The 57,671-nt window shown below is 42.8% G+C and carries 55 protein-coding genes (2 of these 55 running past the window's edge); 40 read left to right on the top strand and 15 right to left on the bottom strand.

Features of this window, described 5'->3' with window-relative positions; all coding sequences use genetic code 11:
- Positions 1-68, bottom strand: partial view of a hypothetical protein gene (locus ACEN2L_RS03110; protein ID WP_306023132.1) — the 5' end (the start) only. The gene continues 241 nt to the left of window position 1, outside the view; only the first 68 of its 309 coding nucleotides appear in the window; it begins with the start codon at positions 66-68; the stop codon falls past the left edge of the window.
- A 92-nt stretch (positions 69-160) separates the two neighbouring features.
- Between ACEN2L_RS03110 and ACEN2L_RS03105 the strand changes: the two genes are divergently transcribed.
- Positions 161-349 carry a hypothetical protein gene (locus tag ACEN2L_RS03105; protein WP_306023131.1) on the top strand — a complete coding sequence of 63 codons (189 nt, stop codon included), beginning with the start codon at positions 161-163 and terminating at the stop codon, positions 347-349.
- Positions 350-496: 147 nt separating this feature from the next.
- Here ACEN2L_RS03105 and ACEN2L_RS03100 read toward each other — a convergent pair whose 3' ends face one another.
- From ACEN2L_RS03100 to ACEN2L_RS03090, 3 genes are all read right to left on the bottom strand, one after another.
- A complete protein-coding gene (locus ACEN2L_RS03100; protein ID WP_441741660.1) occupies positions 497-2,743 on the bottom strand; it encodes an alpha-N-acetylglucosaminidase TIM-barrel domain-containing protein in 2,247 nt (748 codons plus the stop codon).
- Positions 2,744-2,863: 120 nt separating this feature from the next.
- Positions 2,864-5,518, bottom strand: a complete 2,655-nt coding sequence (locus ACEN2L_RS03095; protein ID WP_441741659.1) for a TonB-dependent receptor — start codon at positions 5,516-5,518, stop codon at positions 2,864-2,866.
- A gap of 197 nt (positions 5,519-5,715) precedes the next feature.
- The gene (locus tag ACEN2L_RS03090; RefSeq protein ID WP_441741658.1) at positions 5,716-6,738 is read right to left on the bottom strand and encodes a LacI family DNA-binding transcriptional regulator; all 1,023 of its coding nucleotides are present in this window, start codon (positions 6,736-6,738) and stop codon (positions 5,716-5,718) included.
- A 245-nt stretch (positions 6,739-6,983) separates the two neighbouring features.
- On the opposite strand from ACEN2L_RS03090, the gene ACEN2L_RS03085 reads away from it, so the two are divergent.
- The 5 genes from ACEN2L_RS03085 to ACEN2L_RS03065 are packed head-to-tail and all read left to right on the top strand — an operon-like array spanning position 6,984 to position 12,487.
- On the top strand, positions 6,984-8,066 hold the full coding sequence (locus ACEN2L_RS03085; protein ID WP_441741657.1) for an acyltransferase family protein: 1,083 nt from the start codon (positions 6,984-6,986) through the stop codon (positions 8,064-8,066).
- Positions 8,067-8,115: 49 nt separating this feature from the next.
- On the top strand, positions 8,116-9,006 hold the full coding sequence (locus tag ACEN2L_RS03080; RefSeq protein ID WP_441741656.1) for a BadF/BadG/BcrA/BcrD ATPase family protein: 891 nt from the start codon (positions 8,116-8,118) through the stop codon (positions 9,004-9,006).
- Positions 9,003-10,007 carry a glucosamine-6-phosphate deaminase NagB-II gene (gene nagB-II, locus ACEN2L_RS03075; RefSeq protein WP_441741655.1) on the top strand — a complete coding sequence of 335 codons (1,005 nt, stop codon included), beginning with the start codon at positions 9,003-9,005 and terminating at the stop codon, positions 10,005-10,007. Before ACEN2L_RS03080 ends, nagB-II begins: the two co-directional genes overlap by 4 nt.
- Positions 10,004-11,155, top strand: coding sequence for an N-acetylglucosamine-6-phosphate deacetylase (gene nagA / locus ACEN2L_RS03070; RefSeq protein ID WP_441741654.1), 1,152 nt, complete (start codon positions 10,004-10,006; stop codon positions 11,153-11,155). The genes nagB-II and nagA overlap by 4 nt, the downstream gene beginning before the upstream one ends.
- 12 nt (positions 11,156-11,167) lie before the next feature.
- On the top strand, positions 11,168-12,487 hold the full coding sequence (locus ACEN2L_RS03065; RefSeq protein ID WP_441741653.1) for a sugar MFS transporter: 1,320 nt from the start codon (positions 11,168-11,170) through the stop codon (positions 12,485-12,487).
- A gap of 70 nt (positions 12,488-12,557) precedes the next feature.
- Here the strand turns inward: ACEN2L_RS03065 and epmB are convergent, their stop codons facing one another.
- The gene (gene epmB / locus ACEN2L_RS03060; RefSeq protein ID WP_441741652.1) at positions 12,558-13,580 is read right to left on the bottom strand and encodes an EF-P beta-lysylation protein EpmB; all 1,023 of its coding nucleotides are present in this window, start codon (positions 13,578-13,580) and stop codon (positions 12,558-12,560) included.
- Between the two features lie 34 nt (positions 13,581-13,614).
- On the opposite strand from epmB, the gene efp reads away from it, so the two are divergent.
- The 4 genes from efp to ACEN2L_RS03040 all read left to right on the top strand — a co-directional run bounded on the left by efp (position 13,615) and on the right by ACEN2L_RS03040 (position 16,258).
- Entirely contained in the window at positions 13,615-14,184 is a 570-nt protein-coding gene (gene efp / locus ACEN2L_RS03055; protein ID WP_306023121.1) for an elongation factor P, read from the top strand.
- 84 nt (positions 14,185-14,268) lie between these two features.
- Positions 14,269-15,246 (top strand): elongation factor P--(R)-beta-lysine ligase, encoded by a 978-nt coding sequence (gene epmA, locus ACEN2L_RS03050; RefSeq protein ID WP_441741651.1) that lies wholly within the window; start codon positions 14,269-14,271, stop codon positions 15,244-15,246.
- A gap of 23 nt (positions 15,247-15,269) precedes the next feature.
- Positions 15,270-15,713, top strand: a complete 444-nt coding sequence (locus ACEN2L_RS03045; RefSeq protein WP_441741650.1) for a hypothetical protein — start codon at positions 15,270-15,272, stop codon at positions 15,711-15,713.
- 5 nt (positions 15,714-15,718) lie between these two features.
- A complete protein-coding gene (locus ACEN2L_RS03040; protein ID WP_441741649.1) occupies positions 15,719-16,258 on the top strand; it encodes a GNAT family N-acetyltransferase in 540 nt (179 codons plus the stop codon).
- Here ACEN2L_RS03040 and ACEN2L_RS03035 read toward each other — a convergent pair.
- The 4 genes from ACEN2L_RS03035 to ACEN2L_RS03020 all read right to left on the bottom strand — a co-directional run bounded on the left by ACEN2L_RS03035 (position 16,245) and on the right by ACEN2L_RS03020 (position 18,954).
- A complete protein-coding gene (locus ACEN2L_RS03035) occupies positions 16,245-16,847 on the bottom strand; it encodes a peptidylprolyl isomerase (protein ID WP_441741648.1) in 603 nt (200 codons plus the stop codon). The genes ACEN2L_RS03040 and ACEN2L_RS03035 overlap by 14 nt on opposite strands.
- 223 nt (positions 16,848-17,070) lie before the next feature.
- Positions 17,071-17,211, bottom strand: a complete 141-nt coding sequence (locus ACEN2L_RS03030; RefSeq protein WP_441741647.1) for a hypothetical protein — start codon at positions 17,209-17,211, stop codon at positions 17,071-17,073.
- Between the two features lie 163 nt (positions 17,212-17,374).
- Positions 17,375-17,635 (bottom strand): hypothetical protein, encoded by a 261-nt coding sequence (locus ACEN2L_RS03025; protein WP_441741646.1) that lies wholly within the window; start codon positions 17,633-17,635, stop codon positions 17,375-17,377.
- 173 nt (positions 17,636-17,808) lie between these two features.
- The gene (locus ACEN2L_RS03020) at positions 17,809-18,954 is read right to left on the bottom strand and encodes a methyltransferase (RefSeq protein ID WP_441741645.1); all 1,146 of its coding nucleotides are present in this window, start codon (positions 18,952-18,954) and stop codon (positions 17,809-17,811) included.
- A 31-nt stretch (positions 18,955-18,985) separates the two neighbouring features.
- Here ACEN2L_RS03020 and ACEN2L_RS03015 point away from each other — a divergent pair, with 31 nt between their 5' ends.
- The 13 genes from ACEN2L_RS03015 (at position 18,986) to ACEN2L_RS02955 (ending at position 30,720) form a co-directional block, all read left to right on the top strand.
- Positions 18,986-19,603, top strand: coding sequence for an alpha-ketoglutarate-dependent dioxygenase AlkB family protein (locus tag ACEN2L_RS03015; RefSeq protein ID WP_441741644.1), 618 nt, complete (start codon positions 18,986-18,988; stop codon positions 19,601-19,603).
- A gap of 195 nt (positions 19,604-19,798) precedes the next feature.
- Positions 19,799-20,119 carry a transcriptional regulator BolA gene (gene bolA, locus ACEN2L_RS03010; RefSeq protein ID WP_306023721.1) on the top strand — a complete coding sequence of 107 codons (321 nt, stop codon included), beginning with the start codon at positions 19,799-19,801 and terminating at the stop codon, positions 20,117-20,119.
- 267 nt (positions 20,120-20,386) lie between these two features.
- Complete coding sequence (fabV, locus tag ACEN2L_RS03005; protein ID WP_306023722.1) at positions 20,387-21,565, top strand: enoyl-ACP reductase FabV; 1,179 nt, start codon at positions 20,387-20,389, stop codon at positions 21,563-21,565.
- A gap of 388 nt (positions 21,566-21,953) precedes the next feature.
- Positions 21,954-23,297: a Na(+)-translocating NADH-quinone reductase subunit A gene (locus tag ACEN2L_RS03000; RefSeq protein WP_441741643.1), complete on the top strand. Its 1,344-nt coding sequence runs from the start codon at positions 21,954-21,956 to the stop codon at positions 23,295-23,297.
- Positions 23,298-23,300: 3 nt separating this feature from the next.
- Positions 23,301-24,512, top strand: coding sequence for an NADH:ubiquinone reductase (Na(+)-transporting) subunit B (locus ACEN2L_RS02995; protein ID WP_306023724.1), 1,212 nt, complete (start codon positions 23,301-23,303; stop codon positions 24,510-24,512).
- A complete protein-coding gene (locus ACEN2L_RS02990) occupies positions 24,502-25,257 on the top strand; it encodes a Na(+)-translocating NADH-quinone reductase subunit C (RefSeq protein WP_306023725.1) in 756 nt (251 codons plus the stop codon). The genes ACEN2L_RS02995 and ACEN2L_RS02990 overlap by 11 nt, the downstream gene beginning before the upstream one ends.
- Before the next feature lie 12 nt (positions 25,258-25,269).
- On the top strand, positions 25,270-25,902 hold the full coding sequence (locus ACEN2L_RS02985; RefSeq protein WP_306023726.1) for an NADH:ubiquinone reductase (Na(+)-transporting) subunit D: 633 nt from the start codon (positions 25,270-25,272) through the stop codon (positions 25,900-25,902).
- 3 nt (positions 25,903-25,905) lie between these two features.
- Positions 25,906-26,514, top strand: a complete 609-nt coding sequence (gene nqrE, locus ACEN2L_RS02980) for an NADH:ubiquinone reductase (Na(+)-transporting) subunit E (protein ID WP_306023727.1) — start codon at positions 25,906-25,908, stop codon at positions 26,512-26,514.
- Positions 26,515-26,541: 27 nt separating this feature from the next.
- On the top strand, positions 26,542-27,774 hold the full coding sequence (nqrF, locus tag ACEN2L_RS02975; RefSeq protein WP_306023728.1) for an NADH:ubiquinone reductase (Na(+)-transporting) subunit F: 1,233 nt from the start codon (positions 26,542-26,544) through the stop codon (positions 27,772-27,774).
- Between the two features lie 96 nt (positions 27,775-27,870).
- On the top strand, positions 27,871-28,887 hold the full coding sequence (locus tag ACEN2L_RS02970) for an FAD:protein FMN transferase (protein ID WP_441741642.1): 1,017 nt from the start codon (positions 27,871-27,873) through the stop codon (positions 28,885-28,887).
- 12 nt (positions 28,888-28,899) lie between these two features.
- Complete coding sequence (gene nqrM, locus ACEN2L_RS02965) at positions 28,900-29,133, top strand: (Na+)-NQR maturation NqrM (RefSeq protein ID WP_306023730.1); 234 nt, start codon at positions 28,900-28,902, stop codon at positions 29,131-29,133.
- 181 nt (positions 29,134-29,314) lie between these two features.
- A complete protein-coding gene (gene dinB / locus ACEN2L_RS02960; protein WP_441741641.1) occupies positions 29,315-30,385 on the top strand; it encodes a DNA polymerase IV in 1,071 nt (356 codons plus the stop codon).
- 122 nt (positions 30,386-30,507) lie between these two features.
- Positions 30,508-30,720: a DUF1653 domain-containing protein gene (locus ACEN2L_RS02955; RefSeq protein WP_306023732.1), complete on the top strand. Its 213-nt coding sequence runs from the start codon at positions 30,508-30,510 to the stop codon at positions 30,718-30,720.
- Positions 30,721-30,731: 11 nt separating this feature from the next.
- Here the strand turns inward: ACEN2L_RS02955 and ACEN2L_RS02950 are convergent, their stop codons facing one another.
- Positions 30,732-32,483 carry a Na+/H+ antiporter NhaC family protein gene (locus ACEN2L_RS02950; protein WP_441741640.1) on the bottom strand — a complete coding sequence of 584 codons (1,752 nt, stop codon included), beginning with the start codon at positions 32,481-32,483 and terminating at the stop codon, positions 30,732-30,734.
- 77 nt (positions 32,484-32,560) lie between these two features.
- On the opposite strand from ACEN2L_RS02950, the gene ACEN2L_RS02945 reads away from it, so the two are divergent.
- Both ACEN2L_RS02945 and ACEN2L_RS02940 read left to right on the top strand, forming a co-directional pair.
- Positions 32,561-33,424: an MBL fold metallo-hydrolase gene (locus ACEN2L_RS02945; RefSeq protein ID WP_306023734.1), complete on the top strand. Its 864-nt coding sequence runs from the start codon at positions 32,561-32,563 to the stop codon at positions 33,422-33,424.
- Entirely contained in the window at positions 33,384-33,911 is a 528-nt protein-coding gene (locus ACEN2L_RS02940) for a GNAT family N-acetyltransferase (protein ID WP_441741639.1), read from the top strand. The genes ACEN2L_RS02945 and ACEN2L_RS02940 overlap by 41 nt, the downstream gene beginning before the upstream one ends.
- Before the next feature lie 23 nt (positions 33,912-33,934).
- On the opposite strand, the gene ACEN2L_RS02935 is transcribed toward ACEN2L_RS02940, so the two are convergent.
- The 3 genes from ACEN2L_RS02935 to ACEN2L_RS02925 all read right to left on the bottom strand — a co-directional run bounded on the left by ACEN2L_RS02935 (position 33,935) and on the right by ACEN2L_RS02925 (position 39,146).
- Entirely contained in the window at positions 33,935-36,319 is a 2,385-nt protein-coding gene (locus ACEN2L_RS02935; protein WP_441741638.1) for a PilZ domain-containing protein, read from the bottom strand.
- Between the two features lie 80 nt (positions 36,320-36,399).
- On the bottom strand, positions 36,400-38,049 hold the full coding sequence (locus tag ACEN2L_RS02930) for an amidohydrolase (protein ID WP_441741637.1): 1,650 nt from the start codon (positions 38,047-38,049) through the stop codon (positions 36,400-36,402).
- A 101-nt stretch (positions 38,050-38,150) separates the two neighbouring features.
- Positions 38,151-39,146, bottom strand: coding sequence for a serine/threonine dehydratase (locus ACEN2L_RS02925; RefSeq protein WP_441741636.1), 996 nt, complete (start codon positions 39,144-39,146; stop codon positions 38,151-38,153).
- A gap of 105 nt (positions 39,147-39,251) precedes the next feature.
- Here ACEN2L_RS02925 and ACEN2L_RS02920 point away from each other — a divergent pair, with 105 nt between their 5' ends.
- On the top strand, positions 39,252-39,626 hold the full coding sequence (locus ACEN2L_RS02920; RefSeq protein WP_306023739.1) for a PH domain-containing protein: 375 nt from the start codon (positions 39,252-39,254) through the stop codon (positions 39,624-39,626).
- A gap of 184 nt (positions 39,627-39,810) precedes the next feature.
- On the top strand, positions 39,811-40,677 hold the full coding sequence (locus tag ACEN2L_RS02915; RefSeq protein WP_441741635.1) for a DUF4010 domain-containing protein: 867 nt from the start codon (positions 39,811-39,813) through the stop codon (positions 40,675-40,677).
- A 39-nt stretch (positions 40,678-40,716) separates the two neighbouring features.
- Here ACEN2L_RS02915 and ACEN2L_RS02910 read toward each other — a convergent pair whose 3' ends face one another.
- The gene (locus ACEN2L_RS02910; protein ID WP_441741634.1) at positions 40,717-42,888 is read right to left on the bottom strand and encodes a DPP IV N-terminal domain-containing protein; all 2,172 of its coding nucleotides are present in this window, start codon (positions 42,886-42,888) and stop codon (positions 40,717-40,719) included.
- A 119-nt stretch (positions 42,889-43,007) separates the two neighbouring features.
- Between ACEN2L_RS02910 and ACEN2L_RS02905 the strand changes: the two genes are divergently transcribed.
- From ACEN2L_RS02905 to ACEN2L_RS02885, 5 genes are all read left to right on the top strand, one after another.
- Positions 43,008-43,637, top strand: a complete 630-nt coding sequence (locus ACEN2L_RS02905) for an NAD(P)H-binding protein (protein ID WP_441741633.1) — start codon at positions 43,008-43,010, stop codon at positions 43,635-43,637.
- Between the two features lie 17 nt (positions 43,638-43,654).
- Complete coding sequence (locus tag ACEN2L_RS02900) at positions 43,655-44,398, top strand: tRNA1(Val) (adenine(37)-N6)-methyltransferase (protein ID WP_441741632.1); 744 nt, start codon at positions 43,655-43,657, stop codon at positions 44,396-44,398.
- 64 nt (positions 44,399-44,462) lie between these two features.
- On the top strand, positions 44,463-44,840 hold the full coding sequence (locus tag ACEN2L_RS02895) for a hypothetical protein (protein WP_441741631.1): 378 nt from the start codon (positions 44,463-44,465) through the stop codon (positions 44,838-44,840).
- A gap of 241 nt (positions 44,841-45,081) precedes the next feature.
- A complete protein-coding gene (locus ACEN2L_RS02890; protein ID WP_441741630.1) occupies positions 45,082-46,038 on the top strand; it encodes an MlaA family lipoprotein in 957 nt (318 codons plus the stop codon).
- A gap of 1 nt (position 46,039) precedes the next feature.
- The gene (locus ACEN2L_RS02885) at positions 46,040-48,436 is read left to right on the top strand and encodes an efflux RND transporter permease subunit (protein ID WP_441741629.1); all 2,397 of its coding nucleotides are present in this window, start codon (positions 46,040-46,042) and stop codon (positions 48,434-48,436) included.
- 163 nt (positions 48,437-48,599) lie between these two features.
- Here the strand turns inward: ACEN2L_RS02885 and queG are convergent, their stop codons facing one another.
- On the bottom strand, positions 48,600-49,736 hold the full coding sequence (gene queG, locus ACEN2L_RS02880; RefSeq protein ID WP_441741628.1) for a tRNA epoxyqueuosine(34) reductase QueG: 1,137 nt from the start codon (positions 49,734-49,736) through the stop codon (positions 48,600-48,602).
- A gap of 2 nt (positions 49,737-49,738) precedes the next feature.
- Here queG and ACEN2L_RS02875 point away from each other — a divergent pair, with 2 nt between their 5' ends.
- The 8 genes from ACEN2L_RS02875 to hflK all read left to right on the top strand — a co-directional run.
- Positions 49,739-51,295, top strand: a complete 1,557-nt coding sequence (locus tag ACEN2L_RS02875; RefSeq protein ID WP_441741627.1) for an NAD(P)H-hydrate dehydratase — start codon at positions 49,739-49,741, stop codon at positions 51,293-51,295.
- Positions 51,292-51,813, top strand: a complete 522-nt coding sequence (tsaE, locus tag ACEN2L_RS02870) for a tRNA (adenosine(37)-N6)-threonylcarbamoyltransferase complex ATPase subunit type 1 TsaE (RefSeq protein ID WP_306020354.1) — start codon at positions 51,292-51,294, stop codon at positions 51,811-51,813. The genes ACEN2L_RS02875 and tsaE overlap by 4 nt, the downstream gene beginning before the upstream one ends.
- A gap of 37 nt (positions 51,814-51,850) precedes the next feature.
- Positions 51,851-53,161, top strand: coding sequence for an N-acetylmuramoyl-L-alanine amidase (locus ACEN2L_RS02865; RefSeq protein ID WP_441741626.1), 1,311 nt, complete (start codon positions 51,851-51,853; stop codon positions 53,159-53,161).
- A 45-nt stretch (positions 53,162-53,206) separates the two neighbouring features.
- The gene (gene mutL / locus ACEN2L_RS02860) at positions 53,207-55,003 is read left to right on the top strand and encodes a DNA mismatch repair endonuclease MutL (protein ID WP_441741625.1); all 1,797 of its coding nucleotides are present in this window, start codon (positions 53,207-53,209) and stop codon (positions 55,001-55,003) included.
- The gene (gene miaA / locus ACEN2L_RS02855) at positions 54,993-55,931 is read left to right on the top strand and encodes a tRNA (adenosine(37)-N6)-dimethylallyltransferase MiaA (RefSeq protein WP_372340875.1); all 939 of its coding nucleotides are present in this window, start codon (positions 54,993-54,995) and stop codon (positions 55,929-55,931) included. The genes mutL and miaA overlap by 11 nt, the downstream gene beginning before the upstream one ends.
- Before the next feature lie 77 nt (positions 55,932-56,008).
- On the top strand, positions 56,009-56,251 hold the full coding sequence (hfq, locus tag ACEN2L_RS02850) for an RNA chaperone Hfq (RefSeq protein WP_306020352.1): 243 nt from the start codon (positions 56,009-56,011) through the stop codon (positions 56,249-56,251).
- A 21-nt stretch (positions 56,252-56,272) separates the two neighbouring features.
- Positions 56,273-57,559: a ribosome rescue GTPase HflX gene (gene hflX, locus ACEN2L_RS02845; RefSeq protein ID WP_441741624.1), complete on the top strand. Its 1,287-nt coding sequence runs from the start codon at positions 56,273-56,275 to the stop codon at positions 57,557-57,559.
- An 88-nt stretch (positions 57,560-57,647) separates the two neighbouring features.
- A protein-coding gene (gene hflK / locus ACEN2L_RS02840) for an FtsH protease activity modulator HflK (RefSeq protein ID WP_306020350.1) crosses the window boundary here: on the top strand, positions 57,648-57,671 show its 5' end (the start). 1,128 nt of this gene lie beyond the right edge of the window; 24 of the gene's 1,152 nt are visible here — the first part of the coding sequence; its start codon is at positions 57,648-57,650; its stop codon lies beyond the right edge, outside the window.

Here is a 57,671-nt window from a genome sequence, read left to right as displayed (position 1 = left end):
TCTGCATCTATGGCTTTTCGATAAATCAGTTGTAAGTTTTCAGCTAGTTTTTGAATAATTGATTGCATGGCTAAAGTTTTTCTACAGTTGGTCGATAAGGTGACGAGGCGGGCAATTCTGCCCGTTTTTAAACCTTGCTACAAGCAATAGGGGAGTTGGTATGGATATTCAAGGGGCTGGTTCCTCTGGTGCATCCGGGTCGGCGCTTGAAATTAAAGCATTACAGCTTGCTAAATCTCAGCAAGAGCGTGATGGTCAAGCGACGCTTCAACTGCTGGAATCAGCAGCTGACGTGCCAAAAGCAGCAAATACAGGCAGTTTAGGATCGACTATCGATACATTTGCCTAATGTAATTGCGTAGACTCTTCATGCCATCAGTATTTGTGATGGTATGAAGAGTAATTTTCTCATCATCAAACTGAGTAGGTTTTTTACTCAAGCATAAACAACTAAGCTAGTTTTACCTTGGTTGATCACTAATGAATAACCTATCGCCTAAGGGTTTACTTTTTGCGTTAATTCGAGCACTTGCATCAATTGTCTAAGGTCTGTCAATGGCTGTGCTGGTTTGGCCTGTGGGCTTGGCGTGTGAGTCGCAACCCAGTCTTTCTCCCATGTGATTAAATCTTGTTGGGCCTGTGCTTCTTCACTGTCTGTTAGCGGTTTGCCAGCGGCTTTAATTTTGTTTAAATACAAGGTCCAGCGAGGTAAATAAAAGTCTTTGTACATGCCTTGCCATACCTTAGAAGCGTAATCTTTTAAGTTTGGTCCACCCCACAGGGTAATTTGTTGTTTTGCATTTAAGGCATAATAAGCAGACTCGGTTGCTGTATCACCGTAAGCCTTTGCATCATCTATCCAGGTGCCGAGGGTTTCATCATGCAGGCCAAGTAGAGAATCTAAACGGCTTGTTAGTTTGGCGATTGTCGCCACTAAGTCATCACCTTCTTCAGATTTACCTTGCTGATACAACACAATACTTTGCTGCAATAGGTTATCGATGTGCAGGGATATTGACTGCTTGACGAAATCAACGAGATCATAAATAAACAATGAAGATTCTTGCAGCGCTTCGGCGCTATCAAGTAGCTGCTTGATCCCCTCGTCAAGCTTAGCCAAATCAGTGGGATGGTCATCAAAGTCCATAAGTTTACTTGAGGGGCGTTTAGTAAATACATAAGCACCCGCCGAGCCTTCCCACCAACGGGGTGACCAATATTTAGTAGTGAATACTGCGTCGCTAATGGTGCTCCATGCGTCAAGTTGGCTATCAGAAAGCTGACCATAGCGAGCGCTAAGGTATGACTGTAGCCATGCATCGCGGCTAGCGCCTTGATTATTCCATGGCAAATCAAACATATAGTCATAAACGACAGAGTTGTTGTTAATACCTTCAGGAAAAACACCAAAGCCTGTTACATTGCCTGCTTCGGGCGAAATGAGTAGCTCACTGACCTGTTGTTGGTAGTAATCAAAATCGCCATAAACAGGGTTGCTACCACCGTAATTGTGGATAAAGCCATAAATCCACTGTTTATTAAAAAATCCCTTCGCTCGTTGCCACACATGGTAGCGGTCGTTACCAATGTCGTGGATCATCACTTTGTCATCGGGCACTTTATTCAAAAAAGCTTCTATAGAGGCTAAGTCCCAAAATTCTTCGTCAGCACCAAACATCCAACCTTGCATGACCCACGTTGCGCCAGGCGCAGATTGTTGAATTGATTGATAGATCTTTTCGCCATATTGGGCTAATTCAGCGTAACGGTTTTCATCTGAAACAGGGGGGAGCATTTCGTTAAATGAATCAGACAAATAGTATTGCTGTTGGCCGTATTCTTGGTTGTATAACTCGATGAAGCGCTTAGCGACCTTGGCAAATAGGGGGTCGGCGGGGTCTAACCAATAGGTTTCTTGCGCAAACCCGGTCCATTTAGGCATGGGAGAAATTTTGGCCTCAGGAAACAAACTAATAAATTTCTTGGGTACATACCCCCCAAACGCAGGCACCACGGGTTGCATACCTAGGGCGTGCATACGAGTAATAATTTGCTTTTGCAGTTGGTGCTTTTTATTTATCCAAGTTTGAGGCAGAGGACCTTCGTGCCCTTCAATGTTGCCCATGCGCTGCCAAGGAGTAAAAGCAGGGCCAGAAAAATACTGCTTGAGCTCGTCGTTATCAACGCCAAACTCATTCCATAACTTTTGCCAGATGTATTCTTGTCCTTCCATCGCCACAGGATTATTGACACCGTGCAGTGCCATCCAATCCAGTTCCTTTTGCCACTCTGGCCAATCCCACCACGGCATGGTGTAACCGTAGGCGCACACATTCAAATAGGCACGCTGCTGAAATAAAGACGTGACTTTTTTGCCTTGATAATCGTCAAATGATTGCGGAAATGCAATACGACTACCTTCCCAGCTAACCGCCATGGCGCCGATACTGCGTAAATACTGGTAGGTACCATAGCTAAGTGCGGTAGGCACGTTTGCAGTAATTGTAAGCTGACCATTTTGCGCTGACACTTGATACCAGTCGTCTTCGTTATCAACTACCAGTGAAAAATGTACATTTGAAAGAGTGCGTTGACTCACTCGTTGAAAGACGTCGCGTACGCTTTTTTCTGTGTCACTTTCCTGTTCAAGCGGTGCCTGCTTGGCGTTATTGCAAGACGTTAGAAATAAAACAGCAAAAGCAATTGTCAGAAAAGTGCTGATGCGTAGGCGAGTTTTACCCATTGAATTTATCCTTTTTAATGTACTAAAGTCATCTTACACATTGAGTAAATACGATGTGAAGACATAAAAAGGGCACAGCAATCAGCGATGCTGTTTGTGTGCCCCACACACATGAACGAGTTAAAAGCTGTAGGTCGCATTTAAATAGTAACTGCGACCAATCACGCTAAGTGTTTGCCAAGCTTGAGTCTCTTCATCGCGATAAGCTTCTTCATCTTGACCGTTAAGGTTAAGCGCACCGAAGCGCAGGTTAAGCTGTTCGGTAACCTCCCAACCTAATAACACATCAATTTGATTGCGCCCATCAACTACACGACCTTCACGAGCAAAAAATGCATCGGTACTGTCTTGAATATAAGGACTGCGATGATTCAGTGAAATACGTGCACTGAACTGTTCATCTTCCCAATAACCAGTGAGGTTCCACGTCTGCTCTGATGAATTAGTTAGGGTGTATCCTTCGCTATCTCCCACTAAAATACGGGTATAGTTACTCGACATACCAAAACCCGCAACGGGTAAAAACGGGTCAAAGCCTTGATTCCACGCTAACTCATACCCTTTGATATTGAGGGTTGATGAGTCGTTGTACGTGCTACTGATATCGTAAATATTGCCGCTACCATCAATGCAGTCACTGCCGCTAGCGCTTAACGCAGTGCCGTTGTAATCACTGGGGCAAACAAATTCTGTTACGGTACCGTTTTTAATGCCTTTGGCGAATAGACTAACAGTGACTGAATCACCTTCGCCGTAATACCATTCCCAGCCTAAATCGACTTGGTCTGCCGTCATGGCTTCCATTTCGGTTTGGCCTAAATTGATATCGTAGGTGGAGGTGCCGAATGAGTTATTTGATGCCGTTTCTGATGGGGCAAGCTGAGTATCAGAAGTAATAATAGGCCTAACGAGTACTTTAGCCGCGGCAAAACGCACTTGCATTTCGTCATTTAACTCAAAGACGATATTGGCACTGGGTAAGAAATTGCTGTAATCAAATGAACTGGTATATTCACCAATGATTTCTTTAATTTCTCCGTTTAATGGGTTGGTATCACCGGTCAGATAAGTATTGATGTCACGGTTGGTGGTTTCGTAACGGCCACCAATATTACCCCGTACAGGAAACCCAGCGATTTCGGTTTCAAAATCAGCCATTAAATATGCAGAGAATACATCGCGCTCGATGGAGTAACTTGATTGAGCAGCAAAAAAGGTTGGAACAACCGCACCTTCAGCTTTTAATGCATCACGGTAAGCTTGTATATTAGGCGCAATCCAGCTGTGGGGAACCGACATTTCGTTGTCTAAAAAGTCACTTACCAGCTCACCGTATTCTGCCATTAAGGGGAGATCATCTGGATCTGCGTCGCCAATGGCTGCTCGGTCAGTCCGATATACTTCTCGGTCAAAGGTTTCATTACTGTATTTTACCCCTATCGCTAGGGCACTGAAGAAACCCTCGTCTAATAGTTTTTTGGCATCGAACTGTATTGAGGTTTCATCAGATTCCATAAAGCGATCTGCACCGTTAGGGTATTCATTTCGGGGCATAATCGCTGGGTATAATGCCGCATCAGCTAAATTGCTAGAGGGCGTAAAGATAATATTGTCTTTGTCTGAAATATCTAATTCTGCATCAATTACGGTAGCTAAGATTGCCGCTTCTTCACCGTGTTTTGCTTTGCCCGACGTATAGTTGAGCACGCTCGATAGGGTCCAATCTTCGAGGGTATATTTACTCTCAAGAGTCAAAGCCTTGCTGGTAGCGTCTTTGTCTTCTAATTGCCGGTTATTTTCAAGGGTAAAACCATTGATGTTAATATGCGAATACACACCATTGCTTGCTTCGCCCACGGTAGTTATTTGATCGCGGTTAAACAAAAATACCTGTTGGTTTAGGTCTTGAGCGGTGTCGTCTTTGGCATAAACGCCGGTTAATTTGGCTTCAAATTGACTGTTGGGGCGCCACTGAATTGCACCGTTTAATAAGCTACGTTCAGTCTCACGATCAATGCGGCGGAATCGAGGGCGTCGTGGCGTGACAGTACCATCATCATTTTCAAACCAACGCCCCATCCACATGTTGTCGACGCGATCGTCGAGTTCTTGGTACCCGGCATTTAAAAATACACCTAAGGTATTATCTAAAAACTGATCAATATACGTCACGGTGCCCTTGGGGGTCACATCGCCCGTAGGCGATAATTCAGAATATTGGGCCTTGCCTGATACCAGTAATTTTCGCTCAGAATAAAACAAAGGATCGGTGGTATCGATATTGATGGTACCGGATAAACCGCCGCTATCCATATCTGCGGTAGGCGATTTAATCACTGAAATATTGGACGCTAACTCTGATTGAATAATGTCAAAGCGAAAGCCACTGGTGAAATCGGCACTTTTAAACGTTTGGCCGTTGAGTGTGGTTCTGGCAAATTGTGAGCCTAAGCCCCGAACACTGATGGTTGATCCTCGACCATTGAGGTTTGATATTTGCACACCTGGAATACGCTGAATAGCTTCAGCGATGTTTTCAGTGGGAAATTTACCAATATCTTCAGAGGTGATGATATCCGCCACTTTGTTTTCTTCACGCTTCATATCTGCTGCGGCAGCTAAGCTTGCTCGATAGGTAATAGAAATTTTCTCAACGTCTTCTTCGGCTGTCAGCGGTTCTTGCCCGAAAGCAATTTGCGGTGCTAGTAAGCCAGAAATGACTGCAGCGAGAATAGTTTTGTTTCGCAACCTGTATAACCCTTGTGTTTTCATCATGTTCTCTCTTTTTGTTGTTGCAAATAAACCATTCAAATGAAGTCAATAACCCATGGTGTAACCAACGGGGCGGTGATTTTTTAATCACTCTGGTTTTACGCTATCATTGAGAAAATCGTTTGTCAACGTTGTCATGTTAATTTGTCAACGTTGACATTTTTGATGTCAGAAAGGGCTAAGTCGCAACCAAGTTTGGCTTAGTCGGCAAGTTGAAACACGGAATCTCGCTCAACAAGGTCTAATTGAAAGCCATAAGACTTTGGTTTAGCGCAGGGAGCATCCAACATCAAATCAATCAGAAACGCCGCGGCTTTTGCCGCGATATCGGCGTTGGGTTGATGCACCGTGGTTAATTTAGGCCAAGTCTGACGGGAAAAGGGACTGTCTTCAAAACCTACGATGGAAATGTCTTCAGGAACACGTAAATTTCTTAAGCGTGCAGCAAAAATAGCACCAGCTGCAATTTCGTCATTACAAGCAAAAATAGCTGTAGGTCGCGGTTTCTTCTCCATCAGCTTATTCGTCATTTCTACGCCGGATTCAAAGGTGAATTCACCGGGTAAGATAATGTTTTCATCTATTTGTATCGATGATGTTGCTAGCGCCTTCCGATAGCCAGTTAGCCTTCCTTCACTCGACATATGTGAGAGCTGATGGCCTATAAAAGCAATGCGTTTATGCCCGCAAGTGAGCAGGTGGTTGGTAATTTTTTGTCCGGCATTGATGTCATCCACATAGATGGTTGGCGATAAGCTATCCGGCGCTTGTGAGCCAGATAGAATTCTCACAACCTTAGCGTCGAGGTTCAGCAAGTAGGTAATCAGTTGATTATTTTCAGACAGAGGTGGGGTGAGAATAACCCCACCAATTAAGTTGGTTCCTATCATTGACGCTAAGTCTTTTTTTACTTGTTCTGAATGAGAGTCGGTAGGGTGGATTACTAACTCAAAACCTTTTTTTCGGCACTCACTCAAGATGCCGTTTTGCATTTCTATTACGTAATGGCTATTTGGATTGTCATACACAAACGCGATAGATTTAGGAGCGCGCCGCATGACTTGGGCCGTACGGTTAGGTTGGTAGTTTAATTGCTCGATGCAAAGTTGAACTTTGTTTTTGACTTGTTCACTCACACACGATTCTCCGTTCACCACACGGGATACTGTTTTAAAAGAAACACCGGCTAGTTTTGCCACATCCTTGATAGTTGGTTTTTTCATTCATTCTCACATTCTTGGCCACCCAAAGTGTTAGCAGCATAGAGATTTTACCGGTTTGTCGCAAATACTCTTATTCATTGTGCCGCAATGGCTGCAACGTTATAACGTGGCATCATTCTCTTAAACGCTGAATAAATAACCTTGACAACGTTGACATTGAATGGGTAAGGTAGCAAGCATAAGCAACACTGGCAGGTAATAGGCGTAGCCGATGATATGCGAGTTAAATATTAAGAAGGACAGCGATGAAACCTAGTAGCTCTCGACTCTTTGCCTTAGATATATTTCGAGGTTTGACCATTATATTTATGATTATGGTCAACAGTCCCAACACTTATGGGCAATTTTCTCATGCCTATTGGGACGGGGTTCTGTTTGCCGATGTGGTATTTCCTTTTTTTATCATCATCGTAGGTGTTGCTATCAGCCTAGGTTTAAAGAATTTTAAGCCGGGTATTGATGACCCTGCCACCATCATGAAGAAGGTACTTAAACGAAGCATTATCATGTTTTTACTGGGTATGGCAGTTAACCTGATTTATTTGCATTTTAGCGATATTAGGGTGCTTGGCGTGCTGCAGCGTATTGCCATTGTGTACTTAGTTTGCTCCTTTTTATGTTTGTATTGCTCTACCTCGCAGTTGGTTAAACTCAGTATTTTCATCTTGGTCAGCTACTGGTTATTTATTTTATTTGTCCCCGCTCCTGGTATGGAGGCTGGCCAGTTGCTCCGTGGAAAAAACATCGTCAATTGGTTTGATATGGCTTATCTGCCAGGCATGTTGTGGCGCGGCGATTGGGATCCTGAAGGTGTGCTGAGTACCTATCCCGCTATTGTCACCGGCGTCATTGGCGTACTGATGGGTAAAATCATTCTTCGTAAACAGCAAGATTTACCGTATCTGGTTATGAGTTTATTTGTATTTGGTTTTGCTTGCGCTTTGCTAGGTGGAATGTGGAGTTTATGGTTTTTACCCATTAAGCAAATCTGGTCTAGCTCATTCGTGCTCATTACTGGTGGTATTGCGAGTATGTCCTTGGCGTTTTTAATGTGGTGTACCGATATCAAGCAATACCGCCGCTTTACCTATGTTGCTCAAGTTTTTGGCGCCAATGCTATTACTGCCTACGTTCTGCACATTATTTTTGAAAAGTTACTCGACCTAAAAATACATGGCATATCTGTTCTGGGGGCCTATGAAACGTTGACACATAGTCTTGGCATTAGCCCCTTTTTCAGCTCTGCGATGTGGATTGCGATGTTTTTATGTCTGTGTTTTGTGCCGGTTTGGGTGCTGTATAAAAAGCAGATCTTCATAAAAATTTAATGTGATTGAGTCATCCGTATTTTGAAAATTTCAGTTAAGAGTAGGTAACGTGGACAAAGGTAAACAACTTTTTATTGGTATAGACGGCGGTGGCACCAAGTGCCAAGCGCGTTTAGAAAACGCACAAGGTGAGTTGTTGGGCGAAGGATTATCGGGATCTGCCAATCCTGCGCGAGATAGCCAAGTAGCCAAGCAATCAATTCTTACGTCGAGTTTGCTCGCTTTACAACAAGCTGGATTGGGTGAAGATGACTTCAGTCGCTCCTCTGTTGTGCTGGGTTTAGCCGGGGTTAATATTCCAAAATACCGATCATTGATAGAAGAGTGGCAACACCCTTTTGCCAACATGTATTTGACCACTGACTTACACATTGCCTGTTTAGGGGCCCATGGCGGCAACGACGGTGGAATTATTATAAGCGGTACAGGTTCATCGGCGTTTTCGGTGGTAAGGGGAAAACATACTATTGTGGGCGGCCATGGTTTTCCCTTGGGGGATAAAGGCAGTGGCGCGTGGTTGGGCTGGCAGGCTTTGGTTTATACCCTTGAAAGTTTAGACAAGATGCGCATACCGTCAGGCCTAACCGAGCACATAGCTCAGCATTTCAATGCGCATAGCGCCACCGATATTGTAGGGTATGCACTAAAATTTGCGCCTGCTGAATACGCCCAATTTGCACCGCTTGTATTGAAGTTTTATGAGCAGGCTGATGCCAATGCAGTGCTAATTGTTGGTGAGGCGGTGGGCTATTTAGAACATCTTATCCAGCGGGTTAACCATACCCAGCCCCCTCGCATCGCAATGATCGGCACAATCGCCAAACGCCTTTGTGGGTATTTTAATGCACAGACGCAAACCTTACTCAGTACACCGCTATGCTCACCAGAAACAGGTGCGGTGCAATTAGCCAGAACCTTATTTAAGAAGAAGTCATCATGACCACAAAAAAAAGTTTAATGCTTCAAGAAGTCAGTGAAACGCCAGAGCGATTTCGCGTACATGCCGCGGCGCACGTAAATCTCTATTTTAATTTGGCCAAGCAGATACGCGCCTTTTCTCCAGAATATGTCTATATTGTGGGGCGTGGTACCTCAGACCATGCGGGTGTGTATGCTAAGTATTTGATTGAAGTTGAATTAGGTATTCCCGTGTCATCTGCAGCGCCATCGGTCGCGAGTATTTTTGGAAAGTCTTTGGATCTAAAACGAGCCTTGGTGATTATTATTTCGCAATCGGGTCGCAGCCCAGACGTGCTTGCGCAAGCAAAAGCGGCAAAAGCATCAGGCGCCTTATGTGTTGCTTTAGTTAACGATGAGGCGTCGCCACTCGCTGACATTGCTGATGTATTTATTCCTTTATTAGCGGGCCCTGAAAAAGCCGTTGCAGCAACAAAAACCTATTTATGCACCTTATTTAGTATTTTAAATATTGTGGCTCATTGGAAAAATGACGAAAAACTCTTGAGCCTCATGACTACTTTGCCGACCTTAATGGCACAAGCACAGGCCTCGAAGCCGCAATTACACTTAGATGTATTACAAAATTTACGCCATTGCGTGGTGTTAGGTCGAGGATTTGGTTATGCCATCGCCCGCGAGATTTCACTCAAAATTAAAGAGATTTGCGCCATTCAAGCCGAAGCTTTCAGTAGTGCAGAATTTTTACACGGGCCTATTTCTTTGTTAAACAAACAGATGACAATTATCGATATCAGTGTCGTTGACGAAAGTATTGTTGCGCATAGTGAGCAGATAGACGAAATTAAAGCCCGTGGTGGCAAGGTATGCACCTTGTCTTTTTTTGATGCCGATACCTCACCGCGTTTTTTGCCTTTGTTGATCATGCAGCGTTTCTATTTGGATATTGAGCATATTGCTCAGCAAATGGGCTGCGATCCCGATAATCCCGTTGGTTTAAATAAAGTGACCCAAACTCGATGAACGATGTGACCCACAATTACTTTGCAGCGCGCTTTTTCGATGGTGAAAAACTACTTTTAAATGTTAGTTTCACCATCAAAAACGGCATCATTAATAGCTTACGTGCCAATAGTCTGGCTAGTGACACGGCCGAAGTACTCGATGGTTTGGTGAGTCCCGGATTTATTGACATTCAAGTTAATGGCGGTGGCGGTGATTTATTTAATAGTACACCAAACGTAAACACCTTAAATACCATGGCAACGGCCCATCTGCAATTTGGCACTACTTCCATGCTACCAACGGTGATCACAGATAGACTGAGCGTGATGGAAGAGGCAGCAGAATCCATCGCTAGCGTGATGGCTGCACAACATTCAATTATTGTTGGTGTGCATTTTGAAGGGCCGCATTTATCTCTGCCTAAACGCGGCATTCACAGTGCAGAGTATGTGCGCGCACTCACAGACAAAGAGTTACAGGTTTTTAGCCGTACTGATTTGGGTAAGGTGGTGGTAACTGTTGCACCTGAAACCGTTGCGCCGGATGTGATTAAAGAGTTAAGCGCACGTGGTGTTTTAGTCTTTTTAGGCCACTCAAATACTGATGCCGAAACCGCCCTCAAAGCGATAGAAGCCGGCGCAGTTGGTTTTACCCATTTATATAATGCGATGTCGCCATTAACCAGCCGTGAACCGGGCATGGTAGGAGCGGCTTTGTCTGCGCAGCAAGCCTATTGCGGTATTATTGTTGATCACCATCACGTCCACCCACTGAGCGTTAAACTGGCGTATCAGTGTAAGGGCGCACAACGTATGATTTTGGTCACCGATGCAATGGCGCACGTGGGCAGTGATATGCAACAACTGCCTTATATGGGCACGGTTATTCAGCGGGAAGGGTCAAAGTTGACCTTACCAGATGGCACACTGGCTGGCTCTGCACTTGATATGATTGGCGCGGTGAAAAACTGTCATTTTGATTTACAGATTCCTTTAGTAGACAGTTTAACAATGGCCACCTCCACGCCTGCTCATTTACTTAATGCCCAGCACCGTTTGGGATATTTACGCGTGGGACAGCAAGCTAATATGTTGCTGCTCGACGATGCGTTATCGATTACCCACTGCTGGGTGAACGGCATAAAACAACATAATTATAACATGTAAAAGGAAGAGCCGATGCAAGCACGATTAACCTATGGCAATTGGATGCCATTAGTCATCATAGGATCACTGTTTTTTGTTTTTGGATTTATAACGTGGTTAAACGGTGCGTTGATACCGTTTTTACAAATTGTTTGCCAGCTTGGTGAAATTCAAGCTATGTTGATCGCCTTCAGTTTTTATATTGCTTATGTAGTGATGGCGCTGCCTATGTCGTATATTCTGGAAAAAAGCGGATATAAAAATGCCATGTCAATTGGCTTAGGTCTTATCGCTGCGGGTTGTTTGTTATTTATTCCAGCAGCCAAGTCTCAAGCTTTTAGCATCTTTTTGTTTGCGCAATTTGTTGTTGGTTCAGGGCTTACCATTTTACAAACAGCGTCAAACCCTTATTTAGTGAAAGTGGGTCCGCAAGAGTCTGCTGCAGCGCGAATTTCTATCATGGGGCTTCTCAATAAAGGTGCAGGTGTGCTTGCTCCGATTATCTTTACCTTTCTGATTTTGGGTGAATTTGAAGGCATTAGCGCTAAAACATTTGAATTGCTTAGCCCTGCTGAACAAGCAAGTCAAATAACCATCATGTCAGACAACCTAATTTTGCCTTATTTGGGTATGGCTATCGCGCTAAGCTTACTTGCCGTTGCCTTGCGTTTTTCAGATTTACCTGAGCTCGATTTAGAACATGAAGCGCAGAGTCTGCAAGTAAGTCACTCAGACAAAACGTCTGTGTTGCATTTCCCACATTTGATTCTTGGGGTCGTTACCTTGTTTTTCTACGTAGGTGTTGAGGTTATTGCCGGTGACACCATTGGTTTATTGGGCTCGGGCTTGGGCGTTGAAAATGCCACTTCATTGACCTCATTTACCATGTTTTTTATGGTAATGGGTTACCTGCTGGGCTTGTTTTTAACGCCGCGGTTTATTTCGCAAAAAACCTTACTGATTGCTTCAGCAGTTTCAGGAATCGCATTTTCAATCTGTGTGATTTATTCAAATCCAGCCCACTTCGGTGTGTCTGAAATGTTGTGGGGCTGGTTGGGTATCCAAACCATTCCTAATACCGTTGCCTTTGTCGCATTATTGGGCTTATCGAACGCCATTGTATGGCCTGCGGTGTGGCCTTTGGCCTTACAAAATTTAGGTTACTTTACCGCCAAAGGTTCAGCCTTACTGATCATGGGAATTGCGGGTGGTGCGATTCTCCCCATGGTGTTTGGCGTGCTTTCTTCTCACTACAGCCCCATTGATGCTTATTGGATGATGGTGCCCTGTTATTTGTTCATTTTGTTTTATGGCATTAAAGGCTGCAGCATGACAGAGTGGCGACGCGCTTAATGACATAAAAAAGCAGTAATAAACACGCAACTGCCTCTACAATCGCTTTTTATGTAGCTTGTATTACTGGCTAAGTTAAGTGGAGGTCGATGGGCGTTTTGCCTGGCTGACCACCTACCTCCCGCACTAACTTGGGGACCAAATAACCGGGTAAAGCTTTAATGAGCTCAGCCATTAATGTTTGAGCATGCGTTTCGGGGCAATCAAAATGACTGGCGCCTGCTACTTTATCTAATAGGTGTAAGTAGTAGGGTAATACGCCACTGGCAAATAATGCTTCACTGAGGGCGATTTGCTGCTCGACTTGATCGTTTATGCCTTTCAGTAATACGGCTTGATTTAATAAAGTGACGCCGGCCTGTTTTAATTTTGTGAGCGCTTGCTTGAGCTTATCATCAATTTCGTTGGCATGATTAATGTGTAGTACCAGGATGGGCTGCAAGCGACTTGCTGTGAGCCATGAAATTAATTCATCGGTGACACGTGAGGGTATCACCACCGGTAAACGAGTATGGACACGCAAGCGTTTAATGTGTCCAATGGCAGCAATTTCTTCGGTTAGCCATTGCAAAAAATCATCTTTCGCCATTAGGGGATCGCCCCCTGAATAAATAACCTCGTTTAACTGAGTATCAGCTTTGATGTAATCCAGGGCAGTGCGCCATTCTTTGCGATTTAAATGGTTATCGCCATAGGGAAAATGACGACGAAAACAGTAGCGGCAATTAACCGCACAACCACCGCGTATCAACATTAGCAAACGACTTTTGTATTTATGTAGAATGCCCGGTTGTACGTTTTCATGTTCATCCAGCGGATCGGCCACAAAATTTGCGGCTTTTTGGAATTCTAATTGGCTGGTAAAAACCTGTTTAAATAAGGGGTCATTGGCATCTCCTTTGACCATTTTATCGGCAAAGGGACGAGGCACACGCAAGGGAAATAGCGACCTTGCTTTAATGTCGTCGGCAAAGTCATCAGCGGGCAGTTGTAGGTAATTAAGTAGAGTAATAGGGTCTGAAAACGCCATTGCGAGTTCTTTTTGCCAGTTATGCTCTACAGCGATGATTTTTTTAGGTATTATTTGCAACAATTATTGACTCAGTATTTTATCTTCACGAGGACACATGGCTAATATCAGCACAAACGAGTTCAAAGCGGGCCTTAAAATCATGCTCGACGGCGAACCTTGCAACATTCTAGAAAATGAATTTGTTAAACCTGGTAAAGGCCAAGCCTTTAGCCGTGTAAGAATTCGCAAATTGATTTCAAATAAAGTACTCGAAAAAACCTTCAAATCTGGTGATACCGTAGAAAGCGCAGACGTCATGGATACTGACCTAGCCTATCTGTACACCGATGGTGAATTTTGGCACTTTATGAACAATGAAACCTTTGAGCAAATCGCTGCTGATTCTAAGGCATTAGGCGATAATCTTAAATGGTTAGTTGAAAATGATCTTTGTACGATTACCTTGTGGAATGGCACACCCATTGCGGTTAGCCCACCTAATTTTGTTGAACTAGAAATTGTTCAGACCGATCCCGGCCTTAAAGGGGATACCGCTGGTACTGGTGGAAAACCCGCAACCTTATCAACGGGGGCTGTTGTTCGAGTACCTTTGTTTGTTCAACAGGGTGAAATTGTTAAAGTGGATACGCGTAGCGGAGAATATGTGTCGCGAGTACAAAAGTAGTCACCGCTTTATGTCGGTAAAAAGCTCACTTAGGTGAGCTTTTTTATGAGTAAAACACCATAGTCAGATATTTGAGTCATGAGCATGAACCCAACAAATCATTGGCAACCGTCTGCAAATATTGATGTGTTGCGCCAGCGGGCCGACATCTTAAAAAAAATAAGGCAGTTTTTTGATGAGCGAGACGTACTAGAAGTAGACACACCGGCTTTATGCCACGGGAGTGTTACCGATCTCAATTTGCGCGCTTTTAGTTGCCAGTTTGACGATCCTCTTTCCCCTAATGTCACCCAATTATATTTACAAACCTCTCCCGAGTTTGCCATGAAACGTTTATTGTGTGCAGGCAGTGGCGCGATCTACCAGCTAAGCAAAGCTTTTAGAAATGAAGAGGCTGGACGTTTACATAACCCAGAATTTACCATGCTTGAATGGTATCGCCCTGACTACGATCATTACATGCTGATGGATGAAGTGGAGATCTTGGCTTGCAGCATTTTAGGCACTGACAAAGCACAGCGCCTTACGTATCAACAAGCCTTTAAGCAAATCTTGCACTTTGATCCGTTGCTGGATGATATGCACAACTTAAAAGCCTTATGTGATTCACTCGGTTATGCTGAACTGGCGGCAAATGAAAATGACGTTGATGTATTACTGAACCTGTTGTTTAGTCAGCATATTGAGCCGGCTATTAGTCAAGATACGCTGTGTTTTGTTTATGATTTTCCAGCCAGTCAAGCGGCTTTAGCTAAGCTTAATTCAACAAACCCTTTAGTCGCAGAGCGCTTTGAACTTTATTATAAGGGGGTAGAGTTGGCTAATGGCTTTAACGAGTTAAGTGATGTTAAAGAGCAGCGCAGACGCTTTGAAGTAGATAATCATAAAAGGCAACAAGCAGGCTTGCCGACTATTGCAGTAGACGAATTTTTTCTGAGCGCATTACAACACGGTTTGCCTGCTTGTTCAGGCGTGGCAATGGGCATAGACCGACTTGTTATGTTGGCTTTAGATTGCCAGCAGATTTCAGAGGTACTAGCCTTTGGTTATGCAAATGCGTAATTTTTTATTTCTTAGGGGTAACGATGCAAACGGATAAGGTACTACTTTTCCAAAACGAGTGGCAGACTTTACAAAATCAGTCTGACAGCTATGAAAAACTCTCTTTATTGATTAAGTTAGTGAGCATAACCTTGAGCTGCTTATTGTGGTTTAGCTTACACGCGGGTTTGTGGGCATTAGTTATCATTGCGATACTGTGGTTGCAAGATGCCATCTGGTGTACCTTTCAAAATCGAATTGCCCAACGTTTACTGGTGGTCGAAGAAGCGATTCATCAAAATATATGTGGCGATTACCAGGCCAATTTATTGCCTTTTCAATTCAATCAAAGTTGGCTTGCGTCTCGCCCAAGCGGCAAAGCACTGGTCGGTGAATATATACACCAAGGTTTAAGGCCTACCGTGGCCTATCCCCATATTATGCTGATATTTATGTGTATCGCGCTTTGTATGGTGGGGGGCAATTAAGTCAAATGCCCAGTATTGAAACCCTCGTTACCGCACGACTATCATTGCGTTCATTAGGCTTAACGGATGCGGATTTTATTTATGCGCTAGTGAATGAGCCTGATTGGCTCACCTATATTGGCGACAAAGGCGTGCATAATCTCGAGGACGCCACACGTTATATCCAAACAGGACCTCATGCTATGTATAGGCAACATGGTTTCGGTTTGATGGTGGTTGAAACGCTCAGCGAGCAGAGGCCAATTGGTTTGTGCGGCCTATTGCAGCGGGACAATCTGAGTATGCCGGATATTGGTTTTGCTTTTTTAGCACAAGCCCGAGGGCAGGGCTATGCGTTGGAAGCAGCAAAGGCAATCATTGATAATATGTTTGAAAAAACAAGTGTGCTTTTATTAGCGGCTATTACAGCAAAAAATAATCAACCTTCTATGGCCTTATTAGCAAAACTCGGTTTTGTGTTCAAAAGTTTGCACCATATGGATGAGAAGGATGCCGGCAGTAATTTGTTCGAACTCAGTAAAGCCGATTGGCTTAAAACTCCATAGGTAAAATAGTCGCGCGCTGCAAGATGACTTTTTCTACTGGTACGTCTGACCAGCCCCACGTTGGATCAACGTGTGTGGGCACCAATGACATTGCGTCTACTACCTCGTAGCCTTCGACAACTGAACCAAATACGGCATATCCCCAATAGCGTCCTGGATCTAATGTGACGTTATCTTCCATATTAAAAAAGAACTGACGGTTGGCGGTATGCGGGTCGTCCTGCCGAGCCATGGCGATAGTGTATTTTTCATTTTTCAGGCCGTTACCTGACTCATTAAAAATATTGCCATAGGAAAACAGTTCAGCAAAGTTTTCATCATAACCGCCGCCTTGCACGACAAAGTCGATTACCACGCGGTGGAATATCGTGCCCTCATAACTACGTTTTTGCACATACCGCAAAAAATTGTTTACCGTAATAGGTGCTTTTTTACGATTAAGTTCAACGATGATATCGCCCATTGAAGTTTCAAATTTTACCCTTGGGTAATAATTACCAGCTTGGATTTGCGAGCCATCATCTTTAACTGCGGCCAGGCAAAAAGTGGAAAGAAGAGTGAAAACCATAAAAAGCGCACTACGAAACATACAAGACCTTTGAATTAAGCGATATTTAACACCGGAAAGGATGCAAGCTATCAAAATTCGATGGTTTTCACAAAGTGAACGTGATTTGTTATGAATTAAAGAGAAATTGGGCTGCGCAAAAAAGCAAAGCCGCAGAGCGTGGCTTTGTCAAATAGTTGAGACTATGCAAGGGTATCAATAATATTATTATTGATAGTTTGGTAAGTAGTGCCCAATACGCTATTTAATGCAGCCAAAAAGAGTGCCCGACCTCTTCATTAGACATACTTGAAGCGCTCGTTTTCAGCTCTTCGTGCTGTTCTTCACTAAGAGGCTTTAACGTGGAGGAGACTGTGTCTTGTTCATCTGCTGTTAAGATCGACATTGCACTTTCTAAACCCGGCGGTGTGCTGCCAGGAGGAGGTAGTTGATTGCTGACACAACTTTGAGCGTTTCAAGCATGGGGCATCTATATGCATTTAGCATACTCCTATTATCATTAAAATGACGTTGATTGTTTATGAATACCTTGCTCCTCTCATTACGTCCTATTCTTTGGGTGGGCTTTGGTGTCGATCTTTCGCCGGAACCGCCACCAATTGTTCATCAATTATTTTGCAAGTGGCTTCAAGTGTATCGCCGCGGGGTGTTTCTATGCTGTCTGAGTCACCTTCAACCCTACCTTCACAGGCAGTGAAGGCTTCTGGAGGTGGCTTATGCCCTCGTTTTTGTTTATCTTTTTCCGCCATTGTCGAGCATGAAACGGTGGTGAGAAGACAGCATAAGATTAAGGGATAAAGTCCTTTCATAATATTCCTAAGGTTGAATGAATCGAGGCCTATCATGGCATCTTAATATGCAGGAAATGTGCAGAACTTAAGGATAAATGTAGGATTTACTCATTTTAATGACTGCAATAGTAGAATGTAAATGCGGGCTTACTGTATTTTAAATAATCAACCACAGTAAGCAGCAAATGCGGCTACTTAGTCGCCGTGTAAATACTAAACTTTTGGTTACTTGCGGTATGCTTGACTCCACCAAACATGCGTTTTAATTTTGCCGGATAGTCTAAATGTCTATTGCCAACAATGATAAGTTCGCCGCCAGATGTGAGCGCCTTTTTAGCGTCACTGAACATTTGCAGAGCGATATGGTCGGTAATGGTATTTTGTTGATGAAAAGGTGGGTTACACAATACGAAGTCTACAGGTTCATAGCGTGAGTTTTGTAAATATTCATCAAGACAGTTACTGACAATAAAGTCACAGCGTGTCAACGCATCAGGTAAATTGTTTTTTATGTTTTCTCTTGCAGAGTCAATGGCCATGTAAGACTCATCAACAAAGATAACGCGAGCCTGCTGATTGTTATGCAAAACATGCAAACCGAGTACACCATTTCCGCAACCTAAATCGATGAGTGTTTTATTGCCTACCTTCGGAAGATGCTCAAGCATAAAGCGAGCTCCAATGTCTAATTGCTGGCGTGAAAACACATTAGCGTGATTGATTAAGCGAAATGCGGGTTTTTCAGTCGACCAAACGGTGGGATATGGAGAGTTATGCTTTAACGTTGTGGAGGGCTGACAAAAGATGAGTCTAGCCTTCTTCTTGGCTAATGAGGTAGTGGTGGGGCCAAGGTATTTTTCAAATAACGCTAAGGTAGATTTTTGAATAGCCAAGATCTTACCTGCCGCAATTATTTGGGTTGTCGGTGTGACAATATTTTGTAGGGCGATAAGTTGTTGCTCAAGCAAAGCGGTAGTTTTAGGAACTTTAATCAGCACTATATCACTAGGTGTTTCAATAAGATCCAAGCAGTGATTGAAGCGTATAGTGTCTGTTTGTAGTCCATTTTTAGTCAGATTCATCAGACAGGACTGACGAGCAACAAATGAATCGCTGATCCAACTTATATGGTGAGCGGCAAACCAGCAGGCTAGGGCGCCAAAATCATCATTGTAAATACTGATGGTGCTTTGCGTTGAATATGAGGGTAAAGACTGAACATACTCTATCAGGTATTCGTCTGCGGCATCCCAAGCCTGCCAACTAGGATGCTGTAGTTGTGGTGGGTATCTAAGAAGTGTCAGGCTCTTATCTAACAGAGTTAAACTGGCTTTCATTAATTATATTACCTCTGTGAGGGGCTAAGGTATGCAACAAGAACTCTTTGATACGCAAGGAGTAGACGAAGGCATTCAACTCAATATGAAGGATGCAGATGTCAGCTATTATCCTAGTTTTTTGCTTGCTGACCAAGCGCTACATTACTTTAATGTGCTTAGCCAACAATTGACTTGGCGCGAAGAACACATTCAATTATACGGAAAGTTGTTTAAAGTGCCCCGTTTACAAGCGTGGTATGGGGATGATGATGCCAGCTATCGATACTCAAATTTAAGTATGCAACCCAATAACTGGACTGGTTCACTGCTTGAACTAAAAGCATTATGTGAGCATAAAACACAACATTCGTTTAATTCAGTGTTAGCTAATTGGTATCGAGACGGACAAGATAGCATGGGTATGCATGCAGATAATGAACCTGAACTTGGACACAGGCCTTGTATTGCTTCCCTGAGTTTGGGGCAGGAGCGCACCTTAGTTTTTGCTCATAAACACAGTAAAGAAAAACTGCGCTTATCATTGGCATCGGGTAGCTTATTGATTATGAGGGGAAAAACTCAAGAATATTGGCTGCATGGCATTGCTAAAACAAAAAGGCCGCTATTGGGAAGGATTAATCTGACGTTCCGCAGTATTATTAATTAAGGTGGTATTGGGCTTTTTTGACAAGCAAAAAAATAACTCACTATGGCTCAATGGCTTAGCATCAAATATCGAAAAATAGTCAAAAACTGATTTTTTTAGTGGGTAATTAGGACTAAATTTAAGAAGTAGGCCACTCATAGCCAAAACCACTAGTTGGTTAACGTGTTTAGATAACTTTGGTCTCAGGGAGAATAAATGAATATTCAAAACAACATCGAAAAAAAGCTACTTGAACACTTCGAACCCGCGCATTTAGAGGTGATTAATGAAAGCTATATGCATAATGTACCAAGTGGTTCAGAGAGCCATTTTAAAGTCGTGTTAGTCACCCCAAAATTTGCCGGAGAGCGGCTCATAAATCGTCATCGAGCGGTCAATGCCGTTCTAAAAGAAGAGTTAGCTCACCATATTCATGCTCTAGCTCTGCATACCTACACTCATGATGAATGGCATCATCTATATGGCGCCGCACCTGACTCCCCCAAATGCCTGGGTGGCATGCGAAATCAAGCCTAACCGAAGCTAAAGTGCGCTATCTGTTGTCTATTGGCAGTTAGCGCCGACGCTTCGCTTCTTTTATTTCATTTTTTCTAAAACAGCTTGTTGTGCCGTGTTGGTAGAATTTCAGCTCGTTTTGACTGTGTATTTTCAGCCAATATAGTAGATAATAAAGACAAATTGCAGCTAATTGCTGAGATAGTAGGCATCACTGTAGCTGTTCAGATCTGTTATTTTGTTTTGAACGAGTAGACTAACGCCAGTTAAAAATAGTAGGGAAAAAACATGATTATTAAGCCCAAAATTCGAGGCTTTATTTGTACGAATGCGCATCCTATTGGCTGTGCAGCGAGCGTAAAACAGCAAATAGCTTATGTTCAAGCACAAGGTGAGTTAAATAATCCACCAAAAAACGTATTGGTTATCGGATGTTCGACTGGTTACGGACTTGCTTCAAGAATTACTGCCGCGTTTGCTGGTGGTGCGAATACTTTAGGTGTGTGCTTTGAAAAACCGCCCAGTGATAGAAAAACGGCCACTGCTGGTTGGTACAACACGGCCGCTTTTCATCAAGAAGCTCAAGTTGCTGGTTTGTATGCCAATACGCTGAACGGTGACGCCTTTGGCAAGGAAATGAAACAGCAGGTTATCGATACATTAAAAGCTGATATGGGCAAAGTTGACTTGGTTATTTATAGCTTGGCTTCTCCCCGTAGAACGGATCCAGAGACAGGTGAAGTGTATAAATCAACACTAAAGCCAGTGGGGCAAAGCTATAAAACCAAAACCTATGATACTGATAAAAATCTAGTGCATGAAATTGAACTAGAACCTGCTAATGATGAAGAGATAGAACAAACGATTAAAGTCATGGGTGGCGAAGATTGGGAGCTATGGTTAAACGCACTAGCTGAAGCTGATTTGCTTGCTGAGGGTTGCAAAACCACAGCTTATACCTACGTGGGTAAAGAATTAACGTGGCCGATTTATGGTCAAGCTACTATTGGTCGCGCTAAAGAAGACCTAGACCGTGCTGCGGCGGCTATTACTAAGACCAAAGCAGATAAAAAGGTTCAGGCTTATGTGTCGTCTTTAAAAGCCTTAGTAACTCAAGCTAGTTCGGCTATACCGGTTATGCCTCTGTATATTTCTCTCATCTATAAAGTGATGAAAGAAGAAGGCACACATCAAGGCTGTATAGAACAAATCTACGATTTATTTGCTGAGAAACTCGTTAAAGAACAGCCGGATACTGATGATCTGGGACGTTTGTACATGAACGCAAAAGAAACCAATGACAGTACCCAAGCTAAAATCAAATCATTGTGGGATCAGGTGACTCAGGATAATTTTCACCAATTAAGTGATTATGCTGGTTATCATCATGAATTTTTACGCCTTTTTGGTTTTGACATTGAAGGCGTTGATTATGATGCCGATGTTGAACCCTTAGTTGAATGGTAAAATGTAACTTTTGATAGATAAAAATAGAAAACCGCTTTCTAGCGGTTTTTTATTCTTGCGTCTTTTGTGTTAGATTGCGCCGCCAAATAAATTGAAAATTTGATATAAATACATAAAAAGTACATAAAAAAAGTGTTTAAACAATAATTTGCATGGCAGATAGGCTTGGGTTGGTGCTAAAATTCCTTTGCTAATCTTTAGGGGTTGATCTTTATTTAGGGCTTTAAGAATAAATAAAGCAAGAGCAAGGTAGCAAATCATAGAGCCGCGGGCTATTTCAGCGGAGTTAATACAAGACACATCACGATTAGATTTTTAGTTGGGCTCATAGGGTGTAACAACAAGAGTCTAATCGTGCTGTGTATTAAATAGAGTAGTGCAATTGCTTATGATAAAAATCACGAAAGGGCTAGACCTCCCCATCGAGGGAGTGCCACAACAAACTATCCATGAGGGCAATCAGGTAAGCCGGGTTGCTATTTTGGGGGAAGAATATATTGGCATGCGTCCTACGATGCATGTCCAAGAAGGCGATGTAGTGAAAAAAGGTCAAGTTCTTTTTGAAGATAAAAAGAACCCCGGCGTATTATTCACTGCTCCTGCTGCCGGAAAAGTGGTTGAGGTTAATCGCGGTGCAAAACGAGTTTTGCAATCTGTGGTTATCGAAATCGACGGTAACGAAAGCGAAGTATTTTCTAAGTATAGTCAGTCTGAGCTTGCTTCTCTTGACGCCAGTAAGGTGCAAGAGCAGTTAGTGAAGTCTGGTTTGTGGACAGCAATACGCACTCGTCCATTTAGCAAGTCTCCCGCCTTAGATAGCAAACCTAAATCAATATTTGTTAGCGCAATGGATACCAATCCACTTGCCGCTGACCCACAAGTCATTATTGCTCAGCGCAGTGAAGATTTTGTTAATGGTTTGCAGGTGATAAGTCAGCTAACAGAAGGTAAAGTTTTTGTAGGCAAAGCGCCTGATGCAACTATTCCAACTGGCTCAGTGAGTAAAGTTTCGGTTAATCAGTTTGCTGGTCCTCACCCTGCTGGTTTGGTGGGTACACATATCCATTATTTGGACGGTGTTGGTGCCAATAAAAAAGTGTGGCATGTCGGTTACCAAGACGTAATTGCTATCGGTCACTTGTTCACAACTGGTGAGCTTGATTCAACCCGTGTTGTATCGCTTGCAGGTCCGGAAGTGAAAGTGCCTCGCTTAGTGAAAACTCTATTAGGTGCTGATCTTGCTCAATTAACTGCAAACGAGATCAATGAAGGGGATTTAAGAGTCCTTTCTGGATCAGTGTTGATGGGTAACAAAGCCACCGGCGTTCACGGATACTTAGGTCGTTTCCACGTACAAGTTTCAGTATTGCGTGAAGGTCGTGAAAAAGAATTGTTTGGCTGGATAAAGCCTGGTGCAAATCAACACTCAGTGACAAGAGCCTATCTTGCTCACTTGAATCCTAAACGTCTGTTTAAAATGACCACAACAACTAATGGTTCTGACCGTTCAATGGTACCTATTGGAAACTACGAGCGGGTTATGCCCCTTGATATTCTGCCTACTTTATTGCTCAGAGATATGATCGCTGGCGATACTGATGGTGCGCAGACACTAGGGTGCTTAGAACTAGACGAAGAAGATTTGGCATTGTGTACCTATGTTTGCCCAGGCAAATATAACTACGGGCCTATCTTGCGTGATTGTCTTGATAAGATTGAGAAAGAGGGTTAAGTCATGGGTTTAAAAGCGTATTTAGAAAAGATTGAACCTGATTTTGAAGCGGGCGGTAAGTACGAAAAGTTTTATGCTTTGTACGAAGCGGCAGCAACTATTTTTTATACCCCAGGTAAGGTAAACAAAGCCAATACTCACGTACGTGATAGCATCGATCTAAAACGTATTATGATTATGGTATGGATGGCAACGTTTCCAGCCATGTTTTACGGTATGTATAATATCGGACACCAAGCACATAACGCTATTTTAGCAGGAGCGGGTGCGATGCCTGATATGTGGCAGGCGGCTTTGTTTGCCTCTTTAGGTGGTCAGATAGGCTTGGAAAGTACTGGCGGTTTAGCCATGTTCTTATACGGAGCTTGTTTCTTCATTCCTGTTTATGCCGTTACTTTCATTGTTGGTGGTTTTTGGGAAGTGCTGTTTGCATCAGTACGTAAGCACGAGATCAACGAGGGTTTCTTTGTTACCTCGGTATTATTTGCCTTAACTCTACCTGCCACGATTCCGCTATGGCAAGTTGCCTTGGGTATCACCTTTGGTGTGGTTATTGCCAAAGAAGTATTCGGTGGTACGGGTCGTAACTTCTTGAACCCAGCTTTGTCTGGTCGTGCGTTTTTGTATTTCGCTTACCCTGCACAAATTTCAGGTGATGCCATTTGGACTGCCGCTGACGGCTTCTCTGGTGCAACTTGGTTGAGTAAAGCTGCATCTGGCTCAGTAAGTGATTGGAGCATTAATGCAGACTGGTGGGATGCATTTTTGGGTAATATTCAAGGTTCAATGGGTGAAGTATCAACCTTGGCCATAATGTTAGGCGGTTTGTTTATTATCTATCTACGGATTGCGTCTTGGCGGATAGTACTCGGAGTGTTACTCGGTGGGGCAGCCTTCAGTTTATTGCTCAACCTTATTGGAAGTGATACCAACGCCATGTTTGCAATGCCTTGGTACTGGCATTTAGTTACTGGTGGCTTTGCTTTCGGTATGTTCTTTATGGCTACAGATCCGGTTTCCGCGTCGTTTACTAACACTGGTAAATGGGCATACGGAATTATGATTGGTGCGATGTGTATTATGATCCGCGTAATCAACCCCGCCTTCCCTGAAGGTATGATGTTAGCGATATTGTTTGCAAATTTATGGGCACCCTTATTTGATTACTTTGTTGCCCAAAGCAATATAAAACGGAGGATGGCACGTGTCGGCTAAAAAAGAAACTTTAGGTAAAACGATAGGCGTTGTACTAGCCGTCTGTTTGGTATGTTCAATTATTGTTTCGGGGGCGGCTGTTGGTTTACGTAGCTTGCAAGAAACGAACGCTGACCTAGACCAAAAATCAAATATTATTGAAGCTGCTGGTTTACCTGTCACAAGCGATTGTAATGTTGCTTGTGCTTTTGACAAATACGTTGAAGAGCGCTTTGTTGACTTGAGCACAGGCAAATATGTCGAAGTAAGTGATGACTTTGATATGTATAAGGCAGCTAAGAAAGAAGACTACAGCGTTAAAGTTGAAAACAGCAATGTTGGCTTCCAATATCGCTCAAGTGTAGCAAATGTCTTTTTGGTTAAAGATGAAGCTGGTGCGGTAAATCGCATTATATTGCCTGTGAATGGGAGTGGCTTGTGGGATATGATGTATGGCTACCTAGCATTAGACGTTGATGGTAATACCATTCGTCAGTTGGTCTATTACAAGCAAAAAGAAACGCCTGGATTAGGCGGCGAAGTACAAAACCCCAGCTGGAAAGCACAATGGGACGGCAAAAAACTTTATAAGGATGGCGAAGTGGCCATTCAAGTAAAGAAGAATGCTGACTCGTCCAGCGACTATGTGGTTGATGCCTTATCGGGAGCTACTTTAACCAGTAACGGTGTACAAAATACACTTGATTATTGGGCAGGCGATAATGGTTACGGACCGTTCCTCAAAAATCAGACTTGGAAATCATAAGGGCTTTGTACAATGGCTGAAACTAAAGAAATGAAAAAGGTACTGTTCGGGCCAATCCTGGACAATAACCCTATCGCATTGCAAGTTCTGGGCGTTTGTTCTGCACTAGCAATTACTACAAAATTAGAAACTGCTTTGGTAATGGGTTTGGCTCTTACTACGGTAACTGCGTTTTCTAATCTTTTTATCTCGTTAATTCGGAATCAGATTCCTTCGAGTGTACGAATCATCATTCAGATGACTATCATTGCTTCACTGGTAATCGTGGTTGACCAAATTCTGAAGGCCTACAGTTATGAAATATCAAAGCAGCTTTCGGTGTTTGTTGGATTAATCATTACTAACTGTATCGTTATGGGCCGAGCTGAAGCTTATGCCATGAAGAGTCCACCCTTTATGTCGTTTTTAGACGGTATCGGTAACGGTCTGGGCTATTCGTTAGTTCTTATTATTATCGGCACAATTAAAGAACTATTTGGCTTCGGTACTATTTTGAACTTTGAAGTGTTATCACTAGTTCAAAATGGCGGTTGGTATCAAGGAAACGGTTTGTTAATTTTACCTTTTAGCTCATTCTTCTTGATTGCTGGTTTAATTTGGGTGATTCGTACTATTCGTCCTGAACAAGTCGAGCCGAAGGAGTAATTCATGGAACATTACATTAGTATTTTCGTCAAATCCGTGTTCATCGAGAACATGGCCTTGTCTTTGTTTTTAGGTATGTGTACTTTTTTGGCGGTATCGAAAAAAGTTAAAACTGCCATGGGTTTAGGCGTAGCGGTTATCGTGGTTTTAGGTATCTCTGTACCTGTCAACCAAGTTATCTATGTAAATATTCTTGCTCCTGGTGCCTTAGCATGGGCAGGGTTTCCTGATGCTGACCTTAGCTTTTTGAGCTTTTTGACTTTCATCGGCGTAATAGCTGCGTTAGTACAAATTTTGGAAATGACTCTAGATAAGTTTTTCCCTGCTTTGTACAACGCGTTAGGTATTTTCTTACCTTTAATTACCGTTAACTGCGCTATCTTCGGTGGTGTAGCGTTCGCGGTACAACGTGAATACAACTTCAGTGAAAGTATTGTTTATGGTATCGGTAGTGGTTTAGGTTGGGCGATTGCAATCACCTTATTGGCAGCGGTGCGTGAAAAACTGAAATACGCTGACATGCCAGAAGGCATCAGAGGATTAGGTTCAGTGTTTATGATCGCGGGTTTAATGGCCTTAGGCTTCCAGTCTTTCACTGGTATTTCACTGTAAACCACATCGAGTAGGAGTAATTATTAAATGAATCCAAATGAAATATACCTTGGTGTTGGCATGTTCATCGTCATCGTATTGGCTTTGGTTGCAATCATTATGTTTGCAAAATCGAAACTAGTACCAGAAGGCGATATCACTATCACCATCAATGGTGACCCAAATAAACGTATCACGGCACAATCTGGCGACAAGTTATTAGGCGTATTAGCGAATAATGGCATCTTTGTATCTTCAGCTTGTGGTGGTGGTGGCTCATGTGGTCAGTGCAGAGTTGATGTTACGTCTGGTGGCGGTGAGATTCTGCCTACCGAGCTTGACCACATAAGTAAAAAAGAAGCGAAACATGGTTGCCGTTTGTCTTGTCAGTTGTCTATTAAACAAGATATGGAAATTGAGTTAGAAGAAGAGATTTTTGGTATCAAAAAATGGGATTGTGAAGTTATTTCTAATGACAACAAAGCCACCTTTATCAAAGAACTTAAACTTAAGATTCCAAATGGCGAAAGTGTTCCGTTCAAAGCAGGTGGCTATATTCAAATTGAGGCACCAGCGCACCACGTTAAGTATAGTGAGTTTGACGTACCTGAAAAATACCGTGGAGACTGGGAACGTTTTGGCTTCTTTAACATAGAATCAAAAGTTGATGAAGAGACAATCCGCGCTTATTCAATGGCCAACTACCCCGAAGAAGAGGGTATTATTATGTTGAACGTGCGTATCGCTACGCCGCCACCTAATAATCTTACGCTTCCAGCTGGTAAAATGTCGTCTTATATCTGGAGCTTAAAAGAAGGAGACAAAGCGACAATTTCTGGTCCTTTTGGTGAATTCTTTGCAAAAGAAACAAAAGCAGAAATGGTATTCGTTGGTGGTGGTGCTGGTATGGCGCCGATGCGCTCACACATTTTCGACCAACTACGTCGCTTAAAAACTGATCGTAAAATTACCTTTTGGTATGGCGCTCGTTCATTGCGCGAAATGTTTTATGTAGAAGACTTTGACATGCTAGCCAAAGAAAACGAAAACTTTGAATGGCACGTTGCATTGTCAGATCCTCAACCTGAAGATAACTGGGAAGGTTACACTGGTTTTATTCACCAAGTATTATTAAAAAATTACTTGCAGGAGCATCCCGCACCTGAAGATTGTGAATTCTATATGTGTGGACCACCCATGATGAATGCAGCAGTGATTAACATGCTGAAAGAGTTGGGTGTTGAAGACGAAAACATCATGTTAGATGACTTTGGTGGCTAAGATCTTCGCTTAATGCAAAGTCACTATAAGTAAAAATAGTTAAAAGGGGCGAGAGCCCCTTTTTCTTTAGTTTAAAATTGTAAGTGGAAATCTACTATGTATCTCGGCATTAGGTCATTGGTCAGTATTTTGTTGGTGGTTTTACTCAGTCAGTGTTCTCCCACCAACCAAGCTGAAATATATCTCAGCGGTCCTACTATGGGGACCGTTTACAATATTAAATATGTACCAAACGGCAATATTGAGTCGGCAAAGTTGCAACAAGAAATAGATTCAGCGCTACTACAGGTGAATAAACTTATGTCGACCTACATGGCTGATTCAGAGCTATCTCGCTTTAATCAGTGGCAAAGTACCGAACCATTTCCATTGTCACCTCAAACATTAAAAGTGATGGAAGAAGCTAAGCGTCTCGGCGCCCTGAGTAAAGGCGTCCTAGATGTCACCGTTGGACCTTTAGTCAACTTGTGGGGGTTTGGACCAGAAGCTAGACCTGAAAGGGCGCCTAGCGAGGAACTTGTCGCCAATGTAAAAGCGCGAACTGGCTTAGACAAGTTGCTACTGACTACAACGAGTGCAAGCAAAACTGAGCCTACTTTATATGTTGATTTATCTACTATAGCTAAAGGTTACGGCGTAGATCTTGTCGCAGAGCTACTAGATGAGCATCACATAGTAAATTACTTAGTTGAGATTGGTGGTGAGATGCGCCTCTCAGGAAAAAAAATTAATGGGGCTGATTGGCGGGTGGCCATAGAAAAGCCGATTACACAAGAAAGGGCTGTTGAGCGGATTATCAGTGTCGGCAATAATGGCATAGCGACCTCAGGCGATTATCGAAATTACTTTGAGGTTGATGGAGTCAGGTACTCTCATTTAATTGACCCCTCCACCGGCAAACCCATTACCCATAATTTGGTATCGGTAACGGTTGTCGATCCTTCTTGTATGACGGCAGATGGTTTAGCAACAGCGCTAAGTATAATGGGTAAAGACAAGGCGTTAGCATTGGCTGCTGAAAATCAGATCGCAGTATTATTGATAACTAAAGAAGGGGATGAATTTAAAGAGTATACTAGTCCTATGTTCGACAAAATCGTCACTGAATATTAAACAGGATTTATTATGAGTACTTTTATTTTAGCATTCGTGTTTTTTGTCATAGTGGTTGCCGCTATGTCAGTGGGCTATTGGGTGCAGAAAAAAACAATTAGTGGCAGTTGTGGTGGTCTTGGCGCATTGGGTATTGCAAAAGCCTGTGATTGTCCGGAACCTTGTGATCGAAAGAAAGCCCGCATGGAAAAAGAAGAGCAGCGCCAAGAAAAACTTAACGAGTGGAAGAAAAATCAAATACTATAAGGCCTAATACTTTTTTAGTTAGCACCTAAGCCGGTACGTTGTTATCGGCTTTTTTATGGCATTTGATTTAAGCGCACAATACTGCTTGATATGAATAAACATGGATGAATTCACAAGAATTTGTATTGACTTGTAATATCAGTGTTGCAAAATACTGTAATAATAAACAGTGTTTGTGCTTATGAAGAAAATCATACACATCGATATGGATTGTTTCTATGCAGCCGTAGAGATGCGTGACAATCCTGATCTACAAAATGTTCCCTTAGCCATTGGTGGAAGCCAGGACAGGCGTGGCGTAATCTCAACTTGTAATTATATCGCCCGTCAATTTGGGGTGCGTTCTGCAATGGCAACAGCACATGCCTTTAAACTTTGTCCAAACTTAGTGTTAGCGCCAGGACGGATGGATGTTTATGCCCAAATATCTCAACAAATTCGCGCAATATTTAGCCGCTACACGGATAAAATAGAACCATTATCGTTGGACGAAGCTTATCTCGATGTCAGTGAGTCTACCTTACATGGCGGAAGTGCTACTTTAATCGCGCAAGATATTCGCCAAGCTATTTACAATGAAACCCAATTAACTGCTTCTGCTGGTGTCGCTCCTTGTAAATTTGTCGCCAAAATAGCCAGCGATGAAAACAAACCTAACGGTATATGTGTCATCCCGCCAACAAAATTAGACGACTTTGTCAGAAAGCTGCCCTTAGGTAAAATTCCTGGGGTAGGGAAGGTGACACTAGAGAAACTAAATAAGATGGGCCTTTATAGCTGTGAAGACATCAGAACATTTCCGTTTGACGATTTGATTAAACGATTTGGTAAATTTGGTTTAGTGATATGGTCAAGAAGTCATGGCGAAGATGAACGTGAATTACAGGTTGATCGACAACGAAAGTCGGTTGGGGTCGAACGCACCTTATCTCAAGATATTACAAGTATGGATGATTGCAGAACCGTCACTCATACCTTATTCCCCATGCTTAAAAAGCGCTTAATAAAATCGAGCCCAGATCTTCGCATACAAAGCCAAGGTATAAAAATTAAATTCAGTGACTTTCAGCAAACTACAGTGGAGCATCGTTGTCATATATTGAATGAGCAATATTTCGATGAACTACTTGCAGAGGCCTTAGCAAGAAGCGCCGGCAGAGGAATTCGTTTAGTGGGATTGCACGTTAGCTTATTAGCAGACAGTCAGGTTCAGCAGCTCACTTTTGATTTTAATTTAACTGGTTCAATCTAGGGTTTTAGCAAGGTTTGTGTTGTTAGTCATCATCATACGTTGAATTAGCCTAGAGTAAGCATCATTTTAAGATTTACATCACATTAGTCAGTGTTTTATGTGAAAAACTAAAAGGAATCCAAGTGGACATACCAAAGGGTAAGTACCGTCATTACAAGGGTAATGATTATGAAGTACTGGGGGTAGCACAACATTCAGAGGATAAATCTGAGTTAGTGGTGTATCGGCCTCTTTATGGCGATCAAGGTTTGTGGGTAAGACCTTTATCGATGTTTACCGAGTCGGTATTGCTTGATGGTGTACCAACCCCTCGATTTAGCTATATCGAAAACTAAGCGTGGTAAATTTAGGTCAATATTAGTGCACTAAGTGTCCAACAGAGTCCTGCTAACATTGCTGCATAACTAGCAGGTAGGATTTGACTCTTAACGTGATCCATTAAATCGCAACCCGTGGTCATGGCACTTAATATAGTGGTATCAGAAATGGGCGAACACTGGTCGCCGTATACACTGCCATTAAGTACCGTAGCAAAACAAATCATTAAATACAGCTCAGGATGAGCTAGGTTTTGAGATTGCGCTAAGGACCAAGCCAGTGGCATGGCTAAGGGAAATGCAATGGCATAGGTGCCCCAGCTTGTTCCTGTAGAAAATGCAATTAACATGGTCATGCCTTGCAATATAAGAGGCAAAGCCCAAAACGGTATTTGATCGCCTAGTGATTCAACTAAAAAAATTCCACCACCGAGCTGCCTGCTGATTAAGCCAATAGTTAAGGCCAGCATGAGAATAACCGAGGCAAACACGACTCCTTTTAAGCCGTCTCCTAAGCCCTCTAAAAGCTGATGCAAACTCATGCCTTTAATCAATGCAATAGAGGCCGCAATAAACAAGGCAGTGGCAAATGCCCAATGTATTTGAGGAGAGCCCATATTGAAATGGGTGATTACCGCCACGCAAATCAAACTTACCAGAGGTAATAAGAACTCGACCAGATTGGCTTTATATCCTTTTGGTACATTGGTGTTATGTAACTCTTTGGCACTAATTGGACGGGTGGTTTTACTATCTAACTCACCAGTAGTGCTGGCTCTAGTTAAGGCCTTTTTTAACAAGGGGCCACTGAAGATAGTGATGTTTAAACTTAACAATAGCGTGCCTATTACGGCAAATATGGCATAAAAACTAAACGGCACACTAGCAAAAAAGAATGCAACGCGCTGACTTTCAGTGGCAAGAAAGGCTACACCTGGAATGAATAAAAAACCTTGTATATATGCAGGCCAAGCGTTAAATGCAATTAATGCTGCTACGGGTGATGCCGTCGAATCAACGACGTAACTGAGTTCTTCGTGGCTAACCTTAGCTTTGTCAGCGATAGGTTTCACTGTTGTGCCCACTAATACAGTACTCATCGTACCGCCTTGAAAAAAAATAATACCTAGAAACCAAGCCACTAACTTAGCTGAGCGGGGGCCTTTTACATAGTGCTTACTCATATATTCCGCAAAGGCCTGCGCAGCCCCTGTTTTGCCCCAAACACCCATTAGCCCTCCTAATAACCACAAGTACAGAATTAAAATAGAAGCGGCGCTGGTGGTACCGACAGCGGGGATCAGCACTTGACTAAAAATATCAAACTGTCCCATTATGATTGCCCCCACCACGATGCCACTTAATAAGGCTACAAACGGTTCCTTGGTTATTAGGCACAGCAAAATAGCAATAAATGCAGGCAACAAAGACCATAAACCATAGTGAAAATCAGCTTTTAACAGTACTAAGCTGGAAGCTTGCGCATCTGCTGACTCTGAGCTATCTGATAACCACACCCACTGCTGCTTTAAGGCGGGGGGATGGGTGGTTAGCGTTAGTGCACTTTGGCGAAGTGGCGAATTTTCATAATCAACAATCTGGTCTATCTTTAATGTTTTTCCGCCCGCCTGATACATCCAATTACCCTTGTTATCTGTATAAGTCTCGAAGCGTAGTTGTGACTCTACCCAAGAGGGTGGCACGTTAATATAAACATAAAACGCAGCTACGATACTGATTACACATAAAACTAAGGTAAACTGTTTGCTGACGCTTGGCATGCTGAGTTCTTTTTAATGACTTGCTTGGTCTACAATCTATCACTTACTTTTACTATTTAAAAACAAAGGGATATACAATGCGCACAAAATTAATGCTTGTTATTGGCCTAGTGGCTTCATTAGGCATGGTAAACGCTGAAGCACGGGATGCTTTTGCTGAAACTAAAATAGAGAGCCAGCGTTTAAATGATTCGGTCTATATGCTCACCGGCATGGGCGGTAACATTGGCGTTTCTGCTGGCGATGATGGGATCTTGATTATTGATGACCAATTTGCTCCATTAGCAGATAAAATTGCTAAGGCCATTGGCAACATTTCAAGCAATAAAATGAAGTACGTAGTGAATACTCACTATCATGGTGATCATACTGGTTCAAATGCCTACTTCAGCGAGATTCAAGATACAACTATTTTTGCTCACCATAATGTTCGTACTCGCCTCCAAGCTGATAAGGAGGTAAAACCTGCGGCATTACCTGTGGTGACTTTTGCAGAAGGTATTACTTTACATTTTAATGGTGAAACCATTAAGGTCACGCATTTACCAGCGGGGCATACTGATAGCGATAGCGTCATTTGGTTTGAAAAAGCCAATGTACTGCACGCTGGGGACTTATTTTTCCAAGGACGTTTCCCTTATATCGATTTAGATGGTGGCGGCACAGTAGACGGATATATTAAGAATGTGCGCAGTCTTATTGCGATGTTGAACGAAGACACTCAAATTATACCTGGCCACGGCAAACTAGCTACTAAAGCAGATTATCAAAGCGCCTTAGATATGATCGTAGAGACAGCGGCCTATATAAAAACCAAAAAAGACCAAGGCGTCAGCTTAGGGGATTTAATTTCATCGGGCTTAGACGATAAATGGAAAGCGTGGTCTTGGCAGTTTATTAATGAAGAAAAGTGGATCAGCACCCTGTATAACGGTCAATAAGATGGATTGTCTTGGTAGCTCGTACCAATTGGTACTCGCTACCGATTCAAACTTATTGACGGTCAAAAGCTGGTTTAGTGACCAGCAGCAAATGCTCACTTGGGGTGGGCCAAATATGTATTATCCTATCAGTGATGAAACATTTATGAGCCTATTGCAAGAGTCTCATCTTAGCTCTTATTGTTTGTTAGACCCTGACAATAGCGTTGTTGCGTTTGGGCAATTCTATTTACGGCTAGACAGGCATCACCTTGGACGTTTAGTCGTAAGTCCAAAGCATAGAAACCAAGGTTTAGTAAAAAAGCTTATTTTTGGTTTACTCGAAATGGCAGTGCAAATTAACGGACAGCGTGAAGCCTCATTGTTTGTTTATAAAGACAATTCTCCTGCTTTGCGTGCCTACTCGGCGATAGGGTTTAAGACGAGAATTTATCCTGCAGATTTGCCCCCCAATATGCAAGATTGTCTCTATATGGTCTTAGACTGAAGGAGGCAGTCAACCTTGGCCCTTTAGCTAGTTTTATCAGGGTAGATACCAAATTTTAATAACACACTGTGAAATAAAGACACGTTAGTTATATATAAAACGTGGGTATAACCTTTTTGCATGGTGTTTAACTTGGTGTAAATATTAAGGTCTATCTTGGATATTTGCGCCAACCGTTTACTCGTTAAAGGGGTGTTGGGATCTTTACAGCGCATCGCACTTAAGTGGGTAATAAAAGGCTCAACGGCATTTTTAGCGACATGTTCGCTAATTTGCCCTCGCACTTTACCAAACAAAAATTCTTGTTCATTGACGAATATAATTTGTTTATTTTTACTGCGCTCAACATGCACTACATGGGCATCTCTCACGTTTTTACGGAGCATATCTTCAAGCAGTTGTGACTTGGGTCCAATGGCGTCTTTATCGGCTAAAAATCCATGCAGTGGCACCTCGTTTGCTAATACAGCAAAGGGTTTAAGATCAAAACTATCTTCTTTGTGATAAATCGTTTTCAAGCGATCGATGGTGAATCGGTTATTGGTAATGAGGACTGAAGCACAGGGTAAATTACGGATACTGAGTTCCCACAAAAAGCGAAAAATATTTCTTTGGCGAATGCTCATATCTCGCTGAGTGAAATATTCACTATTGTTATTAAATAAACCGCGTAATTTTTGTCCTTCAGACTTTACCAATTGCGGCGGTAACTTCAGATGCAATACACCGGACGTTTTATTGTATTTAACGATCTGATACTTCTGCCCACTTAACTTAAGAGACTTAATTGATACCTTAATGATCTCGTCAAATTCTATCTCTGTGGGTGTTTGTAATGTCAATTTTAAACCGCTAGCCGACAAATCATTTAAGGTCGCCTCATGCTGAGTAAAGAGCCCTGTTTTAATAAACGCTGGAGCATTCATTAAATACCGAGCCTCAGCGCGTCGGTCACTCTGATCTTCCATCACAGCAGTGATAGGCCAACGAGTTAAGTCATCAATAATCGCTTTGGGAAATGGCTTAAACGGCTCTGGATCGGCTATTTTTAAATCACCTATCCAATTGCTGACATCTTTACAAAACAGTATGTGGGTAATGTCTGATAATTCACTGTACTCGCTGGCTATGATATCGTGAATATCAAAAGCGACGGATTTATGACTATTACTAACAGACTCTAAGCGGTACTGGATAACGCTAAACTTGTCAGACTGAGTCGCCTGTTCAATGAACTGTTTTACCAATCCATTGGTGGCTAACTGCCGATGCGTAGCGGCGACATGTATTTCTTGGTTTTTATGTTGAATAACGCCTTTGAGGAGGAAACTTTCTTTTTGAATTTCTAGTTCTTTAATTAAATTGTCATAAATCTTCTGAGCAGGTAAATCAGTTAAATTTGAATATCGCTCGTTATATTCAATATTCGTCGGCGTCATTAGTTCAAATAAAGGCCTTAGCTGATCGTCTTTATAACCAAGAAACAAAGGGATCCAAGGGCTATTCGCTAATATTCTGTCACGCTCTAAGTTTTGTAATACACGTTCAATTTCTAATTCTCTTTGTAAAGGAAATTGGTTTACTGAGCTCTTAACATAGTTAGTCAGACGTTCGACAATCTTTTTAGATGTCGCCGGTAGCAAACTGAAAGTTGATTCAAATACCGACATTTCCTTATTGAACGTAGTGGCTTCTAATTTATACGACAGTTCACTTTGTCTTTCGGTAAACCCTGCGACCTTGGGGAAAGTAAAAATAAATACATTGTGTTCAGCATCAATAGTGGGTGTGCGCTTAGTTTCAACCACCATTGTTTTATGAGACAGCGAAGCCAGAGTACAGGCCTTACCTTTATCAAAGGCGGGACTGAAGACGGTGAAGTTTGGGCGAATTGCTAAGTCATCAGCAAAATCGATGTCATTAAAATATTGTGACTCTACACTGAATGCTTTGACAATCTTTTCATGCTGTTCTTGTTTGATAAAAGATTGATAGTGTTCTGAGTTCATCACTGACTCAAACACACCGACCGTGTAGCGATCAAAAAATCGGCTTGTCTCTCGTTGCAGTATTTCTCGCCCTACTTTATCTAGGCGCATAGCAATACCAAAATGTTTAAATTTTAATACTGGGAATCTGGCAAATTCAGAATTATCAGCAGAGGCGTCGGTTAATGCAGTAAGACGAATCACCTCGTCTTTGATGATGTTCCGTACCCGACTTGGTAAGCGACTAGAAAATTTATTCAGCCCTTCGAGCAGGCGATTTTCCTGCTGAAGGGGAATTAACTTATTAATCAGTGACTTGTATTGCTTTATAACAAGCGCATCATCACTGATCTTATCTGTTGGTGTCAGAGGTGAATTCGACAAACTTAAACTTTTCCATTCTTTTTGTTTACTCTGCAAGAGTCTGCTTATTTAACCCTATTGTAACAAAAAGTAAACTATTACTAGATTGGGGAACTGTACTTTAAGCAGGGCTCAAATTAATCTGCTTTAGAGAACCGTATTTGACCGCCAATCCATGTTTGTAATACTTGAGTTTGCCAAATATCTTGTGGCTTTATGGTAAAGATATCTTGGTCAACTAAAATGAAATCCGCCCATTTACCCACTGTCAATCCACCCAATATTTTATCTTGATGAGCTGCATATGCGGCATCGAGGGTAAAGGCTCGAAACGCTTGCGTAATGCTCATTGCCTCTTCAGGGATCCAACCTCCAACAGGTTGATTTTCTCTATCTTGGCGGGTGACGGCGGCATGCAAGCCAAAAAATGGGTTAGCTAATTCAACTGGGAAATCTGAACCAAAGGCCAAGGGTGACCCCTGCTTTAAAAACGTGTGCCACGCATACGCGCCTTTTAAGCGTGTTTTACCAATCCGGTCCTCTGCCATATTTTTATCACTGGTGGCATGGGTTGGTTGCATCGAGGGAATAATATTCAAGCTTAAAAATCGGGGTATATCGTCTAGCGATACAACCTGAGCATGTTCGACACGGTTGCGAAAATCCTGGCCTCCAACTCGTTTAAAACTGTCTTCAAATTGGTCAAGAACCTTCCGATTAGCACGGTCTCCAATGGCATGAAAATTCAGTTGAAAGCCTTGAGATAAAACCAAATCAAAAAGAGGCTTAAATTCTGACTCTCGGGTGAGTAAAAGCCCGCTGTTTTGTGGCGCATCAGAGTAGGGTGCTAATAATGCCGCACCTCGGCTACCCAATGCACCATCACCATACGCTTTTACACTGCGAATGGATAAATAATCATACTGGTCTTGTACAAAGCCTTTTTGAAGCAGCGCGCTTAAATTAGGGTCACTAGCAGAAATCATTGGGTAAATACGCACTGGTAAAGAATGCTCAGCGACACGTTGCTGATAATAATCGTATACACCTTCGCTAATTCCAGCATCGTGAGCACTTGTTATCCCTACAGATAGTAAGTGTTCACCTGCAGCATTTAGCTTGTTTTTCATACTGTCGATTGAAGTGCGAGGGAGAAGGCTGGTCACTAATAAATCAGCATTATCGATTAGTACTCCAGTGGGTTGGCCGCTTTGGTCGCGAATAATTTTTCCACCCGGCGGATCCAAGGTTTCTTTGGTAATACCGGCGAGAGCTAGCGCCTTACTGTTTACCCAACTGGCATGACCGTCAACCCTTGAGAGGACGACAGGCCGATCGCTAATATACTCATCTAATTGTTGTGCGGTAGGAAAGGCTTTGTCAGGCCATAGTACTTGATTCCACCCTCGGCCTGTTATCCAAGTTAAATCACTGTGTTGGTTGGCATAATCTCTGACTTTCTGAGCCGCTAAATTCGCTGAGCCAATATCTCGTAGGTCAACTTCGAGTAGGGTTTCTCCCAAGCCCATCACATGGCCGTGGGCGTCAATTAGACCCGGCAACAATACCTTGTTTTGGCCATCAATCTTATTTGCTTCTGGATATTTATTATTGAGTTCATGATTGCCGATTGCGATCACTTTACCGCCATCAAAAATGAGGTTACTAAAGGAAATCAGTCGACCGTCATTGTCTAGTGTATAACCTCTTACATTTGATATTTGTGTTGGCGCTGCAGATACAACACAGCTCATTAAACTGATGACAAGCATCAACCAATTTCTCATAGTATTCCCCTATTTCATCTTGTTATTTTTGGTTTTATCTTTGCTTAGTGTTCTAGGTAACTGTTCAAACATATCGACTATGTTGTGTCACAAAATAGTCTTTAAAGCAACAAACTAGGCGGAACCTCTAAATGGTTTATGCGCCAAATTTGCTGCATCTTGAGCTGATCAATATTACCGCCTGAGAGTAGTACTAATACAGTTTGTGGACTGGTTTTGTCTGCCAACCACTTGCATACCGCGTCCATACTCATGGCGCATGTAGGTTCAACGTGTATTTTTAGTAGGTGCTGCAGCCATTGAGTCCAATACGCAATTTTCTCTTCATCGACTTCATGGATAGCATCAAGTTGTTGTAGAAACGGAAAAGTATGCTCGCCAACTGCTAAAGTTGCGGCGCCATCAGCAAGTGTCGCAGGAGAGTCGGCTAAGGATTGGATCTTACCTACTTTTACTGAACGAGCAGCGTCATTTCCTAAGGCTGGTTCTACCCCGATAACCGCACAGTCAGCGAAGAGACCTTTGGCACAAATATACGTACCTGCCACTAAACCACCACCACCAAGTGGCGCAAAAATACTATCTACCCTGCCTGTTTGTTCAAGTGCATCAGCCGCAACAGTACCTTGTCCAGCAATAATATCCGGATGATTGAAGGGGGGAACCCACAGGGTATTTGCCTCAGTGGCCGCTTGTTTCACTAATTCGTCGGCTTCTTTGCGGGTTGCACTTAAGCGTAAATCTGCACCATAAGATCGGGTAGCAGCCGCTTTGACACGGGATATATTTTGCCCACTGTACACGGTTGCCCGTACTCCAAGCATTTTAGCGGCATAAGCGACTGCTTGCGCATGATTGCCTGAACTGCTGGCTACAATATGATTGGCTAAACGCCCTTCTTCTTGGGCTTTAAGCAGCATATTTAAAGCACCGCGTATTTTAAATGCCCCCACTTTTTGTAAACATTCCGCTTTAAATAAGATGCGATGTCCTAACCATTCATTGAGTAAAGATGATTCAAGGATTGGCGTTTTATTTATATAGCTCTGGATCCGGCGTTGAGCGGATTGAATATCATCAAAGGTAACAGAGTGCATGGCTAGTCTATTTTTTTAAAAGGAGCATCATTGACAGGTCAATAGTCTAACATGGTGATATAGTTTATTTTTAATGGTGATTTAAAAATACTTTTAGGAGACACAATGGGTTTATTAGACGGTTTACTGGGCAATGCATCTGAAATTGATATCGAATCTGTGGCCGAAGAACTTGCGCCGATAATTGGTGAAACAGAGTCGGTTCAGCGTGTATTCAAAGTCATTAGGGATATGTATGTCTTTACTAACAAGCGCTTAATATTGATAGATAAACAAGGGATGACCGGCCGTAAAGTCGATTATCATTCAATTCCTTATCGTGCCATCACTCAGTTTAAATTAGAAACGGCAGGTCATTTTGATTTGGACGCAGAGCTTAAAGTGTGGGTATCTGGACAAGATAATCCTATTGTTAAAGAATTAAAAAAAGACACCGTGGTAGGCATTCAGCAAACTTTAGCTACCTATATGTTTGCCTAATAGCGAACTGCGTATTGCTGTTCGAACTACCCAAACACAGCTTGAAGACCTCGCTTGGTAGTTCGATATCTTTTTACTAAACACGTTTTACCTGCCTTATTTAGCCCAATAAGGTGTTATTTCTGTCATTGACTGTTTGAACCAGTATGAGTCACACCATTGAAAAAAGGTAATACGCAAACATATGGCGCACAACACACCCCTCTCTTACCATTTTAAAGATACGCACCTTTGGTTTGATATCGCAGTACTTGCCTTGTTATTTGTGTTGGCTCATTACTACCCCTTACTCAAAATAGTTCCCTTAATCGCCTGCTTAGAATTATTCAGTTTTTTTAGTTTTCATCTGTTAGCTAAAAACAGTCGCTTTCAGTTGCAAGGCTTTTTGGGTGGGTTTATATCGAGTACAGCTGTTTTTTTGCAAGTACTCAATGAGCAAAAATTTTCGGCAAGCGCCGACAAAGATTTGCTGCTGGCATTGGTACTGGCCATCATGGCAATGCTGTCAGAATGTATTTTTATCATCTATTTTCTAACTGACGCGGCGCCAATTATTTACTATCTGCCTTTTGTCGTTCAACTTGTCTTTTTTGCACTTGTTCTGGTTTATATCAATGTCAGCACTCATCCACGTTTTAGGGTTGAACAGGTGACCTCTCCTCCTGCAGATATTGAATTGCTGAATGATCATCCCATCGTGTGGAAAAATGTGCTGAGGATGTCTTTGTTTATTTTAGCCATCATCTGGACTATGCATTTTGTGGGTAACGAATTTGGTTCGTCTCGTGGTTTCAGTACCTTGCTGGTGTCGTTGTTTGAAGCTCATGCGGTTCTTGCTTCAGTGATGACCGAATGGACTTTGAGCCCTGACAACATTGAGCCCTTAGGCCTATTTTTGATCATCCTTTTAGGTAATACATTGAGCAAATCATATCTGGTCTATAAAGGCTCAAACTTGGGGCAAAAGGGTTTTCTGATTGCGGTAATAAGCGCTGCACTAGTCATTAGCGCAGCGCTTACCTTGCTTGTTGTAAAAGTTGGATTTAGTTGAGGTCTAAATCTATGTTTTGCGTAGCGATGAATACTCGGGTTATTTCATACCGAAATGTTTGTCAAAAAAGTTGGTAATCGTTTTGTACAAGTGAATACCGGTATTCTTGCCCCGAATACTATGTTTTTTGCCAGGATAATCCATTGCTTCAAAGGGGATAGCCAAATCTTGTAAATGTTTATATAGCTTGGTGCTATTGGTAAACAGTACGTTGTCGTCGGCCATGCCATGATAAATAAGTAAGTCGCCCTTTAACGCTTTTGCATAAGGGAATACTGAAGACGCAGTATAAGCTTCTTTATCGGTATTGGGGTTACCCATATAACGCTCAGTGTAATGCGTATCGTATAGCTCCCAATCGGTAACAGGTGCACCTGCAACACCCGCTTGAAAGTAATCGGGGGCTTTAAACATACTCATTAAGGTCATATAACCACCGTAACTATGTCCATGCACACCAATACGCGTTTCATCGACATAGGGTAAACTTCGTAAAAACTTCACCCCAGCGATTTGATCTTGTACTTCAATTTCTCCCATCGCTTTGTAAATCGGATCTTCAAATGCTTTACCACGATAATTTGATCCGCGGTTATCTACGGTAAAAACCACATAGCCTTTGTTCACCCAATATTGCATTAACAAGCCACGGTTTCCGCCCCAACTGTTGGTTACCATTTGCGCGTGAGGTCCGCCGTACAAATAAACGATAACAGGGTGTTTTTCTTGCAGGTTTGTTGGCTTGTACAAACGATAATAGAGCTCAGTACCATCGTCGGTTTTAAAACTTGCTATCTCTGGTTTCACCCACTGCGTTTGATAGGCATGAAGCGGATGCTCTTCATCAATGCTATTTTCACTCAACCACGTAATCTGACTACCATCAGCCCGGTGCAAACTGACTTGGGGAGGCGTATTGGTAGTAGAGAAATTATCCACGTAAATACTCGCATCTTGACTGAATGAAATAGAATGGAAGCCGGCACGTTGACTAATCCGTTTTATTTCACCGTCTTTCAGTGAGACAGAATACAAGTGACTTTCGGTGGGAGTATCTCTACGACCAGTAAAATAGATAAGTTGTTTTGCTTCATTAATGGCTTCAATATCATTCACCACCCACGCGCCCTGAGTTAGTTGCTTAACTAACTCGCCGCTGGTGTTGTACAAATATAAATGTTTGTAGCCATCTCGTTCCGAGGCCCAAATAAAATGTTTATTGTCAGCTAAAAAATGCAAATCATTATTCAGGTTGACCCAAGTATCGCTGTTCTCTTGGAATAAGGTGTTTTGGGTGTTTTTTTGTAAATGATACGCTTTCAGTTCAAGAGCTTGCTGATCGCGCGGTTGGATTTGGTAGCTAAGGCCTTGGCTGTCGGCCATCCAGTCAACTCTGGCTAAATAAATATCTTTATTTTCGCCCAGATCAATCCATCGACTAGATTGTTTGGCTACATCCAACACACCCAATTTAATCGCTACATTGTTGGTGCCAGCTGAGGGATAGCGTTGGGTAATCATTTCAATAGAATCGGCGTATATCTCACTTCGGGTGATTTCTTGCACAGGGCTTTCGTCAATTTGGGTATATGCGATAAAACGTTCGTCTGGTGACCACCAATAGCCAGTCATGCGGTTCATTTCCTCTTGCGCAACAAACTCAGCCATGGCGTTTTTAATAGGGCCTTGCCCATCATGGGTTAGGCGGGTTTCGACGCCATTTTTGATGTGCTTGATATACAAGTCTTGGTTACGCACGTACGACACATAATTGCCCTTTGGTGACAAACGAAAATCTGTTTCAAATTCTGGCGTATCCAACAACTGAATCGCGTTTTTGTCACCCAATTTAAAATAGTAAAGATCCCCTGCTAAAGGAAATAACAAGGCCTTGCCATCTTTCGACCACTCATAACTCACTATCCCGCTGCCGCTCAAACGCATACGTTCACGACGCGCTTTTTCCTCATCAGATAATTCTTCTGGACCAGAGCTTAATTCATCAGAATTAAATAACATTTGAATCTTTTTCGTTTTTAAGTCGTACTCCCATAGGTCAAGACGTTCGTAGTCTGTTTCTTTGCCTTGCAAGAAAGTGACGCGTTTACCGTCTGGTGATACTTTTAAGCTGCGCGGGGCAGCACCTTCTAATGCAGGAGAGCTAAAGATGCGTTCTATGGTGAGTGTTTCGCTGTAACTTGTACTGGTCATTAAGCTGAGTCCACAAAGTAAAAGACAGGTGAGTTTATTCATTATTATCAGTATCCTGTTATTTCTGTCGTTATCTAGTCAGCTGAACATTGTAATCGCTCTCTACCCACAGGTAAAACATGTCTGATAAATTCCATGCTTTAGTATTAGGTGCCACAGGTTTAGTTGGAAAACAACTTGTAAATCAACTGCTTGTGGATAAACGTTATGAAAGCGTAACCTTATTGTTACGCAAACCTCTGGCGCAAAATCTGTTTATAGACTCAAATAAAAAACTGCAACCCCTTGTCATCGATTTTAATCGGCTCGATGAGTACCAAGGTTATTTTGGCGCTGAGCATATCTATGTATGTTTGGGTACTACCATCAAAAAGGCTGGTAGCCGTGCAAACTTTCGTCGCGTCGATTTCGAATATGTGCATATTGCCGCCCAGCTCGCGCGAGCCCAACGAGCAGCAAGTTTTGTTTGGATATCATCGGTTGGGGCAAACGCAAAAAGCCGTAACTTTTATTTGCGTGTTAAAGGCGAGTTAGAAAATGCCATCATGAAGATGACCGGCTTAGAGCATGCTAGTGGAGTCAGACCTTCTTTGCTGTTGGGTGAGCGTGAAGAAAAGCGTTTTGGTGAATGGCTGGGGGCTCGCTTGGCTAAAATTATGGCACCTTTATTTAAAGGTAAATTAGCTAAGTATCGCCCAGTGAGCGCTCATGAGGTAGCAGCACAAATGGTTCGTTTACAACGATTCTAGGGAGTAGGGAAGGTTGTATGGCTTCAGTTGGATTTCAGTTCAAGCATTTTTATATTGAGCATAGCCAGTGTGCTATGAAGGTGGGTACCGACAGTATTATGCTAGGGAGTTGGATTGTACCCCAGGCTAGCAAAAACATCCTAGACATTGGCACAGGCTCAGGTCTATTGGCTCTCATGCTCGCACAAAAAACCGCCGAAGATTGCAACATTCTGGGTATTGATATTGATAGCAATGCAGTGCTTCAGGCACAAATCAACGCAAAAAACAGCCCGTGGGAACCGCGCCTCACCTTCGTCCATCTCCCCCTACAAACGCTGCGGCAGCACAGTGCTTTAGCGCAAAAATTTGATTTAATTATGTGCAATCCGCCTTACTTTGCAGAGAATCATAAAACTAATCAACAAAATGCAGCCAAGCAAAATATGCCGCGGATTCAAGCAAGGCAAGTCAGTGCTTTAACGCATACAGAATTACTGCAACAGGTAGACTTTCATTTGGCACAATCCGGCTCTTTTTATTGTGTTTTGCCTAGCGATACAAGCAATGCATTTATTGAAAAAGCGCTTAAACAAGGTTTATTTTTACAACATCAAATCCAAGTACGAAGTACTGAGGGTGCAAAAATCATTCGTCAAATGATGAAATTCAGTCGATACTCAACTCAAGCTCAGTGTGACAACCTCGTTATTTATACGCAGCCAAAGCAGTATTCGCAGCAATATATCGAGTTATGCAAGGCGTACTATTTACGATTTTGAAGGAAGTTAAGTGCACGTGCTCAACTGAGCTGAATTGGCCAATCAACCTTGATGGGAGTAAGTGATGCATACATCTAAGTTGCCAGACTCTATTCGTTCTCTGGTTGAGGAGCTGCAAATTGTAGAAGTAACGTGGCAGGGCGTACCCATTCAAGTGCCTAAGTTTGCTATCTATGCCATCTTATCAATGCCCTTGTTTGACCGAGTGATTTTTCAAAATGGTCGACAAATCGGCTTACTGCAATTTGGCCGTTATACCATCCCCGTACTTGACCCCTTCAAAGCCAATGTGGATCCCAGTCCTAAATACGCGGTTATCATGAGCCACAGTCGTGATAACTTATTTGGTTTATACGCCTACACCGCTGATCACATCGAGTCGGGCATTAACCTTCCTATCTTCCATGGCTCTGTTTCTCGCATCGTAAAGGCCTATATATAAACTGCTACAGGTGAGTAATTTTTACTTAGTAGCATGGAACAAGTGACTCACAATGAATGGGGCTATTTGCCACCTATAGGGCCGCAAAGTCAGTGTATTTGGGTTTTGCAGGATTGGAATAAACCTTGTATTAGTTATGCCTTAATAAGAAAGGTATTGAATTAACGGCCTAATCAACAAAGGTTTACAGCAAGTAATATTAACCTTGCCTGCGTTCACTACTAATAATAAGGAAGAATTGATGAACATTTTTACCAGAAGCTTGTTCGCTCAGCCTAGGCAAAGCACACCGCAGATAGCCAATATGATTTCTTGTGTTTTATTGGTCATTGCAGTGATGTTAAGTAGTGGATGTGCGAGTAATCAAACTCAATCAGACTCCGCTACTAATGCTCAATCACAGGCAATGGAGATCGAAAGCTCCCATGGTTCTTTTGCGCTCGCCCCCACGGTAGTTAGCTATGAACCAGAGAGCTTCAGCGACCCCCTTGAAAGTTTCAACCGGCCTGTGTTTGCCTTCAACGATTTTGTCTTCAAAAATATCTTTATTCCCGCCAGTCATGGCTATCAAGCAGTAGTACCAGAGCCTGTTAGAGGAGGGGTAAGTAACTTTTTCAGTAATTTACGGGAGCCCCTAAATGCGATTAATCATCTTTTGCAGGGTAAGGGCTCAGAATCTGGTAGCAGCGTAGGTCGTTTTTTAATCAATTCTACCGTAGGCTTATTAGGTTTATTTGATCCCGCTGATCATTGGTTTGACATAAAAGAACAAAAAGCCACTCTAAATCAGACATTAGCTTCATACGACGTAGGATATGGCAGTTTTCTCGTGTTGCCATTTTTAGGGCAGACCGACACACGTAATGGTTTTTCTACCTTAATCGAAGGTATCGTGCATCCCATAAACACATTAGCGGACTCTCCTCAGACTATTTATCTGCAAAGTTATGGCAGCTTCCATGAGTTTGCCCCTCAAGCAGACAGTTATGAAACCTTAGAGCAAAAAAGTGAAGATCCATATTTGTTCTTTCGAAACCTGTATTTGCAAGGTGTGATGCGCGACCAACAATTTAAAGAGGGCGCGATGCCCAGCGAAGCATTTCAGCTTAATCCTTATTCAAAGGGGCAAACTTCCAATATAGAGCCAACGGCAACGCAGAGTCAGTCCGCTACTTCTCAATCAGGGCAGGAGGACTAATATGCCTATGCTGGCGCGTTTTATTACTCAACATAACAAGTTGATGATTGGGTTGTTTGTACTTTTAAGTTTAATGTTAGGTTTTTTTGTACAGAACTTTCGAATTGATGCCTCTGCTGAAACTTTGCTGCTCAAAAACAATAAGCTCTACATCGAGTCTCAACTGATCAATCAACGGTTTGCGCCGCAAGAATTTATTTTGGTGGCCTACGAGCCTAAGGAGGGTGATGTATTCTCTGAGCAATCTTTTCAAGCCATCACTCAGCTTAGCAAAGCTTTCAGTCAGTTGGATCGTGTCGAAGCGGTTACTCATATATTGAATGTGCCACTCTTATCGCAAGTGGAATCCCTTGACGCAAAATTAAATCCAGATGATTGGACGTGGCAAGCGAAACGATTTTCACCCGAGAATATGCGTCAAATATTTAATGAACATCCGCTGTATACCGACTTGCTAGTTAACCAAGCGATGAGCGCCACCGCTATCCAAATTGTATTTAAAAAGGATGAGCGCTTAAGTGTCATTTACCAAGATATTACTCAGCTTCAAAAGAAAGTGCTCAGTGATGAATTGAGTGAAGACGACCAGCGAAAAATCGATGAGCTACGACAAGAAGCTGACCCTTTGGAGCAAGAGCTTAACAAGCAGCGCCAACAAGAAATTGCAGACATCTATAAAATTACTGAGCCATTCGAAAAGCAGGCTACTATCTATTTGGGTGGCGCCCAAGTTTTGGCCTTTCAATTGATTGATATTATTCAAAGCGATCTGGTGGTGTTTGGCAGTGCCATCGCTCTCATGATTTGTTTATTGCTATTTGTTATTTTTCAGCAACTACGCTGGGTGTTTATTCCAATAATTTGCTGTGCAATTAGTGTGGTTCTGACTATTGGCTTGTTTGGTTTATTGGATTTACGCACCACGGTTATCTCATCAAATTTTGTGGCCTTGCAGCTCATACTGACCCTTGCGATTGTTATCCATTTGCTGGTGGAGTACCGCCAGCAGGCAGAACAGCAACCAAAAGCCAGTCAACAGCAACTTGTGCAGCAAACGTTTATCAACAAATTGAGTCCGTGCTTTTACGCTGGCTTAACAACTTGTGTTGGTTTTGGCTCTTTATTGTTCAGTGGAATTCAGCCTGTTGTGTCGTTTGGTTGGATGATGATAGTGGCGATGATAATTTCTATCTTGGTCAGTTTAATACTATTCCCCGCTATGGTGAGCATGTTAAAACGTCAAGACAAAACCCAGTACCACCGACTTAGTCAATGGATAATCAATGGCCTGCAGCAAATCAGTATGGGCCATAGAACGCTCATTATGTTCATCAGTTTAGGTTTATTGATTGGCAGTGCGATAGGTCTAAGCAAGCTCAGTGTTGAAAACAGTTTTATTAACTATTTTGATAAATCGACAAGAGTGTTCAAAGAGTTATCGTTTATTGATCAGCAATTTGGAGGCTCAACTCAATTAGATGTTATTTACACCATCCCGCAACAACAACAAAAGAAGGACTTAGTGTTGAGTGCCGAGACCGTGCAGTCTTTGCAAAAAGTCCAATTTGTCATGAAGCAGTTTGAAGCCATGGGTAATGTCACGTCTATCGTTAACTTTACTGAGTTGGCGCAAATCATTAATCAGGGTAAACCTCTGACCGAATATGAATTAACAGTGATATATCGTTTAATTGACAAGTCACTGACTGAGCAGTTGCTTGGTTCGTATTTCTCGGTACAAACACAACAATTACGCATCAGTAGTCGCATCAAAGATACCACGGCAAACTTAAATCGCGCTGAGTTTATTGAAACCTTAAAACAAGACATAGAAGGGGTATCAATCGTTCCACACTCGTTTGTACTAGGCAATCTATTTGTCCTCTATCAAGACATATTACAGCGATTGTTCAGCTCGCAAATTTTGACTATGGGCATTGTCTATTCGGCTTTATTTGTGGTGCTTTTGGGTATTTTTCGCTCATTTAAAATAGCGCTAATAGCGATTATTCCCAATATATTGTCGACCATGTTAATTCTAGGGATTATGGGTTGGTTTAGCATTCCTTTGGATTTAATGACGATCACCATTGTTGCTATTGCAATGGGTATTGCAGTCGATGATACCATTCACTTTGTGCATCGATTTACCAAAGAGCTAAGGTCTAGATCAGCAAACGATGCCGTAGAAGCAACTTACGGCAGTATCGGCTTTGCTTTGTTGTACACCAGTTTTATCATCACCCTGGGCTTTTCCTTGTTAAGCTTTTCTGACTTTGTGCCCAGTGTGATGTTTGGCTTACTGACCGGTTTAGCCATGATGGTAGCCTTGCTGACCGATCTGACCTTATTGCCAGCTATGTTAAGTCGTTTTTGCAAAGGGGCTGAGCAAAAATAACCTGGCTTAATGCGCCTTGTGATATGCGATGCGCCGCATGCGATGCGCCGCATGCGATGCTCTGCATGCTTGCATTACATGGTCGCTTAGAAGCAGGTGAGAGTCACCGGTGTAGGCGCTCATTTTCACTGATAACGAGTTGAAGGTCTTTGCAACGCTTCAGTTAAGCATCTCTGACGAGGCCTTTCTCAATACTTCTGATCAATCGCTCTGTTTGGCGGGGTAGGTCGTTCGTGTGTTGTTTGGCTTTTGCTTGTTGCTGGCCCATTGCCCAGTCGATATGTTCTTGCACTAATTCAGACGCGTTTGAACGAGCTTGTGTAAGTGCAGCAATAATAAGTGCTGAATAGGGAGCATTACCTAAACCAACGGCAATATTTCGTTGCCAACGCTCAAAGCCAATGCGTCTTATTGCTGAACCTTCGGTTAATTTTAAAAAAGTATGTTCATCCCAGCTGAACAACGCGAGCAAATCTTGACTTATTAGGTTCTTACGAGGTTGAAAGTCTTTTTCAGCAGTAATCTGTGCGAAACGATTCCAAGGACAAATCAGCTGACAGTCGTCACAACCATAAATACGATTGCCAATTAGTGTTCTAAACTCTATCGGTATCGGACCTTTTTGCTCAATGGTCAGATACGAAATGCAACGACGGGCATCGACCAAGTAAGGTTCAACTATGGCTTGTGTCGGGCAAATAGTCAGGCAAGCGGTGCAATTACCGCAATGGTCTTCTGCCGACTTATCAATTGGCAAGGGGATATTGACTAATAGTTCTCCTAAAAAAAACCATGAGCCAGCTTCTTTATTTAATGTAAGTGAGTGCTTACCAGTCCAACCTATTCCCGCTTTTTCAGCCAGAGCATGTTCTAAAACCGGGGCAGAATCGACAAAAGGCCGATAGCTCAGGTCGTTACACTCCAGTTTAATTTTTTCACCAAGTTGTTTTAAGCGCGAACGTAATAATTTGTGATAGTCACGACCTAAGGCATAACGACTGATATACGCTTTGTTTTTATTTTTTAAGGTTCGTGCAAACTGCGCATTGGGTGGCAGGTAATCCATGCGTACACTAATAGCGCGTACTGTGCCGGCAAGTAATTCTGTCGGACGAGCGCGTTTCATGCCATGTTCATGCATGTAGTGCATGTCGCCAGCAAAGCCTTTGTCTAACCAGTTTTGCAAGTACACTTCGTGTTTGCTGAGGTCAACATCACAGATACCCACTTGCTGAAAGCCTAGCGCTTTGCCCCAAGCCTTGATATTTTCAGCTAATCGCGCTAATGCTTGAGAATCCAAAAGTGACTTTACCTCTACAATTAAATGAAAATGTATTTGAAAAAACGGACGTAAGTTTATCATATAATTTGATTAGGGCAGAGCAGGTTCGGCAACACGAATTAGCTGCTGCAGCATCACTCAACTGCGGGAGTTATGCGCTAATGCAACGTGCGGGTGCTGCGGCCTTGCAATGTATTCAAGCTTACTATCCTTTAGCACAGAAAATTTTGGTCTTGGTTGGCTCGGGAAACAATGGAGGCGACGGCTATATTGTCGCATCCTTGGCCAGACAGCAGGGTCTCAATGTTATTGTGGCCAGCGCGGATCCTGAACGGTTGGTTAAAGGCGATGCTCTTCAAGCCCGAGCGTTATGGTTGCACGATGAGGGTATGATATTCGACAGCCATGAACCTGATTTTAATGAGTTTGATTTAGTCGTCGATGCGCTACTTGGCACCGGCTTGCAAGGCGTAATACGCCCTTCGATGATGTCTATCATTGAGAAAATTAATCGTTGCAAGGTGCCCGTACTGAGTTTGGATGTGCCTTCGGGCATGTATTCGGATACGGGCGCAGCATTGCCTCTAGCTGTTGAAGCACAGCGCACCGTGACTTTCGTTGCCATTAAACCTGGTTTAGTCACTGGGGTGGGAAAACATTATTGCGGTCAGCTCATATTGGCTGATTTGGCTATTGCTAGACCTTTTCATGCGATGGCTAGAAGCGCTGCCCAACTCATTAGCTGGAGTACCTTAGCCCGTTTAAGCCAGCGACAAAATCATGCAAACAAGGGAAACTTTGGTCGTCTTGTGTGTTTTGGTGGTAACCAAGGCATGGCGGGGGCAATTTGCTTAACTGCTACTGCAGCGCTTCGCAGCGGTGCAGGTTTAGTAAAGGTGTTTTGCCACGAACATAGCCAAGCACTTGTCGCCAATTCTCAACGAGAAATCATGCTCAATACAGCAACAGGTATAGCAGCGATCAAAGCAGCCTTAGATTGGAGCACATGTGTAGTGCTTGGTCCGGGGCTAGGCACTGACGCTTGGTCACACAGTTTATTCGAACATGTATTAGCTTACCTTAGTCATACTGCTAAGCCGGTCATTATTGATGCTGATGGTTTAAATTTATTAGCAAAAAAATGGCGAACTAATCAAATAAAATTACCCGCCTGTGTCGTTACGCCTCATCCAGGAGAGGCCGCAAGGCTATTAGGACTTACTGTGCAAGAAATAGAGCAAGATAGGTACGCGGCCAGTCAAGCAATATCGGCCCGGTATGGTGCAGTGTGTGTACTCAAAGGAGCCGGTACAATTATTAGTCAAGCCACTGATGATGGCGCCTGCTTAGTTTGTGCTGATGGTAATCCGGGGATGGCCACGGCGGGAATGGGGGACGTACTAAGTGGTGTCATTGGAGCCATGTTAGGGCAAGGCATGTCCGCCGTCGATGCGGCGTCTTATGGTGTATGTTTACATGCTAATGCTGGCGATAGAGTTGCCAGTGACTATGGGCAACGTGGTATGATTGCCAGTGATTTATTCCAACCCCTTCGAGCGATATTAAATTACCGATGAAAATATTTGGCCAAACCATAAGACAAAACCAAGAATTTGATTTGTTAGATGAACCCGCCATGTTGAGACTGGCGGCTTCATTAGCCGGCAGTTGTAAACAAGGCTGTGTGATTTATTTACAAGGTGATTTAGGGGCAGGCAAAACCACTTTTAGTCGAGGTTTCATTCAAGGTATGGGGCATGTGGGTAATGTAAAAAGTCCTACCTATACCTTAGTTGAGCCCTATGAAATTGCCCCTTGGCGTATATTTCATTTTGATCTGTATCGCCTGGCGGATCCTGAAGAGCTCGAGTTTATGGGCATAAGGGACTACTTTGAAGATGACTGTATCTGTTTGGTTGAGTGGCCGGATAAAGGGCTTGGACTCTTGGCAGCAGCAGATTTAAACATTAGTATAAGCTTTAGCCAGCAAGGTCGTACCTTAACGATTAGCGCCTTGACTGAACACGGCGAGAGTTTGCTCGAATTGCTGTTGGAACAAAATTCAGCACAACAGCGTCACCAAAAAGAAAAATAATATGCAAAGTATTGGGTGTGTAAATAAACGAATGAACATGACAGCCGCCTTTTTGTGGCTCGCTTGTTTATTGCTAAGTTTTACTCTCCAGGCACAAAACAACATTGACGGTTTACGTATTTGGCCTTCACCCGCAAATACGCGACTAGTCTTTGATTTGAGCGACTCGCCAGAATTCAGTTACTTTACCCTAAGCAATCCAGAACGGTTAGTTATTGATATTGCCAATACCAGTAACAAATTTAATTTTAGTGGTGTGGATAATCAGAGCGACCTAGTAAAAAAACTGAGGTACAGCACGCCCAAAGATAAAAATGCAATACGAGTGGTGATTGAGCTCAGTAAAAAGCTTGAAACTACGGTGTTTTCATTGCCGCCGACTGCTCCTTATAACGATAGATTGGTGGTCGATATAAGCGATGATAAACAAGCTCCTGCAATTGTGTTAGATGCCAAAACGGCCAGTTCAGACCGGGATATCATTGTGGTGATTGATGCCGGGCACGGCGGTGAAGACCCTGGCTCTATTGGTAGCGCAGGCAGTTATGAAAAAGACGTTACGCTGAGCATTTCGAAATATTTGGAGAACATGATTAATAGTGAGCCCGGCATGAAGGCGATCATGACCCGTACCGGCGACTATTATATCTCACCCAATAAGCGACCTGAGATTGCGCGCAAACACAAGGCGGATTTGTTGGTGTCGATTCACGCCGATGCGTTTGTCACGCCCCAGCCCAGCGGTGCTTCAGTCTGGGTGTTGTCAATGAGCAGAGCCAATACCGAATTAGGCCGCTGGATGGAAAATACCGAAAAGCACTCAGAATTGCTTGGTGGAGCGGCGGAAATTATTCAAGATACGGCCAGTGAGCGTTATTTAACTCAAGCGTTGTTGGACATGTCGATGGATCACTCACTGACCACCAGCTATGACTTAAGTCGTGATGTGATTAGCCAGTTAAAAAGTATCACTAAAATGCATAAAAAAGTGCCGCAGGCTGCAAGCTTGGCAGTACTGACTTCACCAGACATTGCTTCAATCTTGGTAGAAACAGGATTCATCTCTAACCCAGGAGAAGAGAAAAATTTAAACAACGCTAGACATCGGCAAAACATTGCACGTTCAATTTTTGATGGTGTTAAAAAACATTTCAAGCGGATTCCACCTGATGGCTCATTGTGGGCTCAACTTAAAAAAGATCATCGTACGCACCAAGTGCGCAGTGGTGAATCTTTATCCTTGTTAGCCCAGCGTTATAATGTTGATGTAGACCGACTCAAAAAAGCTAACAATCTGAGAACTGACGTAGTGCGCATTGGTCAGATATTGACGATACCGCAAACTTAATTTGCGCTTTTTTATTTACCATCCCCTGTTTTTAAAGGTTATATTTTGCCGATTCAAATTTTACCCGCTAGATTAGCCAACCAGATAGCTGCCGGCGAGGTGGTTGAGCGTCCCGCTTCTGTAGTAAAAGAATTGATAGAAAATAGCTTAGACTCGGGGGCGAGTCAGATTGACATTGAAATTGAAAAGGGTGGTCACAAACGTATCGTGATCCGCGACAATGGCAGCGGAATTCCCCAAGCCGAACTAGGCTTGGCCTTGAGTCGCCATGCTACCAGTAAAATCAGCAGTTTGGATGAACTTGAACATATCGCAAGCCTAGGATTTAGAGGCGAAGCCTTAGCCAGTATCAGCTCAGTAGCCCGCTTAAGCTTAAGTTCAAAGCCAGCAGAGCAACATGATGCATGGCAAGCCCAGTGCGAAGGACGTGATATGGAGGTCAATCTTGCGCCTGTTGCTCATCCTAATGGCACCAGTGTTGAAGTGCTCGACTTGTTTTTCAATACCCCTGCAAGACGCAAGTTTTTGAGGGCGGAAAAAACAGAGTTTACTCACATAGATGAAATCATTCGGCGGATTGCTCTGAGTCGTTTTGATGTTGGATTTTCGTTAAAACACAACGGTAAAGTCGTACGTAAGTATTCACTTGCTGAGAATGAGCAAGCTAAAAAACGCCGATTAGTGGCGATTTGTGGTAAGGATTTTAGTGAACAAGCGATTGAGCTAAACAGCCAATACCAAGATTTTTGTCTAAGCGGTTGGTTGGCCCCGCCCGATACGGCAAAACCTCAAGTTGATTGCCAATATTTTTATGTCAATGGCCGGATGATGCGTGACAAGCTGTTAAATCATGCCGTTCGCCAAGCCCTTGAGGGCGTTATCTCTCCTGAGCATCAATTAGCTTATGTGTTGTACTTTAATTTAGAACTGAGCCAAGTAGACGTTAACGTGCATCCGGCAAAACATGAGGTGCGCTTTCACCAAAGTCGTTTGGTGCATGATTTTATTTTTAGGGCCTTGAGCGATGCTTTAAATCAATACTTTAATCAAAGTCGAGCGGCCAATCATATTCAAGACCTGCCGCCTGTGGTGCCTAATCATGATTACATGCTGCCTCTTACGCCTGAGCGAGAGCCTCAGGTCAATGAAGTCAGCCTTGCAACAAAATCATTGGCTAATTTGCAAGGCTTTCGTCGCTATCAAGCGCCCAGCGGCAATGACAATCGCCCTGCACTCACACACACTACTGTAAATCTAGGTCAAGCAAGTCAGGCGTATCAGGCATTAATGACGTCTTCCGTCACAAGTGACGTATCCCCAAACGTAGATTTTTTAAGAGTGAGTGAGCACCACCTCTTAATTAAAAACGCTAAGCATTTTTATATACTGGCAATCACGGCCCTTATTGAGTGTCAGCTTATGCAAGACTTTGCGCATGGCATGCCTGTCAGTCAGCCTTTATTGTTGCCTATTTCGATAGAAGCCGATGCACAACAACTTGCGCATGCTGGTACCATGCAAGCTAAACTAGCCGAATTAAATATTGATATCGCATGGCAAGGTAAGCGGATTATTTTACGCAAAATACCTGCTGGCATGCGTGAGTTTGATTGGAGCGTGATACTTGAACGTTTGTTGAACGTCAAGGTTGCAGACCTTGAGGCATTAAAGCAATGTTTAGCCAGCAATCTTGCTCTACAGCAAAGCAATGTAAGCGATAATGACGTACTTCTTTTGTGGCAGAAATTTTGTCAGCAAGCTACCAAGCCCATTGAGCAGCAACTGGCTCTTGTGGCAAAAAAAGTCCCTTTTCAACAATGGTTAACTGAATATGTCAGATAATGCTAAATTACCATCGGCCATTTTTTTAATGGGGCCAACTGCATCAGGTAAAACAGCATTGGCGATTGAGCTTTGTCAGCACTTACCTTGCGAAATTATTAGCGTCGATTCAGCTTTAATTTATCGGGGCATGGATATAGGCACCGCTAAACCCAGTGCTCAGGAATTAGCGATGGCCCCCCATCGACTAATTGACATTCTTGATCCTGCCCAAAGTTATTCGGTGGCAGAATTTCGCCGAGACGCTATTGCTGCCATGGACGACATTTCTTCACGGGGTAAAATCCCGTTGTTGGTGGGCGGTACCATGATGTATTTTAAAGCATTAATTGACGGTTTGTCGCCCTTGCCAGAATCAGATGCTATGGTGCGGGCAACGATTGAAAAAGACGCTGAACAACAGGGCTGGCAGGTACTACATGAACGCTTGAAAGTTATTGATCCGCAGTCAGCACAGCGCATTCATCCTAATGATCCGCAGCGTTTGCTCAGAGCGTTAGAAGTATATGAATTAACTAAACAATCTATGTCTGAACTGATGATGCAAAAATCGGCTCCTTTGGCTTATCAAACCTATCAGTTTTCCATCGCACCGGCCGATAGAAAGGTCTTGCACATGAGAATTGCACTGCGTTTTGAACAAATGCTGCAAGCAGGATTTCAACAGGAAGTAGAAGTTTTACGCCAACGTACTGATCTTAATCTAAATTTACCCTCTATGAGGTGTGTGGGCTATCGTCAAATGTGGCAATATCTCGACAAAGAGTTTGATTACGATGAGATGAAAGAACGGTCCATAGCCGCGACTCGACAATTAGCGAAGCGGCAATTAACATGGTTAAGGGGTTGGGAAAATATATTACCATTAGACACATTTGCTAACGACAATTTGACTCAGGTTATCAAACTAAGCAAACTTCACGGCTAGCAATGCTATACAGCATTTTGAAAAACTGTATAATCACGCTGAAATTAATTTTCATAATAAAAAGAAAAGGATAGATAATGGCTAAAGGGCAATCATTACAAGACCCGTTCTTAAATGCACTACGCAAAGAACGTATTCCTGTGTCTATTTACCTTGTCAACGGAATAAAACTACAAGGACAAGTCGAATCATTCGATCAGTTTGTTATCCTGTTGAAAAACACCGTTAGTCAAATGGTTTATAAACATGCAATCTCGACTGTTGTGCCGTCTCGCGCTATCCCCATGGCCGCAACGGGACAGGATGCTGACGAAGAATAATGCATTTGGTAGGAGAATGGCTTGTTTGACCGTTATGCAGCTGGTGAGCAAGCTGTCTTAGTACACGTTGATTTTGCGGACGAAAACAGCAGAGAGGATTTACTTGAGCTACAACTGCTAGTGTCATCGGCAGGGGTTACCGCAGTAGATGTAGTAACGGGTTCACGTCAAACTCCCAAAGCGAGATATTTTGTTGGTAGCGGTAAGGCACAAGAGATTGCCAATGCTGTACGCGCCAATCAAGCTGATGTGGTTATTTTTAACCATAGTCTTACTCCATCTCAAGAACGTAACTTAGAGCAACTGTGCCAATGTCGAGTATTAGACCGTACGGGTCTTATTCTGGACATTTTTGCTCAGCGCGCTCGAACCCATGAGGGTAAGTTGCAAGTCGAACTGGCTCAGTTAAAGCATATCAGCACCCGCTTAATCCGCGGATGGACTCACCTTGAAAGACAAAAAGGTGGGATTGGTTTACGTGGACCAGGTGAAACACAATTAGAAACTGACCGTCGTTTGTTACGTGAACGTATTAAGAGTATTACTCGTCGTTTAGCAAAGGTGCAGGTACAACGTGAACAGGGACGCAGAGCGCGCTTGAGGGCCGAGATACCGACCGTGTCTTTAGTCGGTTATACCAATGCAGGTAAGTCAACATTGTTTAACACGGTAACTCAATCAGCGGTTTATGCTGCTGACCAGCTGTTTGCCACCCTCGATCCCACCCTCAGAAAAATTCAGTTACAAGATATTGGTTCAGCAATTTTGGCTGATACGGTTGGTTTTATCCGACACCTCCCCCATGATCTTATCGCGGCATTTAAAGCGACCTTGCAAGAAACCCAGCAAGCCAATTTGCTTTTGCATGTTGTGGACTATTCCGACGAACACTATCGAGAAAATACTGATCAAGTAAACCAAGTATTGGAAGAAATTGGCGCTGATGATATCCAGCAGCTTATGGTTTGTAATAAAATTGATCGAATGGATGGGGTTGCTGCGCGTATAGACCGAGATGAAAACAACATGCCCATTCGGGTGTGGTTGTCTGCTCAACAAGGCATAGGTATCGATTTATTATTGGCAGCTATTACTGAATGTTTAGCCGATAATATGGTACAACACCGTTTAAGAATTCCCCCTAGCTTAAGTAAACTGCGCGGGGTTTTTTACGAAATGAATTGTATTATTGAGCAAAGTTATACCGAAGAAGGCGATTGGCAGGTAGATGTACGAATGGCACATACTGACTGGCAACGATTAATTAAGCGATCCGAAACTAACTTACAAGACTATATAGTGAGTTAGAAACAACATAAAACAGATTTACTGTGTCAGTGTTAATTAGCAACGCGGCATACGACAAACGAATAAATCAACTGATTGGAGAGTAAAAATGGCTTGGAATGAGCCCGGCGGA

Source organism: Flavobacterium sp. W21_SRS_FM6 (genome assembly GCF_052119645.1).
Taxonomy (GTDB): domain Bacteria; phylum Pseudomonadota; class Gammaproteobacteria; order Enterobacterales; family Alteromonadaceae; genus Paraglaciecola.
This window is presented reverse-complemented; position numbering and strand designations above follow the sequence as displayed.

Coding starts and splice junctions, on each gene's coding strand:
- ACEN2L_RS02985 (WP_306023726.1), top strand. CDS start 25,270: ATGGCTGAAACTAAAGAAATGAAAAAGGTACTGTTCGGGCCAATCCTG.
- efp (WP_306023121.1), top strand. CDS start 13,615: ATGGCTAATATCAGCACAAACGAGTTCAAAGCGGGCCTTAAAATCATG.
- ACEN2L_RS03085 (WP_441741657.1), top strand. CDS start 6,984: ATGAAACCTAGTAGCTCTCGACTCTTTGCCTTAGATATATTTCGAGGT.
- ACEN2L_RS03100 (WP_441741660.1), bottom strand. CDS start 2,743: ATGGGTAAAACTCGCCTACGCATCAGCACTTTTCTGACAATTGCTTTT.
- tsaE (WP_306020354.1), top strand. CDS start 51,292: ATGAAAATATTTGGCCAAACCATAAGACAAAACCAAGAATTTGATTTG.
- ACEN2L_RS02890 (WP_441741630.1), top strand. CDS start 45,082: ATGAACATTTTTACCAGAAGCTTGTTCGCTCAGCCTAGGCAAAGCACA.
- ACEN2L_RS02970 (WP_441741642.1), top strand. CDS start 27,871: ATGTATCTCGGCATTAGGTCATTGGTCAGTATTTTGTTGGTGGTTTTA.
- ACEN2L_RS02905 (WP_441741633.1), top strand. CDS start 43,008: ATGTCTGATAAATTCCATGCTTTAGTATTAGGTGCCACAGGTTTAGTT.
- ACEN2L_RS03065 (WP_441741653.1), top strand. CDS start 11,168: ATGCAAGCACGATTAACCTATGGCAATTGGATGCCATTAGTCATCATA.
- ACEN2L_RS03020 (WP_441741645.1), bottom strand. CDS start 18,954: ATGAAAGCCAGTTTAACTCTGTTAGATAAGAGCCTGACACTTCTTAGA.
- ACEN2L_RS02995 (WP_306023724.1), top strand. CDS start 23,301: ATGGGTTTAAAAGCGTATTTAGAAAAGATTGAACCTGATTTTGAAGCG.
- ACEN2L_RS03035 (WP_441741648.1), bottom strand. CDS start 16,847: ATGTTTCGTAGTGCGCTTTTTATGGTTTTCACTCTTCTTTCCACTTTT.
- nqrM (WP_306023730.1), top strand. CDS start 28,900: ATGAGTACTTTTATTTTAGCATTCGTGTTTTTTGTCATAGTGGTTGCC.
- ACEN2L_RS03030 (WP_441741647.1), bottom strand. CDS start 17,211: ATGTCGATCTTAACAGCAGATGAACAAGACACAGTCTCCTCCACGTTA.
- ACEN2L_RS03025 (WP_441741646.1), bottom strand. CDS start 17,635: ATGAAAGGACTTTATCCCTTAATCTTATGCTGTCTTCTCACCACCGTT.
- ACEN2L_RS03095 (WP_441741659.1), bottom strand. CDS start 5,518: ATGATGAAAACACAAGGGTTATACAGGTTGCGAAACAAAACTATTCTC.
- dinB (WP_441741641.1), top strand. CDS start 29,315: ATGAAGAAAATCATACACATCGATATGGATTGTTTCTATGCAGCCGTA.
- ACEN2L_RS03015 (WP_441741644.1), top strand. CDS start 18,986: ATGCAACAAGAACTCTTTGATACGCAAGGAGTAGACGAAGGCATTCAA.
- nqrE (WP_306023727.1), top strand. CDS start 25,906: ATGGAACATTACATTAGTATTTTCGTCAAATCCGTGTTCATCGAGAAC.
- ACEN2L_RS03000 (WP_441741643.1), top strand. CDS start 21,954: ATGATAAAAATCACGAAAGGGCTAGACCTCCCCATCGAGGGAGTGCCA.
- ACEN2L_RS03045 (WP_441741650.1), top strand. CDS start 15,270: ATGCAAACGGATAAGGTACTACTTTTCCAAAACGAGTGGCAGACTTTA.
- ACEN2L_RS02885 (WP_441741629.1), top strand. CDS start 46,040: ATGCCTATGCTGGCGCGTTTTATTACTCAACATAACAAGTTGATGATT.
- ACEN2L_RS02910 (WP_441741634.1), bottom strand. CDS start 42,888: ATGACCAGTACAAGTTACAGCGAAACACTCACCATAGAACGCATCTTT.
- ACEN2L_RS02900 (WP_441741632.1), top strand. CDS start 43,655: ATGGCTTCAGTTGGATTTCAGTTCAAGCATTTTTATATTGAGCATAGC.
- ACEN2L_RS02895 (WP_441741631.1), top strand. CDS start 44,463: ATGCATACATCTAAGTTGCCAGACTCTATTCGTTCTCTGGTTGAGGAG.
- epmA (WP_441741651.1), top strand. CDS start 14,269: ATGAACCCAACAAATCATTGGCAACCGTCTGCAAATATTGATGTGTTG.
- nagB-II (WP_441741655.1), top strand. CDS start 9,003: ATGACCACAAAAAAAAGTTTAATGCTTCAAGAAGTCAGTGAAACGCCA.
- nagA (WP_441741654.1), top strand. CDS start 10,004: ATGAACGATGTGACCCACAATTACTTTGCAGCGCGCTTTTTCGATGGT.
- ACEN2L_RS02950 (WP_441741640.1), bottom strand. CDS start 32,483: ATGCCAAGCGTCAGCAAACAGTTTACCTTAGTTTTATGTGTAATCAGT.
- ACEN2L_RS02940 (WP_441741639.1), top strand. CDS start 33,384: ATGAAGAAAAGTGGATCAGCACCCTGTATAACGGTCAATAAGATGGAT.
- ACEN2L_RS03040 (WP_441741649.1), top strand. CDS start 15,719: ATGCCCAGTATTGAAACCCTCGTTACCGCACGACTATCATTGCGTTCA.
- ACEN2L_RS03090 (WP_441741658.1), bottom strand. CDS start 6,738: ATGAAAAAACCAACTATCAAGGATGTGGCAAAACTAGCCGGTGTTTCT.
- fabV (WP_306023722.1), top strand. CDS start 20,387: ATGATTATTAAGCCCAAAATTCGAGGCTTTATTTGTACGAATGCGCAT.
- hfq (WP_306020352.1), top strand. CDS start 56,009: ATGGCTAAAGGGCAATCATTACAAGACCCGTTCTTAAATGCACTACGC.
- ACEN2L_RS02945 (WP_306023734.1), top strand. CDS start 32,561: ATGCGCACAAAATTAATGCTTGTTATTGGCCTAGTGGCTTCATTAGGC.
- ACEN2L_RS02925 (WP_441741636.1), bottom strand. CDS start 39,146: ATGCACTCTGTTACCTTTGATGATATTCAATCCGCTCAACGCCGGATC.
- nqrF (WP_306023728.1), top strand. CDS start 26,542: ATGAATCCAAATGAAATATACCTTGGTGTTGGCATGTTCATCGTCATC.
- bolA (WP_306023721.1), top strand. CDS start 19,799: ATGAATATTCAAAACAACATCGAAAAAAAGCTACTTGAACACTTCGAA.
- ACEN2L_RS02865 (WP_441741626.1), top strand. CDS start 51,851: ATGACAGCCGCCTTTTTGTGGCTCGCTTGTTTATTGCTAAGTTTTACT.
- ACEN2L_RS02915 (WP_441741635.1), top strand. CDS start 39,811: ATGGCGCACAACACACCCCTCTCTTACCATTTTAAAGATACGCACCTT.
- miaA (WP_372340875.1), top strand. CDS start 54,993: ATGTCAGATAATGCTAAATTACCATCGGCCATTTTTTTAATGGGGCCA.
- ACEN2L_RS02920 (WP_306023739.1), top strand. CDS start 39,252: ATGGGTTTATTAGACGGTTTACTGGGCAATGCATCTGAAATTGATATC.
- ACEN2L_RS03105 (WP_306023131.1), top strand. CDS start 161: ATGGATATTCAAGGGGCTGGTTCCTCTGGTGCATCCGGGTCGGCGCTT.
- ACEN2L_RS02930 (WP_441741637.1), bottom strand. CDS start 38,049: ATGAGAAATTGGTTGATGCTTGTCATCAGTTTAATGAGCTGTGTTGTA.